The 57,499-nt window shown below is 73.4% G+C and carries 51 protein-coding genes and 2 pseudogenes (1 of these 53 cut by a window edge); 26 read left to right on the top strand and 27 right to left on the bottom strand.

The window, feature by feature from the left end; all coding sequences use genetic code 11:
• Positions 1–195: 195 nt before the first annotated feature.
• Both AB0399_RS17015 and AB0399_RS17010 read right to left on the bottom strand, forming a co-directional pair.
• Positions 196–498, bottom strand: a complete 303-nt coding sequence (locus tag AB0399_RS17015; protein ID WP_366411833.1) for an antibiotic biosynthesis monooxygenase — start codon at positions 496–498, stop codon at positions 196–198.
• Between the two features lie 140 nt (positions 499–638).
• Positions 639–1,469, bottom strand: a complete 831-nt coding sequence (locus tag AB0399_RS17010) for a hypothetical protein (RefSeq protein WP_366411832.1) — start codon at positions 1,467–1,469, stop codon at positions 639–641.
• A gap of 398 nt (positions 1,470–1,867) precedes the next feature.
• Here AB0399_RS17010 and AB0399_RS17005 point away from each other — a divergent pair, with 398 nt between their 5' ends.
• The 3 genes from AB0399_RS17005 to AB0399_RS16995 all read left to right on the top strand — a co-directional run bounded on the left by AB0399_RS17005 (position 1,868) and on the right by AB0399_RS16995 (position 4,175).
• Positions 1,868–2,626, top strand: coding sequence for a G1 family glutamic endopeptidase (locus tag AB0399_RS17005; protein WP_329361456.1), 759 nt, complete (start codon positions 1,868–1,870; stop codon positions 2,624–2,626).
• 312 nt (positions 2,627–2,938) lie between these two features.
• A complete protein-coding gene (locus AB0399_RS17000; protein WP_366411831.1) occupies positions 2,939–3,343 on the top strand; it encodes a DUF2795 domain-containing protein in 405 nt (134 codons plus the stop codon).
• A 352-nt stretch (positions 3,344–3,695) separates the two neighbouring features.
• Positions 3,696–4,175 (top strand): GNAT family N-acetyltransferase, encoded by a 480-nt coding sequence (locus tag AB0399_RS16995; protein ID WP_329361459.1) that lies wholly within the window; start codon positions 3,696–3,698, stop codon positions 4,173–4,175.
• A gap of 125 nt (positions 4,176–4,300) precedes the next feature.
• Here AB0399_RS16995 and AB0399_RS16990 read toward each other — a convergent pair.
• Positions 4,301–5,437 (bottom strand): annotated as a pseudogene (locus tag AB0399_RS16990) (MFS transporter); the annotation flags it as partial.
• 123 nt (positions 5,438–5,560) lie between these two features.
• Between AB0399_RS16990 and AB0399_RS16985 the strand changes: the two are divergent.
• Positions 5,561–6,031, top strand: coding sequence for a MarR family transcriptional regulator (locus tag AB0399_RS16985; RefSeq protein WP_328473314.1), 471 nt, complete (start codon positions 5,561–5,563; stop codon positions 6,029–6,031).
• Positions 6,032–6,240: 209 nt separating this feature from the next.
• On the opposite strand, the gene AB0399_RS16980 is transcribed toward AB0399_RS16985, so the two are convergent.
• The gene (locus AB0399_RS16980; RefSeq protein ID WP_366411830.1) at positions 6,241–6,837 is read right to left on the bottom strand and encodes a TetR/AcrR family transcriptional regulator; all 597 of its coding nucleotides are present in this window, start codon (positions 6,835–6,837) and stop codon (positions 6,241–6,243) included.
• 295 nt (positions 6,838–7,132) lie between these two features.
• Between AB0399_RS16980 and AB0399_RS16975 the strand changes: the two genes are divergently transcribed.
• Complete coding sequence (locus AB0399_RS16975) at positions 7,133–8,200, top strand: chlorophyllase (protein ID WP_366411829.1); 1,068 nt, start codon at positions 7,133–7,135, stop codon at positions 8,198–8,200.
• A gap of 48 nt (positions 8,201–8,248) precedes the next feature.
• Here the strand turns inward: AB0399_RS16975 and AB0399_RS16970 are convergent, their stop codons facing one another.
• Positions 8,249–8,650, bottom strand: a complete 402-nt coding sequence (locus AB0399_RS16970; protein WP_329361465.1) for a DUF3592 domain-containing protein — start codon at positions 8,648–8,650, stop codon at positions 8,249–8,251.
• A 123-nt stretch (positions 8,651–8,773) separates the two neighbouring features.
• On the bottom strand, positions 8,774–10,063 hold the full coding sequence (locus AB0399_RS16965) for a hydrolase (RefSeq protein WP_366411828.1): 1,290 nt from the start codon (positions 10,061–10,063) through the stop codon (positions 8,774–8,776).
• Positions 10,064–10,413: 350 nt separating this feature from the next.
• Between AB0399_RS16965 and AB0399_RS16960 the strand changes: the two genes are divergently transcribed.
• The 3 genes from AB0399_RS16960 (at position 10,414) to AB0399_RS16950 (ending at position 14,310) form a co-directional block, all read left to right on the top strand.
• Positions 10,414–11,079, top strand: coding sequence for an NAD(P)H-binding protein (locus AB0399_RS16960; RefSeq protein ID WP_329361469.1), 666 nt, complete (start codon positions 10,414–10,416; stop codon positions 11,077–11,079).
• 118 nt (positions 11,080–11,197) lie between these two features.
• Positions 11,198–11,941: a beta-phosphoglucomutase family hydrolase gene (locus AB0399_RS16955; RefSeq protein WP_329373601.1), complete on the top strand. Its 744-nt coding sequence runs from the start codon at positions 11,198–11,200 to the stop codon at positions 11,939–11,941.
• Positions 11,938–14,310, top strand: coding sequence for a glycosyl hydrolase family 65 protein (locus AB0399_RS16950; protein ID WP_366411827.1), 2,373 nt, complete (start codon positions 11,938–11,940; stop codon positions 14,308–14,310). Before AB0399_RS16955 ends, AB0399_RS16950 begins: the two co-directional genes overlap by 4 nt.
• A gap of 127 nt (positions 14,311–14,437) precedes the next feature.
• Here the strand turns inward: AB0399_RS16950 and AB0399_RS16945 are convergent, their stop codons facing one another.
• Entirely contained in the window at positions 14,438–15,421 is a 984-nt protein-coding gene (locus AB0399_RS16945; RefSeq protein ID WP_366411826.1) for a magnesium and cobalt transport protein CorA, read from the bottom strand.
• Between the two features lie 130 nt (positions 15,422–15,551).
• Positions 15,552–16,766 carry a YihY/virulence factor BrkB family protein gene (locus AB0399_RS16940; protein WP_366411825.1) on the bottom strand — a complete coding sequence of 405 codons (1,215 nt, stop codon included), beginning with the start codon at positions 16,764–16,766 and terminating at the stop codon, positions 15,552–15,554.
• A gap of 231 nt (positions 16,767–16,997) precedes the next feature.
• Here AB0399_RS16940 and sthA point away from each other — a divergent pair, with 231 nt between their 5' ends.
• The 6 genes from sthA (at position 16,998) to AB0399_RS16910 (ending at position 24,572) form a co-directional block, all read left to right on the top strand.
• Positions 16,998–18,401, top strand: coding sequence for a Si-specific NAD(P)(+) transhydrogenase (sthA, locus tag AB0399_RS16935; RefSeq protein WP_328473296.1), 1,404 nt, complete (start codon positions 16,998–17,000; stop codon positions 18,399–18,401).
• Between the two features lie 97 nt (positions 18,402–18,498).
• Positions 18,499–19,143 (top strand): SAM-dependent methyltransferase, encoded by a 645-nt coding sequence (locus AB0399_RS16930; protein WP_366411824.1) that lies wholly within the window; start codon positions 18,499–18,501, stop codon positions 19,141–19,143.
• 193 nt (positions 19,144–19,336) lie between these two features.
• The gene (locus tag AB0399_RS16925) at positions 19,337–20,380 is read left to right on the top strand and encodes a hypothetical protein (RefSeq protein ID WP_366411823.1); all 1,044 of its coding nucleotides are present in this window, start codon (positions 19,337–19,339) and stop codon (positions 20,378–20,380) included.
• 206 nt (positions 20,381–20,586) lie between these two features.
• A complete protein-coding gene (locus tag AB0399_RS16920; protein ID WP_366411822.1) occupies positions 20,587–21,444 on the top strand; it encodes a hypothetical protein in 858 nt (285 codons plus the stop codon).
• Positions 21,445–21,636: 192 nt separating this feature from the next.
• A complete protein-coding gene (locus AB0399_RS16915) occupies positions 21,637–23,763 on the top strand; it encodes a cellulose binding domain-containing protein (protein ID WP_366411821.1) in 2,127 nt (708 codons plus the stop codon).
• 65 nt (positions 23,764–23,828) lie between these two features.
• Positions 23,829–24,572: a 3-keto-5-aminohexanoate cleavage protein gene (locus AB0399_RS16910; protein WP_366411820.1), complete on the top strand. Its 744-nt coding sequence runs from the start codon at positions 23,829–23,831 to the stop codon at positions 24,570–24,572.
• Between the two features lie 340 nt (positions 24,573–24,912).
• On the opposite strand, the gene AB0399_RS16905 is transcribed toward AB0399_RS16910, so the two are convergent.
• The 6 genes from AB0399_RS16905 to AB0399_RS16880 form a co-directional block, all read right to left on the bottom strand.
• Positions 24,913–25,947, bottom strand: a complete 1,035-nt coding sequence (locus AB0399_RS16905) for a PHP domain-containing protein (RefSeq protein WP_366411819.1) — start codon at positions 25,945–25,947, stop codon at positions 24,913–24,915.
• Between the two features lie 151 nt (positions 25,948–26,098).
• The gene (locus tag AB0399_RS16900; protein ID WP_329361490.1) at positions 26,099–26,938 is read right to left on the bottom strand and encodes a GH25 family lysozyme; all 840 of its coding nucleotides are present in this window, start codon (positions 26,936–26,938) and stop codon (positions 26,099–26,101) included.
• Positions 26,939–27,056: 118 nt separating this feature from the next.
• Positions 27,057–27,767, bottom strand: a complete 711-nt coding sequence (locus AB0399_RS16895; RefSeq protein ID WP_366411818.1) for a DUF4232 domain-containing protein — start codon at positions 27,765–27,767, stop codon at positions 27,057–27,059.
• Between the two features lie 111 nt (positions 27,768–27,878).
• Complete coding sequence (locus AB0399_RS16890; RefSeq protein ID WP_366411817.1) at positions 27,879–28,223, bottom strand: hypothetical protein; 345 nt, start codon at positions 28,221–28,223, stop codon at positions 27,879–27,881.
• Between the two features lie 197 nt (positions 28,224–28,420).
• A complete protein-coding gene (locus tag AB0399_RS16885; protein WP_366411837.1) occupies positions 28,421–28,912 on the bottom strand; it encodes a YfbM family protein in 492 nt (163 codons plus the stop codon).
• Positions 28,913–29,106: 194 nt separating this feature from the next.
• Entirely contained in the window at positions 29,107–29,988 is an 882-nt protein-coding gene (locus AB0399_RS16880; RefSeq protein WP_366411816.1) for a GNAT family N-acetyltransferase, read from the bottom strand.
• A gap of 301 nt (positions 29,989–30,289) precedes the next feature.
• Here AB0399_RS16880 and AB0399_RS16875 point away from each other — a divergent pair, with 301 nt between their 5' ends.
• From AB0399_RS16875 to AB0399_RS16860, 4 genes are all read left to right on the top strand, one after another.
• Positions 30,290–31,324, top strand: coding sequence for a helix-turn-helix domain-containing protein (locus AB0399_RS16875; protein WP_366411815.1), 1,035 nt, complete (start codon positions 30,290–30,292; stop codon positions 31,322–31,324).
• A gap of 53 nt (positions 31,325–31,377) precedes the next feature.
• Complete coding sequence (locus AB0399_RS16870; protein ID WP_366411814.1) at positions 31,378–32,184, top strand: DUF6215 domain-containing protein; 807 nt, start codon at positions 31,378–31,380, stop codon at positions 32,182–32,184.
• A 227-nt stretch (positions 32,185–32,411) separates the two neighbouring features.
• Entirely contained in the window at positions 32,412–33,875 is a 1,464-nt protein-coding gene (locus AB0399_RS16865) for an MFS transporter (protein ID WP_366411813.1), read from the top strand.
• Between the two features lie 143 nt (positions 33,876–34,018).
• Positions 34,019–34,648 carry a helix-turn-helix domain-containing protein gene (locus AB0399_RS16860; protein WP_366411812.1) on the top strand — a complete coding sequence of 210 codons (630 nt, stop codon included), beginning with the start codon at positions 34,019–34,021 and terminating at the stop codon, positions 34,646–34,648.
• A gap of 91 nt (positions 34,649–34,739) precedes the next feature.
• On the opposite strand, the gene AB0399_RS16855 is transcribed toward AB0399_RS16860, so the two are convergent.
• Positions 34,740–35,306, bottom strand: coding sequence for a TetR family transcriptional regulator C-terminal domain-containing protein (locus AB0399_RS16855; protein WP_366411811.1), 567 nt, complete (start codon positions 35,304–35,306; stop codon positions 34,740–34,742).
• Positions 35,307–35,401: 95 nt separating this feature from the next.
• Here AB0399_RS16855 and AB0399_RS16850 point away from each other — a divergent pair, with 95 nt between their 5' ends.
• A complete protein-coding gene (locus AB0399_RS16850) occupies positions 35,402–35,716 on the top strand; it encodes an SMR family transporter (RefSeq protein WP_366411810.1) in 315 nt (104 codons plus the stop codon).
• Complete coding sequence (locus tag AB0399_RS16845; RefSeq protein WP_366411809.1) at positions 35,717–36,058, top strand: multidrug efflux SMR transporter; 342 nt, start codon at positions 35,717–35,719, stop codon at positions 36,056–36,058. It begins immediately after the preceding gene.
• A gap of 73 nt (positions 36,059–36,131) precedes the next feature.
• Here AB0399_RS16845 and AB0399_RS16840 read toward each other — a convergent pair whose 3' ends face one another.
• Positions 36,132–36,803: a response regulator transcription factor gene (locus AB0399_RS16840; protein ID WP_329373603.1), complete on the bottom strand. Its 672-nt coding sequence runs from the start codon at positions 36,801–36,803 to the stop codon at positions 36,132–36,134.
• 110 nt (positions 36,804–36,913) lie between these two features.
• Entirely contained in the window at positions 36,914–37,903 is a 990-nt protein-coding gene (locus tag AB0399_RS16835) for a histidine kinase (protein WP_366411808.1), read from the bottom strand.
• 167 nt (positions 37,904–38,070) lie between these two features.
• Here AB0399_RS16835 and AB0399_RS16830 point away from each other — a divergent pair, with 167 nt between their 5' ends.
• Both AB0399_RS16830 and AB0399_RS16825 read left to right on the top strand, forming a co-directional pair.
• Complete coding sequence (locus AB0399_RS16830; RefSeq protein WP_366411836.1) at positions 38,071–38,751, top strand: ABC transporter ATP-binding protein; 681 nt, start codon at positions 38,071–38,073, stop codon at positions 38,749–38,751.
• Positions 38,748–41,069 (top strand): FtsX-like permease family protein, encoded by a 2,322-nt coding sequence (locus tag AB0399_RS16825; protein ID WP_366411807.1) that lies wholly within the window; start codon positions 38,748–38,750, stop codon positions 41,067–41,069. The genes AB0399_RS16830 and AB0399_RS16825 overlap by 4 nt, the downstream gene beginning before the upstream one ends.
• Before the next feature lie 113 nt (positions 41,070–41,182).
• Here the strand turns inward: AB0399_RS16825 and AB0399_RS16820 are convergent, their stop codons facing one another.
• The 5 genes from AB0399_RS16820 to AB0399_RS16800 all read right to left on the bottom strand — a co-directional run bounded on the left by AB0399_RS16820 (position 41,183) and on the right by AB0399_RS16800 (position 44,605).
• Positions 41,183–41,959 carry a DedA family protein gene (locus AB0399_RS16820; protein ID WP_366411806.1) on the bottom strand — a complete coding sequence of 259 codons (777 nt, stop codon included), beginning with the start codon at positions 41,957–41,959 and terminating at the stop codon, positions 41,183–41,185.
• A gap of 16 nt (positions 41,960–41,975) precedes the next feature.
• Positions 41,976–42,146, bottom strand: a complete 171-nt coding sequence (locus tag AB0399_RS16815; RefSeq protein ID WP_328473253.1) for a hypothetical protein — start codon at positions 42,144–42,146, stop codon at positions 41,976–41,978.
• 118 nt (positions 42,147–42,264) lie between these two features.
• Complete coding sequence (locus AB0399_RS16810; RefSeq protein ID WP_329361515.1) at positions 42,265–42,621, bottom strand: PRC-barrel domain-containing protein; 357 nt, start codon at positions 42,619–42,621, stop codon at positions 42,265–42,267.
• A gap of 76 nt (positions 42,622–42,697) precedes the next feature.
• Positions 42,698–44,140 (bottom strand): NADP-dependent phosphogluconate dehydrogenase, encoded by a 1,443-nt coding sequence (gene gndA, locus AB0399_RS16805; protein ID WP_329361517.1) that lies wholly within the window; start codon positions 44,138–44,140, stop codon positions 42,698–42,700.
• Positions 44,141–44,323: 183 nt separating this feature from the next.
• Positions 44,324–44,605, bottom strand: a complete 282-nt coding sequence (locus AB0399_RS16800) for a GlsB/YeaQ/YmgE family stress response membrane protein (RefSeq protein WP_328473247.1) — start codon at positions 44,603–44,605, stop codon at positions 44,324–44,326.
• Between the two features lie 380 nt (positions 44,606–44,985).
• Here AB0399_RS16800 and AB0399_RS16795 point away from each other — a divergent pair.
• A pseudogene (locus tag AB0399_RS16795) lies at positions 44,986–46,686 on the top strand (ABC transporter ATP-binding protein); the annotation flags it as partial.
• Positions 46,687–47,213: 527 nt separating this feature from the next.
• Positions 47,214–48,956, top strand: coding sequence for an ABC transporter ATP-binding protein (locus AB0399_RS16790; protein ID WP_329361520.1), 1,743 nt, complete (start codon positions 47,214–47,216; stop codon positions 48,954–48,956).
• 28 nt (positions 48,957–48,984) lie between these two features.
• On the opposite strand, the gene AB0399_RS16785 is transcribed toward AB0399_RS16790, so the two are convergent.
• The gene (locus AB0399_RS16785) at positions 48,985–49,167 is read right to left on the bottom strand and encodes a DUF4236 domain-containing protein (protein WP_329361522.1); all 183 of its coding nucleotides are present in this window, start codon (positions 49,165–49,167) and stop codon (positions 48,985–48,987) included.
• A gap of 172 nt (positions 49,168–49,339) precedes the next feature.
• Positions 49,340–50,311 (bottom strand): aldo/keto reductase, encoded by a 972-nt coding sequence (locus tag AB0399_RS16780; RefSeq protein ID WP_329361524.1) that lies wholly within the window; start codon positions 50,309–50,311, stop codon positions 49,340–49,342.
• A 277-nt stretch (positions 50,312–50,588) separates the two neighbouring features.
• Between AB0399_RS16780 and AB0399_RS16775 the strand changes: the two genes are divergently transcribed.
• Positions 50,589–51,458: an aldo/keto reductase gene (locus AB0399_RS16775; protein WP_328473239.1), complete on the top strand. Its 870-nt coding sequence runs from the start codon at positions 50,589–50,591 to the stop codon at positions 51,456–51,458.
• A gap of 335 nt (positions 51,459–51,793) precedes the next feature.
• Here AB0399_RS16775 and AB0399_RS16770 read toward each other — a convergent pair whose 3' ends face one another.
• The 3 genes from AB0399_RS16770 to AB0399_RS16760 form a co-directional block, all read right to left on the bottom strand.
• Positions 51,794–52,333, bottom strand: a complete 540-nt coding sequence (locus tag AB0399_RS16770) for a GNAT family N-acetyltransferase (protein WP_329361528.1) — start codon at positions 52,331–52,333, stop codon at positions 51,794–51,796.
• 171 nt (positions 52,334–52,504) lie between these two features.
• A complete protein-coding gene (locus AB0399_RS16765) occupies positions 52,505–52,864 on the bottom strand; it encodes a hypothetical protein (protein WP_329361530.1) in 360 nt (119 codons plus the stop codon).
• Positions 52,865–52,970: 106 nt separating this feature from the next.
• On the bottom strand, positions 52,971–53,867 hold the full coding sequence (locus tag AB0399_RS16760; RefSeq protein WP_366411805.1) for a helix-turn-helix domain-containing protein: 897 nt from the start codon (positions 53,865–53,867) through the stop codon (positions 52,971–52,973).
• 1,032 nt (positions 53,868–54,899) lie between these two features.
• Between AB0399_RS16760 and AB0399_RS16755 the strand changes: the two genes are divergently transcribed.
• A protein-coding gene (locus tag AB0399_RS16755) for a discoidin domain-containing protein (RefSeq protein ID WP_366411804.1) crosses the window boundary here: on the top strand, positions 54,900–57,499 show its 5' portion. 577 nt of this gene lie beyond the right edge of the window; only the first 2,600 of its 3,177 coding nucleotides appear in the window; the start codon lies at positions 54,900–54,902; its stop codon lies beyond the right edge, outside the window.

Below are 57,499 nucleotides of genomic sequence, written 5' to 3'. Positions count from 1 at the left end.
GGCCGTGGGGCTTGCGGTGGCGGCGGTCGCGTTGACGGTCTTCGCGCTGTTCCGGCGGAGGCGCAGAGCAGGTAATGGCGGTCCGCACACAGGTCGCGAGCGAACTCCGGCGCGAACGTGCGGACGAAGGCGTACGCCCTCCGGGTCATCGACAGCCCCGCACAGCCCGATCCCAGGAGTCCGTCGCGCCGCCGGTCACGCCACCGTCTCCAGCAAGTCGGCGCGAAAGCGCCGGCTCACCGGCACTCCGGTCATCATCGGCCGAATCGCCTCGCTCAGTCGAGCGAAGGAGTCCGACCTCAGGTAGTCGGCGAACGACGCCTCGTCGTCCCACTCGTGGACCACGGCGACTGCGACGTCGTCCTCACGCGCGGCGTAGACCCGGAAGGCGATGTTGCCCGGCATGGCGCGTACCCGATGAGCCTCCCCGTCGAATCGGGCGAGGACAGCGGGCCGGTCGGTGGCGGCGGTCCTGAAGTCGAGGATCGCGATGAACACGGGGACCTCCTTGGCAAGGCGGCGACGGCCGCGGGTCGGATGGCCCCGATCCTCCGGCAGCACGCGCCCGGCCCGCCTCTGTCAGCCGGACGCGTTCACGCTCCCAGCGGACACGCCCGCTCTTCGCCCGGCCGGCGGGATCAACGCGCAGGACCCGTGTCCGCGGACGGTTCCGGTGGCGGGCCTCCTTGGTGCGCCAGGAGGCGGGTGATCCCGGTGCGGACGAACTCCCGGGCCAGTTCCGCGCGTCGGGCCGGCCAGCCGGCGGACCCGGACGGGTCCGCCAGGAGGTCCGTCCGGTACCTGCGTCGACGGATGTCGTCGACGACCTCCGCCGGCGCTCCCAGGGAGCGCAGTTCTTCGAGGGCTTCGCGCTTGGTGATCAACCGGCCGTCGCGCAGGGTCACCGATGCCCTCGCGAAGGTCAGCATCCCCAGGTCCACCCAGATGTCCTGGAGCCACAGCGCGGCCTTGGCGTCGCCCGTCACACGCAGCCAGTAGTCCGCCAACTCGGCACGGACGAAGCCGGCCAGCTCCTGGTCGCTCACCTCGGGCAGCAGGCCGCCCGGCGGCGGTCCGCTCAAGACCGCTGCTCCCAGGGCCAGTTCGCGTCGGCTCACAGGGGTGACCGGACGCTCGAACCACTCGCCCTGAGCCCAGGTCGGATGCGCCCGCGCCGGATCGGACTCCGCTCCCCTGGGCACGTAGGTGCAGTGCAGGGTCCGGGCAAGGGGGACCTCGGCGATCAAACGTCCATGGACGGACCGCAGTTCCTCCTGCTGCGCGTCGGTGGGCGCCGCGCCGACCAGCGCCACCAGATCGAGATCGCTGCGTCCCACCTGGTAGTCCCCCAGGGCCAGCGATCCGTGCGCCCAGAGGGCGACCAGGGGCACCACTGCTTCGACATCGGACCTGAAGCGTTCGAGCAGAGGCGTCACCTGCTCCAGGACCGGGTCCTCTTCGGTGGACAACGTGAAGGCCCCTTCCTCTGGCCGCCACCCGTCCAGGGCCGGCCGTTTCGCCCTCGCCATCACAGCAACCACCCTACCGATCAAGCCGATCGAGACCTCCCCCAAGGGACGCTCGCGCACTGCGGCGGTGGGGTCCTCGTAGGGAGCGGCCGGAGCGGAGGCAGGCCGTCCGTTTCCTGGTCGCCATCTCCCCGCCGGGCGAGGCGAATTACCCCGACATAGCACCGAACGCCCCTTTTCCCGAGGCGCACTTGGCGCGGTCTTTGCCGATCGTTGGCACGAACGGGTGCCTCCGCGTCAGTGATTGTCTGCACACTGTCAATCACTGGCGGCACGCTAACCCCACTGACCGCCGCCGGTTACACGCCTGCACCGCGAGATCCGCGAGAAGGAGCAGCATGTCGGCAACCAAGCGCTTCACCGCCGCAACAGCCGTCAGCGCGGCGGTCCTGTCCGCCCTGGCCACCGCCCCGGCCGTGGCGAGCGCCGCCCCCACGGTATTCCAGGCGCCGGTCGGCAGCCACCGTGTCATCGGCCCCGACGGCCGCATCGAGCACAGCACCAGCTCCAACTGGGCCGGCTACGCGGCCACCGGACGGACCTTCACCAGTGTCTCGTCCAGCTGGGTGCAGCCGGCGGTCAGCTGCTCCGGCTCGACGGCCTACTCGTCGTTCTGGATCGGCCTGGACGGCGACGGCAGCAACTCGGTGGAGCAGACCGGCAGCGAGGGCGACTGCTCGGGCGGCAGCCCCCAGTACTACGCCTGGTACGAGATGTACCCGGCGTACCCGGTGAACTACAGCAACACCGTGAAGGCGGGCGACCACTTCACCTCGACGGTCAGCGTCAGCGGGACCAAGTACACGCTCACGCTCTCCGACACCACCCAGGGATGGACGAAGACCACCACCAAGTCGCAGAGCGGCCTGTCCAACGCGTCCGCCGAGATCATCGCCGAGGCGCCGTCCAGCTCCACCGGCGTGCTCCCGCTGGCGAACTTCGGCACGGCGTCGTTCACCAACGCCACCGCCAACGGCCAGCCGATAGGCAGCTTCTCGCCCGACCAGATCAACATGGCCTCGGGCAGCACCACGAAGGCGACCACCTCGGCGCTGTCGTCGAGCGAGAACTTCACGGTGACCTGGAAGCACAGCTGACCGCGACGCCGTAGGGCCGCATCCGTGAGGACGGCGGCCGGCTGACCCCCTCGGCCCCGCCCGGACCTGCCCCGGGCGGGGCCGAGTGGCGCCCGAGCCGAGTGGCGCCGGGCCGAGTGGCGCCGGGCCGAGTGGCGCCGGGCCGAGTGACGGCAGGGGCGGGCGACGGCTGGGGCGGGTGGCCCCTGGGGCTGATGCGGCAGGGGTGGTTTCGGGACGTAACGGTCGGGTACCCGATGAAGCCAAGCCCCGGCCGGGGGCGCGGTGGACGTGCCGCGCGGCCCGGCGATCGACAAGGGAGGCCATCACCGCATGACGGACCAGGGAACCAACAAGGCCGGCTTCGCCCGTGACGACGAACTGAAGAGGGAGACGCAGGTCGCGCTGAAGGCGAACCGGGCAATGCAGGCCGGCGAGGAACTCGCCGAGCCCCAGCCCTCCGACCAGGACCCGACCCTCACCGCGCCCGCCCGCGCTGGCGCCGCACCGGCCGGGATGACGCCGCAGGGCGTCTACGTGCGCAGCGACCTGGCCAGGCATCTCGACCGCAGCGTCTACCCGGCCCGCCGCGGCGCCCTGCTCGGCGCGCTCCACCGCCACCAGGCACCGGACACGCTCGTCGACCGGGTGGCCGGCCTTCCCCCGGACGAGGTCTATCCGAACGTCCAGGCCGTCGTGCAGGCCCTGGGCTACGGGACCGAGGACCGCCGCGACTGAGCGGCCCGCCCGCCCCGCCACTCCCCCGGAATCAGGGCGCCTCTCCGGAAACGGGGTTCCCCTGCCGGGGACGAGGGCTCGCGCCCGCAAGATCGGCGCCCCCTCCACGGACCGGGGCTCCCGTCCGCGAGCGGGCCGCCCCTCCACCCCCGAGGGGCGCCGTCCCACCGGCGCATCCGGATCGCTGCATCGCTGGTGCCGTGGCCGGAAAGGTCTGCCTGGTTCGCGGTCTCCGGTGCGGTGCCGGGTGCCGCGAACCGGTGAACCTTTCCGGCCACGGCGCTAGATTCGCGGTGTGACTGGTGAGCCGGCCCCCGCCGCGGGGGCGCGTACGACATGCGAGGCCGTCCCTATGGCGGTACGGAACGGGGGCCGCGGAGACGTGGCCGAGGTGGTGCGGCTGCGGCGGGTGATGTTCGCGGCGATGACCGGGACCGACGCGCCCGGGCCGTGGGAGGCCGAGGCGCGACGGCTGCTGGCCGGGCAACTGGCCGTCCCGGACCCGGCGACCGGGGTGTTCGTGGTGGACGCCGACCAGGGTGCCGGGCTGGCCGCGTGCGCGGTGGGCACCGTCGAGCAGCGGCTGCCCTCGCCGTCGTCGCCCGCCGGCCGGTTCGGCTTCATCTTCAACGTGTGCACCGATCCGGAGTACCGCGGGCGCGGCTACGCCCGGGCGGTGACCGAGGCGCTGCTCGACTGGTTCGCGGCGAACGGCGTGACACGGGTGGACCTGCACGCCACGCCCGAAGCCGAGCACCTCTACCGGGAGTTGGGGTTCGCGGCCCACTCCACGGCGCTGTCGCTCGACGTCTCCGGCCGCGCCGGGGCCTGACCGGCGTCCGCCCCCGGCCGTACCGCCACGGATTCCTTCGCCGCCTCGGACTCCGGCGCGGCCTCGGACCCCGCCACCCTGCGGCCGGTCACCCTACGGCTCCGTCCGGCCGTGGTGTGCTGCCCGCGCTCCAGTGCGGCGGAGATCAGCGCCAGGACCAGCGCCCCGGCGGTGAGCGCCGCGCCGACCCAGTTCGCGGCGGTGTAGGAGTGGCCGGCCGAGATGACCAGGCCGCCCAGCCACGCGGCGAGCGCGTTGCCGAGGTTGAAGGCGCCGATGTTGAGCGCCGAGGCGAGGGTGGGCGCGCCGGACGCCTGGTCCAGCACCCGTTTCTGCAGCGGCGGCACCGTGGCGAAGCCGAGCGCGCCGATCAGGAAGACGGTCACCGCGGCGGCGGTCTTGTCGTGCGCGGTGACGGTGAACGCGGCCAGTACGACGCCGAGCGCGCCGAGCGCCGTGAACAGCATCGGCATCAGGTGCCGGTCGGCGAACCGGCCGCCGACCAGGTTGCCCGCGACCATGCCGAGCCCGAACAGCACCAGCAGCCAGGTCACCGAGCCGTCGGCGTACCCGGTGACGTCGGTCATCATCGGCGCGAGGTAGGTGATGGCGGCGAACACCCCGCCGAAGCCGAGCACCGTCATCGCCATGGCGAGCAGCACCTGCGGCTTGCGCAGCACCGCGACCTCGTGCCGCAGCCGCACCCCCTCGGGCCTGGGCAGGTCGGGGACGAGTTTCACCACGCCGAGCAGCCCGAGCACGCCGAGCCCGGCGACCAGCACGAACGTGATCCGCCAGCCCGCGCTCTGCCCGACGAAGGTGCCGAGCGGCACCCCGACGACGTTGGCGACCGTCAGCCCGGTGAACATCATGGCGATCGCGCCGGCCCGCTTGTGCGGGGCGACCAGTTCCGAGGCCACCACCGAGCCGATGCCGAAGAACGCGCCGTGCGCGAGGGAGGCGATCACCCGGCCGACGAGCATCACCGCGAGCACCGGCGCGACCGCGGAGACCAGGTTGCCGACCACGAACAGCCCCATCAGCAGGATCAGCATCCGTTTGCGGGAGACCTTCGTGCCGAGCGCGGTCATCAGCGGGGCGCCCGCGACGACACCGAGCGCGTACCCGGTGACGAGCAGGCCCGCGGTGGGCACGGAGACGCCGTAGTCGCCGGCGATCTGCGGGAGCAGGCCGACGACGACGAACTCGGTGGTGCCGATGCCGAAGGCCCCGATGGCGAGGGCCAGGAGCGCGAGGGGCATGGAAGGGCCTTTCGAAGGGGAGGCAGGGCGGCACGCCCCGCCGACTAGCAGGCATGCGCGGTTATCAGGCGCCCACAATACTTGCACGCGCTGGTTATCTGCAAGCGCGCTATGATGGTGGACATGACCGCCACCGACCCGGCACTGACCGCCCTGGCCGACAGCTGGTGCGCGCTGTCCTTGCTGCACGGCCGTATCGAGGCGCACATCGAGCGGGCCCTGCAGTCCGGCCACGGCCTGAGCGTGCGCGAGTTCTCGCTGCTCGACGTGCTCAGCCGGCAGCACGACGGCGACGGCGGCCACCTCCAGATGAAGCAGGTCGCCGACGCGGTGGTGCTCAGCCAGTCCGCGACCACCCGCCTGGTGACGCGGCTGGAGGAGCGCGGGCTGCTCTCCCGCTACCTGTGCCCGACCGACCGGCGCGGCATCTACACCGACGTCACCCCGGCCGGCCGCGACCTGCTCGCGGCGGCCCGCCCCACCAACAACGCGGCCCTGCGCGAAGCGCTCGACCATGCCGCGGCCGACCCGCAGCTCGCGCCGCTGGTCACCGCCGTGGAGGAGATCCGCCGCCCGACGGCGGTCCGACCCTGACCGTCGCGCCGCCCGCCGCGTAAGGCGCAGCGCATACGGCTCAGCTCGCGTACGGCGCAGCTTGCACACGGCCGACCCGCGCACGGCTCGACCCGCGTACGGCCCAGCCCGCGTAGGGCGCAGCCCCGGAAGCCGAACCGCCGGACGGCGCACCGCCGGAACCGCGAACGCCCCCGCACCGCGCCAACCGCGCCACGCCCTCCCGGCGTTCAGCTCGGCCGGCGCAGCCCCGCGATGAGGAACTCGACCAGCCGGCGGGTGTCGTAGCGGGGACCGCCGGCCCCCACGCACAGGCTCGCGACGCCGCGCAGCAGCTCGTAGGAGTCCACGTCGGGACGGATCTCGCCGGCGGCGGCCGCGGCGTCGAGGATCTCGGTGCACACCGGCAGGAGCCGGTCGAGGAAGTAGGCGTGCAGCGGGTCGAAGCAGGGGTCGTCGGACTGGAGCACGGCGGCGAGTCCGAGCTTGGTGACCAGGAAGTCGACGAAGAGGTCGATCCATCGGCCCAGCGCGGCGTGCGGGGTCGCGGCGGACTCCTGCAGGGCCGGGCCCGCGTCCGCGAGGGCCTCGACCTGGTGCCGGTACACGGCGACGATGAGGTCCGCCCGGGTCGGGAAGTGGCGGTAGATCGTGGCCGTGCCGACGCCGGCCTTCGCCGCGATGTCGCGCAGCGGCGCCTCGACGCCCGAGGTGACGAAGACCGCGGCGGCCGCGTCGAGCAGGTTCTCCTCGTTGCGCCGCGCGTCCGCCCGCTTGGGCCGGGCCGCCGCGCGCCCCGCGCCCTCGCCCTGGTCACCCTCGCCCATCGCGCCCACCCTCTCTCCGCTTACGGGGTTTGCTAACCGGGACAGCGTCCCGTATCGTCAATCGGGACGGCGTCCCGTTTATTCATGATGGCAGATCCGGGCGCCGGCGACCAACCCGGGCGCGCCGCCGACCGCACGTACGCCGTACGCGCCGGACCTGGCGGCACCCGCGCGCCCCGACACCGCGCGGCCGCCGCTCGCCCGTACGACCCGACCCCGCCGACCTGCCGACCCGAGGCACCCCGCCTCCCGCGGCCCCCGCCGGCGTCCACCGCATTCCGAGAGGAACCCCGCCATGACGCGCTCCGATCCCGACCCGACACATCCTGACCGGACGAAGACCGACCGGACGAAATCCGACCCGACGCACGCTGACCCGCCGCACGCTGACCCGACACGCAGCGACCTCACCCACCCGACGCCCACCGGGGCAGTCGGCGGCGCGCGCACCCCGCGGATCGTCTCGGTGAAGCCGATCGCGCTGGACGCGCCGGACCGCGGCGAGGACCTGCGGGTGCGGGTGACCGCGCCGGTGTCCGGGCGGGACCTGCCGGTCATCGTCTTCTCGCACGGTTTCGGCTCGTCGGCGGACGGCTACGGCCCGCTGACCGACTACTGGGCCGCGCACGGCTTCGTGGTGGTGCAACCCACCCACCTCGACTCGCGGACCGTGGGCCTTCCCGCCGACGATCCCCGTACCCCGCGGATATGGCGGCACCGGGTGGCCGACGTGAAGCGCGTCCTCGACCGGCTCGACCTGCTGGAAGCCGCCGTTCCCGGGCTCGGCGGGCGGGTCGACCGGAGCCGTGTCGCCGCGGCCGGGCACTCCTTCGGCGGCCAGACCGCGGGGAACCTGCTGGGGCTGCGCGTCCTCGATCCGGACAGCGGCACCGGCGAGGACCTGTCGGACCCGCGGGTGCGGGCGGGCGTGCTGCTCGCCACGGCCGGACGGGGCGGCGCCGACCTGTCGGCGTTCGCCGCGGAGAACTACCCCTTCATGAACGCGGACTTCACGCACATGGCGGCCCCGGCGCTCGTCGTCGCCGGGGACCGGGACGACTCCCCGATGACCGTCCGAGGACCGGACTGGCTCGCCGACCCGTACGTCCTGAGCCCGGGCGACAAGAGCCTGCTCACCCTGTTCGGTGCGGAGCACTCGCTCGGCGGCATCCCCGGCTACGAGGCCAGGGAGACCACGGACGAGCACCCCGGCCGGCTCGCCCTGATCCAGCGCGCCACCACCGCCTACTTCCGCCACACCCTCGGCCTCGACGACTCCGGCTGGACCGCGGTCCGCGAGGAACTGGCCGACGGCGCGAGCCCGTTGGGCCGCATCGAGTCCAAGTCGCCGTCCCGTCCCTGAAGGCCCCGGCCTCTTGCCTCCACTCCAAGGACCCGCCCCGCCCGGGCTTCAGCGGAGGGCGAGCATCATCGCGAAGTCCGCGACCGTGAGGGCGAAGAGCAGCAGCAGGTTGCGGGACTGGGTGCCCATCCCGCCGTAGCGGTCGTAGGGCGCGTACGGATGGTCGGGGTGGACCAGGATGGTCATGCCCGCGCCGACACCGCCGGGTGTGCCGTTGGGGTTGCACAACGCGGCCGTGTAGGAGCGGCCGTTGAGGCGGTAGCGGACGACCGGGGTGAGGAAGTACGTGTTCCGGTTGCCGACGGGGCTCGCGTCGTTGTCCACGACGTCGGCCTGGATTTCCACGCCCCGGCGGCGGACCCGGAGGAAGGCGGCCTCGTCTTTGACCGCCTTGACGGCGGCGCCGATTCCGACGACGAGGCCCGCCGTGGCGAGAACCGTGAAGAACATGACGCCATCCTGGCGGGAACCGGTCGGCGGACGCCAGGGTTCCGGCCCGCCGCGCACACCAACCCGCGCGGCGGGCCGGCCCGTTCAGGCCCGTTCGGTCCGTTCGGCCCGTTCGGCCCGCGGTCAGGAGGCGAAGCGGACCTCGGGCAGGCGCGGCGAGGGGCCGTCGAGCAGGCCGTGGTCAGCACGGTCGCTCAGGAAGCGGCCGAAGAACGCGGCGAGCAGCGTCCGGTCGGCGGTGACGGCGCGCCGGGTGGCGATCGTGCCGACGTTTTCGGTGAGGGTGGCGCGCGGCAGGTCGAGCCGGCGGGTGATCTGCGGCACCAGGACGACCGCGTCGGTGTACGTGCCGTGTGCGGCGCCGTGCAGCGTCAGCGCGCGGTGCCAGCCGTGGCTGTGCCGGACCAGCTCGCCCCAGCAGGGCACCGTGCCCGGGGTGTTGCCGTCCTTGCCGACCAGCAGGAAGGGCCGGTCCAGCCCGTCGGTGGTGAGGGTGGAGGGGAAGCCGTCCTGGTCGTCGTCCTGGACGTAGGAGGTGACGCCGTCGAAGTCGGCGGCCGCGTGGATACGCCGGTCGTCGTGCATGGCCTGGAGCGCGGTGAAGCCGCCCGCGGACTGGCCGAAGGCCCCGACCCGGGCGAAGTCCGCCACCGCGCGCAGCGGCGCCGGCAGCGCGCCGGGCAGCGCGTCGAGGACGAAGCGGACGTCCGAGACGCGCACCATGACGACCTTCTCCAGCAGCGCCGCGATCTTCACCGGGTCGGGGTGCTCGGGGTCGGGTACGGCCTTGGCGAACTCCGCGGGCAGCAGAGAGCGTTCGACCCGGCCGCCGGGGAACTCGACGGCGGAGGCGTCGTAGGTGTGGTCGACCATGACGACGACGTGGCCGCGCGAGGCGAGGTCGTCGCACAGCACGCTGCCCAGCGAGCGGGGGTCGCCGGCGCCCGGCGAGTAGAGCACGACCGGGTACGGCCCTGCCCCGGCCGGCGCGCCCTGGTGCGCGTGGGTGCGGGTGGCGGCCCAGTCCACCCGGTCCGCGGGGATGTCGGCGAGGCTGTTCAGCTCGGTCCAGCCGGCCGCCTCCCCGGGCAGCATCTGCGGGACGGCGGCGAACCCGCGGATCGCGCGCGCCGGGTAACGGACGCTCACCATCAGCTCGCGGTGCGGGCCGCCGGTCCACGGGTCCGGGCGTGAGGTGTCGACCAGCCGCAGCGCCAGGGTGCCGACCGGGTGGGGACCGCTCGGCGCGGGCAGCTTCAGCCGCAGCCGGCCGTCGGTCGCGCTCTCGTCGGCCGATCCGCCCGCACCCGCGGTGCCCGGCTCGGTTCGGGGCCCCGGCGCCGCCACCGCCCGCGCGGGGACGGCGAGCAGGACGGCGGCGGCCGACAGAACGGTGGCGCGGCGAGTGGGCACGGTGACTCCCTGATGTCGTACGGCTGTTGTGCGCGTGCGGGTCGTACAGATCGGTGCGGGTCGTACAGATCGGTGCGGGCACGTACAGATCGGTGCGGGTCCTACGGGTCGGCGCGGGTCCTGCCCGCGGCGCGGCTCCTCCCCCAGCTTCGCGCGGTGATCGCCGCCGCCCCATCCGGCAGGCCGGTACCTCGCCCGGGGGTTAACCCGAAGACGGACCACGGAGGGCGCCTGACGGAGCGGCAAGATCGGCGCGTCGCGGAGTGCGGCACACTGTCCGGTGGCGCCCCGCGATCCGCGCGGTCGCCGACGGCGGGTGCGGGACGGACGGAAGGCGGCGACGGCCGGCGATGAAGGTGATCCTCTTCGGTGCCTCGGGGATGGTCGGGCAGGGCGTCCTGCGGGAGTGCCTGCTCGACCCGGACGTGACGGAGGTGGTCGCGGTGGCCCGCAGCCCGCTGAAGCGCGCCGACCCGAAGCTGCGGCAGGTCTTCCACGACGACTTCACCGACTTCTCGGCGGTCGCCGGGGAACTGTCGGGCGCGGACGCCTGCTTCTACTGCCTGGGCGTGTCGGCGGCCGGGCACAGCCAGCAGGACTACACCCGGATCACCTACGACTGCACGCTCGCCGCCGCCCGTACGGTCGCGGCCGGCCGCCCGGAGCTGACCTTCACCTACGTCTCCGGCGAGGGCACCGACAGCACCGAGCAGGGCCGCTCGGGCTGGGCGCTGGTCAAGGGGCGCACCGAGAACGCGCTGCTGGCGATGGACATGCGGGCGTACATGTTCCGGCCCGGCTGGATTCAGCCGCTGCACGGCGAGCGGTCCCGCACCGGCTGGTACCGCGTGATGTACAAGGCGACGTCGTGGCTGTACCCGGTGCTGCGCCGGGTGGCGCCGAAGCACGTGACGACCACGCAGGCGCTCGGCCGGGCGATGCTGGCGGTGGCGCGGCTCGACGGGCAGGGGCCGCACGTGCTGCACAGCCCGGAGATCAACCGGCTCGGCGGCTGACCTGCCGCTCCGGGCGGTTTCGGCGCGCCCGGGCCCAGGGCCGCGGGCCGTTCGGCGAGCCGGGGGGACTTCGCCCGGAGCGGGCATGCCGACCGCCGGATGGGGGCACATGGTGCGCATGACGCAGATCGGCCTTCCGAGCAGAGTACGTGCCTGCCTCTTCGACCTCGACGGTGTGCTGACGCCGACGGCGCTGGTGCATGCCGCGGCCTGGAAGGAGATGTTCGACGCCTTCCTGCACGACCGGGACGGCGACGGTTTCCGGCCGTTCGACAGCACCACGGACTACGACACCTACGTCGACGGCCGGCCCCGCGCGGACGGGGTGCGGACCTTCCTCGCCTCGCGCGACATCGAGCTGCCCGAGGGCGACGACGACGACCCGCCGTCGGCGCTCACCGTGCACGGCCTCGGCAACCGCAAGAACGACCTGGTGCTGGAGAAGATCCGCACCGACGGCGTGACCGCGTACGAGGGTTCGGTGCGCTACGTGACGGCGGTACGCGCGGCGGGGCTGCGCACCGCGGTGGTGTCCTCCAGCGCGAACACCCGCGACGTGCTGGTCTCCGCGGGCATCGAGCACCTGATGGACGTGCGGGTGGACGGCGTGACCGCCAAGGACCAGGGGCTGCGCGGCAAGCCGAAGCCCGACACCTACCTGGCCGCGGCCAAACAGCTCGGCTTCGACCCCGGTCAGGCGGCGGTCTTCGAGGACGCGCTGGTCGGGATGGACGCCGGGCGGGAGGGCCGCTTCGGGTACGTGGTCGGCGTGGACCGGGTCGGACAGGCCGACGAGCTGCGCAAGCACGGCGCCGACACCGTGGTGAAGGATCTGGCCGACCTGATCGGGAGGAGTGCGTGATCACCGATCCCGCCTACGAGGTCGCGCCGTGGTCGCTGCGCGAGTGCGAACTGAACCTGGAACTGCTGCCGCAGAGCGAGTCGGTCTTCGCCCTGTCCAACGGCCACATCGGCTGGCGCGGCAACCTCGACGAGGGCGAGCCGAACGGCCTGCCGGGGTCGTACCTCAACGGCCTGCACGAGCTGCACCCGCTGCCGTACGCGGAGGCCGGTTTCGGCTACCCGGAGTCCGGCCAGACCGTCATCAACGTCACCAACGGCAAGCTGATCCGGCTGCTGGTGGACGACGAGCCGTTCGACCTGCGGTACGGCACCACCCGCGCGCACGTGCGCGAGCTGGACATGCGGGCCGGGGTGCTGCGCCGCGAGTGCGTGTGGGTGTCGCCGGCCGGGCGCGCGGTGCGGGTGCGCTCGGTGCGGATGATCTCCTTCCGGCAGCGCGCGGTGGCGGCGATCTCCTACGAGGTGGAGCCGCTGGACGAGCAGGTGCGGGTGGTGGTGCAGTCGGAGCTGGCGGCCAACGAGGAGATCCCGCGGGCCACCGGCGACCCGCGGGTGGCGGCGGCGCTGGAGTCGCCGCTGGTCTCCGAGGAGCACTTCGCCGGCGGCACCCGGCTGGGGCTGATCCACTCCACCACCCGCAGCGAGCTGCGGGTCGCGGCGGCCGCCGACCACCGGGTGGACGGGCCGCGGGCCACCACCCAGATCTCCTCGGAGTCCGGGGACGACATCAGCCGGCTGACCGTCACCGCCGTGCTGGAGAAGGGCGAGCGGCTGCGGCTGGAGAAGTTCGTCGCCTACGGCTGGTCGGCGACGCGTTCGCTGCCCGCGCTGCGCGACCAGGCCGACGCGGCGCTGGTGGGCGCGCGCGACACCGGCTGGCAGGGCCTGCTGGACCAGCAGCGCGAGTACCTGGACGACTTCTGGGAGCGGGCCGACGTCGAGGTCGACGGCGACACCGAGATCCAGCAGGCGGTCCGCTTCGCGCTGTTCCACGTGCTGCAGACCGCCGCCCGCGCCGAGCAGCGGGCGATCCCCGCCAAGGGCCTGACCGGCTCCGGCTACGACGGGCACACGTTCTGGGACGCGGAGACGTTCGTGCTGCCGCTGCTGACGTTCACCGCGCCGCAGGCCGCCTCCGAGGTGCTGCGGTGGCGGCACAACACGCTGCCCGCCGCGCGCGAGCGGGCCGCCCAACTCGGCCTGGCCGGCGCCACGTTCCCCTGGCGCACCATCAACGGCGACGAGGCGTCCAGCTACTGGCCGGCCGGCACCGCCGCCTTCCATGTGAACGCGGACATCGCCGACGCGGTGGTGCGCTACGTCGCCACCACCGGCGACGACGAGTTCGAGGCCGAGACCGGGCTGGAAATCCTCACGGAGACCGCCCGGCTGTGGCGGTCGCTCGGCCACCACGACCACTCGGGCGCCTTCCACATCGACGGCGTGACCGGGCCCGACGAGTACAGCGCGGTCTGCGACGACAACGTGTACACCAACCTGATGGCGCAGGCGAACCTGGTGGCCGCCGCCGACGCCGCCGAGCGCCATCCGCGGCACGCCGCCGCGCTGGAGATCACCGACGAGGAGACCGCCGCCTGGCGGGACGCGGCCTCGGCGATGACGGTGCCCTTCGACGAGGACCTGCGGGTGCACGAGCAGTCCGCCGGCTTCACCCGGCACCAGCGCTGGGACTTCGAGAGCGCCGACCCCGATCGCTACCCGCTGCTGCTGCACTACCCGTACTTCGACCTGTACCGCAAGCAGGTGGTCAAGCAGGCCGACCTGGTGCTGGCGATGTACCTGCGCGGGGACGCCTTCACCGCCGAGGAGAAGGCGCGCGGCTTCGCCTACTACGAGCCGCTGACGGTGCGGGACTCGTCGCTGTCGGCGTACTGCCAGTCGGTGATCGCGGCGGAGGTCGGGCACCTCCAGCTCGCCTACGACTACCTGGGCGAGTCGGCGATGATGGACCTGGAGGACCTGGAGAACAACGCCCGCGACGGCCTGCACATCGCGGCGCTGGCGGGCACCTGGACGGCGCTGGTGGCCGGGTTCGGCGGGATGCGGCTCTTCAACGGGGACTCGATCCGGTTCGCGCCGCGGCTGCCGGACGCGCTCAGCAGGATCGCCTTCCGGCTGGACTTCCGCGGCCGGCGGCTGCGGGTGGAGGTGAAGCGGACCTCGGCGACGTACTGCCTCGCCGACGGCGCGCCGATCGAGATCCTGCACTACGAGAAGCCGTTCACGCTCACCACCGAGCGGCCGGTGGTGCAGGACCTGCCGGGGATCACCCACCGCGAGCCGCCGAGGCAGCCGCCGGGGCGCGCGCCGAGGCGCCGCAAGCAGGCGCCGGGGCCGCAGAAGTAGGGGCCGCCAGCAGGTGCCGGGGCCGCAGAAGTCGAGGCCGCCAGCAGGTACCAGGGCCGCTGACCGCTGAGGTGGCGGCCTCGGCGGGCAAGGGTGGGGGCCGGGCATACCCGGTCCCCACCCGCTGTCACAGCCAGCCGCGCCGCTTGAAGAGCCGGTAGAGCACCAGGACGACCGTGACCATCAGCGCCAGCACCGCCGGATAGCCCCAGACCTGGCGCAGTTCCGGCATGTGGTGGAAGTTCATCCCGTAGATCCCGGCGATCATCGTGGGCACCGCGGCCATGGCCGCCCAGGCGGAGATCTTGCGCATGTCGTCGTTCTGCCGCACGCCGACCTGGGTGAGGTGCGCGGCGAGGATGTCGGACAGCAGCCGGTCCAGGGACTCCCCGGCGTCGGCGACCCGGGTGAGGTGGTCGGCGACGTCGCGGAAGAACGGCTGGGTGCGCCGAGGGGTGTACGGCATCCCGCCGGCGGCCATCCGCGCCATCGGCTCGGCGAGCGGGCCGCTGGCCCGCCGGAACTCCATCACCTGCCGCTTGAACTCGTAGATCGTCGCGGCGATGTGTGCCGAGTCGCCGCCGATCGGCGCGAACACCTTCTCCTCCAGCTCCTCCAGGTCCACCTGGAGCTCCACGGCGACCTCGAGGTAGTCGTCCACGACGCTGTCGCAGATCGCGTAGAGCACCGCGACCGGGCCGTGCTTGAGCACCGACGGCCTGTCCTCCAGCCCGGCGCGCACCTCGGCGGCCGTGGCGGCCTCGCCGTGCCGGATGGTCACCACGAACGCGTCGCCGATGAAGACCATCAGCTCGCCGGCGCTGACCGTGCCGCTGTCGTCGTGGTAGCGCAGCGGCCGCACCACGGCGAACAGCGCGTCGGGGTAGATCTCCAGCTTGGGCCGCTGATGGGCCTTGAGCACGTCCTCGACCGCCAGCGGGTGCAGCCCGAACTCCGCGGCGATGCCGGCGAACTCGGCCTCGGTCGGGTCGTGCACGCCGACCCACACGAAGGAGTCGCCCTGCGCGCGGGCCTGGTCCAGCGCGTCGGACAGGTCGTCCGGGGTATGGGTGCGGCGGCCGTCCTGGTAGATGGCGCAGTCGACGATCACGTGCACATTCCTTCCTCGGCGGCCCGCGGATCTATCACCCACGGGCCGGTCGGCGAGTGCCGGACCGCCGTGGGGGCGGGGCGCCGCACTGCCGTGGGGGCGGTCGGCCGGGGCCCGTCGCCGTGGACGCTCACCGGTCGGTGGCCGCAACGGCGGTGCCGCCGGGCGGGTGCGGGCGGGCCACCATCCCGGGAAGGGCGACCGCGCCGCTCCCGTCGCGCGAGCCTGGGCCGGTGTCCGCCGCGGCCTCGCCGTCCGTGCCGTCCGCGGTGCCCGTGCCGCCCGTGCCGTCCGTGCCGTCCGTACCGCCGCCTGCGGACGTCTTCGCGGCGGCGGCCCGGGCCGCCCTGGCCCGCGCGTGCTCGACGTTGAAGTGGGCGCCGATCATCAGCGCCAGGTTGGAGAACCACAGCCAGACCAGGAAGATCACCGTGCCGGCCAGCGGCCCGTAGAGGCGGTTGTACGTCCCCATGTGCGCGGTGTAGGCGGCGAATCCGGCCGAGCCGGACAGCCACAGCCCCACCGCGAGGGCGCCGCCGGGCGCCATCGCGCGCAGCGACCGGGTGCCGCGCGGGCCGGTGCGGAAGAGCACCAGGACCAGCGCGGCGGCCACCGCCAGCAGCAGCGGCCAGCGCAGGCCGCGCCACGCCGCCTGCGCGGGCCCGCTCATGTGCAGCACCGACCCGGTACGGTGCGCGATCGCGCCGGTGACCACCAGGCAGACCGCGCTCGCCACCAGCAGCACCAGCAGCGTCAGGGAGGTCAGCACGACCCGGGGGCCGGTGCGCCAGGCCGGCCGCCGCTCGTCGGAGCCGTACATGGTGTGCAGGGCGCGCCGGAAGACCGCCGCGTAGCTGGACGCCGACCACATGGCGCCCAGGCCGCCTCCTATCGCCAGCGACAGGGTCGCGCGGTGGTCGTGCGCCATGTCCTGGAGCGCCGACGCCACCACGGGCCGCGACTCGGCGGGCAGCAGCGTGGTGACGCCCGCGGCCAGGCTGCTCTCCGAGGGCCCGCCGGCCATGCCCAGCAGCGACACCGTCATCAGCAGCGCGGGGAAGAGCGCGAGCACCGCGTAGTAGGTCAGGGCCGCGGCGCGCTCGGTGACGTCCTTGTCCCATGAGGCGGCCAGCGCCCGGACCAGGGTGCGGCCGAACCTCCACACGGCGCGGGTGCGGCGCAGGCCGGCGCGGGGTGCCGCCGTCGCGGACGGCGCGGACCGCTTGGACGGCTTGGACGGCTTGGGCCGCTTGGCGCGCGTGCCCCGCCCGGGTCGCCCGGTCTCCGGCTCGGCCGCCCGCTCGGTCGGCCCGGCCCGGCCCGCCGTGCCCCTGCTTCTCGCCACAGTGCTCCTTCCGCCACGCCACGCTCCGTGTGCCGGTCGTGTGCCCGGCGGCGGCGCTTTCATGGCGGGCGGCGGCGGGCGGTGGCGGGCCCCACGGGCGGACCTTGCCGGTGAGGGGCGCCCGTGCGCGTCTCCGGTGGGCCGCACCCGCGGGCCGCGCGCGTCGGAACGTCACCGAACCGCCGTCTCCCACGCCTTCCGGTGCCGTGGCGGCGATGACAGACTCTGCGGGTGCGCGACTACGACATACTGGTCATAGGTTCCGGTCCCGGCGGGCAGAAGGCGGCGATCGCCGCGGCCAAACTCGGCAGACGGGCGGCGATCGTGGACCGCCCGCAGACGCTGGGCGGGGTGTCCCTGCACACCGGCACCATCCCGTCCAAGACGCTCCGCGAGGCGGTGCTCTACCTCACCGGCCTCAACCAGCGGGACATGTACGGGCAGAGCTACCGGCTCAAGGACGACATCACCATCGGCGACCTGACCTCCAGGACCGAGCACGTGGTCGGCCGCGAGGTCGACGTGATCCGCAGCCAGCTCAGCCGCAACCAGGTGCCGCTGCTGCCCGGCACCGGCCGCTTCCTCGACGAGCACACCGTCGCCGTCACCGACGCCGCCGGCCGCGAGCGGGCGGTGACCGCGGACTTCGTGGTGGTCGCCACCGGCACCCGCCCGGCCCGCCCGGCGAGCGTGGAGTTCGACGACCGCACCGTGCTGGACTCCGACAGCGTGCTGAGCATGGAGCGGGTGCCGCGCTCGATGGTGATCGTGGGCGCCGGGGTGATCGGCATGGAGTACGCCTCGATGTTCGCCGCCCTCGGCAGCAAGGTCACGGTGGTCGAACAGCGCGACGGCATGCTGGACTTCTGCGATGCCGAGGTGGTCGAGGCGCTCAAGTACCACCTGCGGGACCTCGCGGTGACCTTCCGTTTCGGCGAGACCGTCGCGGCCGTGGAGCGGCACGAGCACGGCACGCTCACGGTGCTCGCCAGCGGCAAGAAGATCGCCGCGGACGCGGTGATGTACTCCGCGGGCCGGCAGGGCCTGACCGACGGACTCGGCCTGGAGCGGGCCGGGTTGAGCGCGGACAAGCGCGGCCGGATCTCGGTGGACGAGCACTACCGGACCGCGGTGCCGCACATCTACGCCGTCGGCGACGTGATCGGCTTCCCGGCGCTCGCCGCGACCTCGATGGAACAGGGCCGCACCGCCGCCTACCACGCCTTCGACGAGCCGGTGCACGGCATGCCCGACCTCCAGCCGATCGGCATCTACACCATTCCCGAGATCAGCTTCATCGGCCGTACCGAGGACCAACTCACCGACGCGGCCGTCCCGTTCGAGGTCGGGGTGTCCCGCTACCGCGAGCTGGCCCGGGGCCAGATCATCGGCGACGCGCACGGCATGCTGAAGCTGCTGGTCTCCCCCACCGACCGCAAGCTCCTGGGCGTGCACTGCTTCGGCACCGGCGCCACCGAACTCATCCACATCGGCAGCGCGGTGATGGGCTGCGGCGGCACCGTCGACTACCTGGTGGACGCTGTCTTCAACTACCCGACATTGGCTGAGAGTTACAAGGTCGCGGCGCTCGACGTCACCAACAAGATCCGGCAGATCGACCGGCTGGGCGACTGAGCCGCCGACCGCCCCACCGCCCGCCGGCCGTTTGCAAGGCGGCCGTACCCGGGATAACCGGGTGCGGCCGCGCCAGGCCGCTTCATAGGGTGCGGGCATGGACTGGCACGCCTGGCACGACGCCTACACGTCCCCCGACTCCGCCCTGACCGCGCGGCTGCGCACCGTCACCGAGCGGATCAGGGCCGCCCTGGACGCCGCTCCGCCGGGCCCGTTCCGGGTGGTGAGCGTCTGCGCCGGGCAGGGCCTGGACCTCCTCGGCGCCCTCGCGGACCACCCGCGCCGCGCCGACGTCTCGGCCCGGCTGGTCGAACTCGACCCGCGCAACACCGCCGCCGCACGGGAGGCCGCCGCCGCACTCGGCCTGCACGACATCGAGGTGGTCACCGGCGACGCCTCCCTCACCGACTCCTACGCCGGCGCCGTGCCCGCCCAACTCGTCCTTTTCGTCGGCGTGTTCGGCAACATCACCGCCGCCGACATCGAGCGCACCACCGGCTTCCTCGACGGCCTCTGCGCCCCCGGCGGCTCCGTCATCTGGACCCGCAACCGCAGGGAGCCCGACCTCTTCCCCCGCATCTGCGACTGGCTGGAGCAGCGCGGCTTCGAACGGACCTGGACCTCCGCGCCGGAGATCCGGCAGGGCGTCGGCGTGCACCACTTCACCAGCGAGCCCCGCGAACTCCCCACGGGCGAGCGGATGTTCACCTTCGTCGGCTACGACGTCCTGTCCGGCAGGTGACCGGCAACCGGGTGCGGGACAGCTCGCGACGAGGACGAACCGCCCGGCACGCAAAAGGAGTTGGCGGCCGACCGGCCGCTCCGGATAATCCACCTGGCCGGGGGACGGGAGGCGCCGTGCCGGGCACCACGGCCGGGGGGACGACATGGACGTGTTCGCGTGCGGGCGCTGCGGCGCCGTACTGACTGCGCCCGTGGCAGAGGTCGCCCTTCCCGTCCGGGCCCATCAGACCTACGGCCACGACATGCTCCCGGCGCTGATGGAGCCGGGAACGTACGCGGTGGACCCGGAGCCCTCCGGACTGCCCTGGCGGCGGTGGGAGGAGATCGGCGCGGAGGCGGCCGAGGCCCGCGGCGTCTACGCACCGGTGCACGCCCTGTCCTACGGGCCGCCCGGGGGAATCGTGCTGGCGCCGGGCGACACCCGGGGCACCGTGTTCATCCCCGGACGGTTGGACGGCTACTGCCTGGGGATCGACGGTCGGGACGGTCTCAACCTGGCCTGCGCCCGCTGCGGGAGCTTCGTGGCCACCCGCGTCGACGACTGCGCGTGCTGGCAGACCGTGCGGCTCTCCCCGCGCGCGGTGCACCGCCTGCCCGCCGGCGGCCCGGCTCAACTACCCGCGGACTGGAGCGTGGTGACGGACAGGCGGCGCGACGAGGGGCGCGACACCCCGCCGGTCGACCAGCTCGGCGCGTGGAGCCCGCACTGGGAGGCGGCGGCCGGCGCGGCACTCGCCCACCTGCTCGCGGCGTCGGCCGGCGCGCCGCTGGTGCTCCCCCGCGGCCTGGTCACGGACCTGTTCGGCCCGACCCTCGACCGGTTGCTCGCCGCGGCGCCGCCCCGGCCACCGGGCCCGGCCGCGCCCCGGCGGGTGGTGGTGGCAGGACCGGAACTGCCACCACCCGAGCGCGGCGACTCCCTCGCGCTGGTGCCGCGCCACCCGCACACGGGCAGGACCTGGCAGCCGCCGGAACCGGTGGCCGCCGTGCCGCTGGAAGTTGACGTGTGGGCCCAACTGGCCTTCCCCCGCGAGCGGCTGGCCGTCCCGGTCACCGGTGGGCTGCCGGCCGGAGTCCTCCGCGACGACCCGCCGCCGCTCCATCCGCACCGCCGCTTCGAGCCGGACCGGAGGGTGTTCCTCCACACGCTGGCCCGGCTGCCCGCGGTCCGCCGGCCCGGACTCCGTGCGATCTACGACCACGCGCGGTTCACCCCGTACGGTCCCGTGGTGTAGCACCAGGGCGGCGGGGCAACGGACTTCGGCGGAAGGTCGGCGGGAGGTCGGCCGCGAGTGCCGCGGACCGCCCGGGGAGCGAGACGCGATGGAGACCGAAACGTTGCGCTGCCGCCCTCTGGGCGGACGACCATGCACGTATGGGTCATCCGGCGGGGGCGGTCCCGGGCGCACGTGCTCCGGGCCGCGGATGTGCGACCACCTTCGTGGTCGCGTTGGGACTGGTGTGCGCGCTGCTCGGCTACATGTGGTGGGATTTCGACCACCGCTTCCACCGGCCGCCGCCCGACGTCGCCGCCTTCGCCCGGGCCGACGCCACCCGGACGGCGGGCGCGAGCGCGGCGCGGGCCGACAACGCGCTGCTGAAGAAGCTGAGTTCGGCCGTACCCTGGGCGGTCCCGCTCGGCACGTCGGTGGCGGACTCGTGCACGTCGGTCAACCAGGGTTCGTTCGGCGGGGACCGCTGGTCGCCGATCTCCTGCACCCGGTCCACCGTGCTGTACGCCGCGTTCGACGGCGAACTCCACACCCGCCTGCACCAGTTGGACACCGCGATCGACACGCAGGGCTGGGCCGGCACCCCGTCGGGAGGGCCGCCCGGCACGCTGACGGCGATGGCCACCTGGATGGGACAGGTCGGCGGCGACCCGCCGTCGGGGACCGCGACGCCGAGCCCGTCGGCCTCCGCGCCGAAGCAGATCGCCCTGTTCGTGCGGTACGACCGCCGGTCGAACGGCACGCTCGACACCGCCGCCCAACGCGCCCAGCCGCGCCTCCAGGTGGGCGTCGCCGGACGCCCCTACTCGCCCTTCGCCAGCACCGGCGACAACCAGGCGCTGGACGGACCGCCGACGCGGCTGGCGAGCGAAGGCACCGTCTACCGGGCCTGGCATCCGCTCTCCACCGACGCGGTGGCCCGGTCCGCGTACGTCAGCCACCACTACGTCGTCGCCTTCTCGATCACTTCCGCCTACATCGCCGAGACCGTCCCCACCACCCCTCCGTACCGGCCGCCGACCGGCAACGGCGTACCGCCCTGCTACAGCGGCAGCCACTGCCCCTGAGGCGAAGCCGCGCCGCCCCACCACCCGCGCGGCCCTCCGCCAATCCACCCTGCACACAACGCAGTTGACCCGCTCGGACGTCGTGAGCATTGACACGGGCGGCGCACCGGGCCAAATATGGGAGCGCTCCCACATACCGTACCGGCAGACCCGCACGCCCCCCACGTCCCGCCTCCCGAAGGTGAGAACCCCGTGCCTGTCCTCGTCCGCAGACACCTGTCCACCGCGCCCTGGCGGCGCCGGCTCGCCGCGATGGCGTCGGCCACCGCGCTCGGCGCCGCGCTCCTGGCCGGCGGCGCCACGGCCGGTGCCGCCACCTCCGCGGCCACCGGCACGGCCGGCTCCCCCGACCCCGCGGCCTCCTCCCCCGTCGACGTGACCGTGAACGCCGACGAAGGGTTCGGCACCATCCCCGGCACCGCGTACGGGCTCAACAGCGCGGTGTGGGACGACCAGATGAACGTCCCCCAGGTGCAGGACCTGCTCCAGGCCGCGAACGTCGGGATGCTGCGCTATCCCGGCGGCTCCTACGGCGACATGTACCACTGGCAGGACAACTCCGCGCCGGGCGGATACGTGGCGCCGGGCACGGACTTCGACGCGTTCATGGGCACCGTGAAGAAGATCGGCGCGCAGCCGATGCTGATCGCGAACTACGGCTCGGGCACCCCGCAGGAGGCGGCGGACTGGGTGAAGTACGCCAACGTCACCAAGGGGTACGGCGACAAGTACTGGGAGGTCGGCAACGAGGTCTACGGCAACGGGCATTACGGCTCCGGCTGGGAGACCGACGACCACGCCGACACCTCGCCGACGGCGTACGCGGACAGCGTGGCCCAGTACGCGTCGGCGATGAAGGCGGTGGACCCGTCGGTGAAGGTCGGCGCGGTGCTGACGCTGCCGGGCAACTGGCCGGACGGCGTGATGGCCGCCGGGGAGAGCGCGGACTGGAACCACACGGTGATCCCGCTCATCGCCGGCCACGCCGACTTCGTGATCGTGCACTGGTACCCGGGCGGTTCCGACGCCGCCACGATGCTCGGCGAACCGACCCAGCTGACCGGTGAACTGGCCCAGCTGAAGGACCAGTTGGACCAGGCCGGGGCGGGCGCACTGCCGATCGCGCTGACCGAGGTGAACTCCGACGTCGACGAGGACACCCAGCCGGACGCCCTGTTCGGCGCCGACACCTATCTGACCGCCCTGGAGAGCGGGGTGTTCACGGTGGACTGGTGGGACACCCACAACGGCCCGCAGGCGATCAGCACCGCGCCCGACGGCGCGACGGACTTCGACGACTACGGCATCCTGTCCAGCGGCACCTGCGTCGGGGACGTGTGCGAGCCCGCGCTCAACACGCCGTTCCCGACCTACTACGCGATCAAGATGCTCAGCGAACTCGGGCGGCCCGGCGACCAGTTGGTGGGCGCGGGCACCACGAGCGCGCTGGTGTCCGCGCACGCCGTGCACCGCGCGGACGGCTCGCTGAGCGTGCTGCTCATCAACAAGGACCCGTCGAACTCCCAGCACGTCGCCCTCCACTACGCCGGGTTCACCCCGGACCCGGCGTCCGCGAGCGTCGCGCTCTACCGCGACGAGGCCGACTCCATCGACACCTCGACCACCGGCGACCCGAACTCCGCGACGCTGCCGCCGTATTCGGTCACCACGCTGACGCTGCGCGCCGCCGCCGGCAGCGCGTCGGCGCTGTCCGCACCGGGCGCCCCGAAGGTGACGGCGGCCGGCTCCACCACGGCCACCGTCTCCTGGACCCCCTCGGCGGGCGGGACCGCCGACCGGTACGAGGTCTACCGCTCCGACGGCGCCACCAGCGAGCTCCTGGCCACCTCCACCGGCACCTCCGCCACCGTGGCCAACCTGACGCCCGGCACCACCTCCACCTGGAACGTGCTCGCCCGGGACGCCGCCGGGCGGCTGTCACGGCCCTCGGACCCGGTGACGGTACGCACCGGGACCCCGGCGGACTCGACCTGCCGGGTGTCGTACCGGCTCACCGGCGGCTGGGGCAACGGCTTCAACGCGGACGTCAACGTCACGAACACCGGACCCGCACCGATCACCGGGTGGACGCTGGCGTTCACCTTCCCGAGTGGCGCGGACGAGTCGGTCACCGGGTTCTGGAACGCCGAGCTGAGCCAGTCCGGGCGTACGGTGGTGGCCACACCGGTGGACTGGAACGCCACGCTCGCCGCGAACGGCGGCAACTCGGCGGACTTCGGGTTCACCGGGGCGAACAGCGGCGCGTATCCGCCGCCTACCGTCTTCACCTTGAACGGCACGGTCTGCACGACCACCTGAGCCGCCGTCATGTGGTGCCGTGCGGCATCCGGCCGGCGCGGCCGAGCGTCTGGGATGATCACGCCATGCTCCAGGTATGCCTGAACGGCGCCAGAGACCGATCCGAGTGCGAGTGGCTGCCGGTGACGCCCCAGCAGCTCGGCGACGCGGCCGCGGAGGCCGTCTCCCTCGGCGCCCGCTCGATCCATATCCATCCCAAGGACGAGAAGGGGGCGGACACGATGGCGGCGGTGAGTGTGGACGCCGCGGTCGCGGCGGTGCGGGCGTCGGCGCCCGGCGTTCCGATCGGCGTCACCACCGGGGAGTGGACCGAGCCGGACCCCGAGCGGCGGGCCGCGCTGGTGCGGTCCTGGTCGGTGCTGCCGGATCACGCGTCGGTGAACTGGCACGAGGAGGGGGCGGAGGTCGTCGCTGACGCGTTGCTGTCGGTGGGGATCGGGGTGGAGGCGGGGGTGTACTCCGGGACGGATGCGGCGGTCAGGTTGCGGGGGTGGCCGGGGGTGGGGCGGGTGGTGCGGGTTCTGGGGGAGGTGGTCGAGCATGATCCGGAGCGAGCGGTGGGGGTGGCGGAGGAGTTGCTGCGGGAGTTGGCGGGGTTGGGTGGGCTGGATCGGGTGGGGAGGGGGGTGCTGTTGCTGCATGGGGAGGAGGGTGGGGCGTGGCCGGTGTTGAGGGTGGCGGCGGGGAGGGGGCTGGATGTGCGGATCGGGGTGGAGGACACGTTGGTGTTGCCGGATGGGAGGGTGGCGGAGGGTAATGGGGTGCTGGTGCGGGCTGCGCTTGAGGAGGTGGCGGGGGCGGCGCGGTGAGGTTCGGCGACGGTGGGCGGTGAGGTTCGCCGGGGCTCCGGTGGCGGGGTTCGAGACTGCATATTTACGGCGCCTGCGGGGGGTTTCGTTGCCTGATCATTCTTCCTCGCGCCACAAATATACGAACGTCTCGAACCCCGCCCCCTGCGCCCCGGCTTCCGTCTCTCCCGCGGCTCCAGGGTGGCGCACCGGGGTGAGGGGGCCGGGGGTGGGGGTGGGGGTGGGGGGGGTTCGGCAGGGTGGGGCCCCGGGCCGGGGTGGTCTGGGCGGTGGGCGGCTTGGGGGGGTGGTCTGGGCGGTGGGTGGCCTGGGGGTGGTTTGTGCGGAGGGGGGCCTGGGGTCAGGGGGCCGTGGGGGGTGTGCGGGTGGTGGTCCAGGTGAGGAGTTGGGGGGCGGTCCAGGTGGTGAGGATGCGGGGTGGGGGGATGGCGGCGGATTCGGCGCGGGCGCAGCCGTTGATCTGCCAGTCGAGTTGGCCGGGGGCGTGGGCGTCGCTGTCGATGGAGAAGAGGGTGCCGAGGTCGCGGGCGAGGGTGAGGAGGTGGGGGGCTGGGTCGAGGCGGTGGGGGCTGCTGTTGATCTCGACGGCGGTGCCGGACTGGGCGCAGGCGGCGAAGACGGCTTCGGCGTCGAAGGTGGACTCGGGGCGTTGTTTGGCCTCGCCGATCAGCCGGTTGGTGCAGTGGCCGAGGACGTCGACGAGGGGGTTGGTCACCGCGGCGATCAGGCGGCGGGTGAAGAGGGGTGCGGGCATGCGGAGTTCGGAGTGGGCGGAGGCGACGACCAGGTCGAGGCGGTCGAGGAGGTCGTCGCGCTGGTCGAGGCCGCCGTCGGAGAGGATGTCGCACTCGATGCCGGTCAGCAGCCGGAAGGGCGCGAGGCGTTCGTTGATCTCGGCGACGACGTCGAGTTGCCGGAGCAGCCGGTCGGCGGTGAGGCCGCGGGCGACCTTGAGGCGGGGGCTGTGGTCGGTGAGCACCATCCAGGAGTGGCCGAGGTCGCGGGCGGTGCGGGCCATCGCCTCGATCGGGCTGCCGCCGTCGGACCAGTCGGAGTGCACGTGGCAGTCGCCGCGCAGCGCGGCGCGCAGTGACCGGCCGGCGCCGTCGGCGGGGGGCGCGGACTGGTCGCGTTCGAGGTCGGCGAGGTAGGCGGGGGTGCGGCCGGCGCACGCCTCGGCGATGACCGTGGCGGTGGTCTTGCCGATGCCCTTGAGGTCGGTGAGCCGGCCGGTGCGGGCGCGCTGGTGGACCTCGGCGGGCGGGAGTGCGGCGACGACGTCGGCGGCGTTGCGGAACGCCCGGACCCGGTAGGCGGGTGCGAGGGCGCGTTCCAGCAGGAAGGCGATCCGGTCGAGTGCCTCGATGGGCTCCATGGTGGCGCTGTTCCCGTCCGGCGCCGCGGCTAACGGCCGAGCGGGTGGGCGTCACCCGCTCGGCCGCGGCGCCCGTACCTCTGCCGGGCGCCCGTACCTCTGCCGGGGGCGCGGGCCCGTATCGGCCGGGCGGGCAGCGCCGGGGTGCGGGTCACGCCTTCGGTACGTGCAGGGCGTCCCAACTCTCCTTGCCGGGAGGCCACTTGAGGGCGGCGCCGGTCCAGCCCTTGTGGTGGTCGGTGCTGTACTTGCGCTGCCATGCCTCGTAGGAGGCGATGTCGCCGGAGCCGATGACGTCCTTGTTCGCGGTGCTCTTGTAGTGGTCGCAGCCGACCGCGACCAGGCGGGCGTGCATCGCGGCCACGATCGGGGACTTGCGGCCGGCGGTGAACCAGGCCGCGCCCGGGAACGCCTCGTAGCTCGGGGCGCCGCCCGACGTGCTCTTCGCGGCCCAGGTGGTGAGCGCGGCGGCGTCGGCGAAGTGGGCGACGTTGCGGTCCATGCCGTCGGTCGAGCTGTACTGGTGGATGGTCCAGGCGTGCTCCACCCGCGGGTGGCCGGCGGCCGCGCCGGGGTCGGCGATCCACAGGCCGTCGCCGCAGAAGGAGGTGGTGTCGCGGTGCAGCCAGAAGTCGAGGTTGCAGTAGAGCAGCACCCGGTGGGCGGCCGACGCCTTCTGCAGCGCCTTGATGAAAGCGTCCTTGTCCGCTCCCGACACGCCCGTGTCCTCCCAGTCCATGGCGAGGATGTCACCGGCTTTCACCCCGGCGTGCTGGAGGAAGTAGGTGACCTGCGTGGCCATGCTGCCGGGCCGGGCGAAGTGGTAGTGGCCGACGGCCACGCCCGCGGCCCGGGCGTGGGCGACCTGCGCGGCGTGCTTGGGGTTGACGTAGCTGGTGCCCTCGGTGGCCTTGACCATGACGAAGCCGAGGCCGGAGGTGCTGTAGGTGCTGGACTGGTAGGACGCGACGTCGATGCCCTTGACGGTCATGGGCGGCCTTTCACTCACGTGGTGCTGTGCGGTGGTTCGTCCGTGGGTTCTCGTAGGGTCACGGGTACGGGTGGGTGGGGTTACGGGTGGGTGCGGGCGGTTTACCCGGTGCTCCGGCTCAGTGGACGCTCCCCACGTCGAACGTGCCGCCGCAGACCACGGGATCACCCGTGGCCAGGGTCATGGCGTCCTTCGACCCGGGCGGGTACGCCTTGAGCAGGGTCGGTCTGCGCCAGCAACTGTCACCGTTGACCCCCTGGTTGAGCGTGTGCAGGTCCGCCTCGACACTCGCGCCCGGCTTGAGGCCGACCGCGGCGCCCCGCGGCCCCTCCCGGCCGGCGGGCTTCCCTATCGTGCTGCCGTCGCCGCGGATCAGCGACACCCCCGGGAAGCCGTCGAGGACGCAGGTGCGCGAGGAGGTGTTCGTGAATCGCAGGGGATAGTACATCTGGCCCGCACCCGGGTCGCCGCGGCCGAGCCGCATCGTCAGGTCGGTGACGGCGCATCGGCTGCCGGCCACCTCGGGCCGCGCGGCCGTGGACTGCGGCGCGGACGACCCCGGTACGGCGGACCGCGGTGCGACCGTCCCCGCCGTCGCGGTCGACCCGGGCGCCGCGCTGCCGCTCGGGGCCGCGGCACCGGAACCGCCCGCCGGGCTCGCCGCCGGCGACGTCGACCGCGCGGACGTGTCCGACACCTTGCCGCTGTTGCCGCACCCGGCCGCGCCGAGCGCCAGCATCGCGACGGCCGCCGCGGCGAACGGGGCCGTACGCGCCAGGGGGTGCCGTCCGGCGGCCTTCCTTCGGCTCTGCGATGACGTGGTACGCATACCTACCCGGTTCTCGCCCCGCGCCCCTTCGAATCACCGCCGCCCCGAATTGTTGCCGTATCCGCACATCCTGTACGCCCCGTTCGAACCCCGCCCCCCGTCCGTGCGACGTCAGTTGTCGAACCAGACGGCCAGCCGTACGGGCGTACCCGCCGATCCGAGCGTCCACCCGCTCCGCAGCTTTCCCCCATCGACCGCGACCGGCTCCGGCTTTTCCCGAAGGCCGGCGCGCGGCAGCCCGACCAGGTTGAGCGCATGGCAAGCCTCGATCACCCCCAGTTGCCCGGGCTGGGGCGGAACCCAACGGCCCCTCAGGACGTGCTGGGACGACTGGCCGCACACGAGGCCGGTCGACACGGGATATCGCTGCGTCGCGGGCGGCTGGAGGACGCTGTTGTCGAGGCTCTGCTGACGTATGGCGACGGCAGCCGATCCGCAGGTCCGTGCGGCCGCCACCCAGCACCGGCGGCCAGGCGTCCCGCCCGAGTGGAGGGAGCGTTGCCTTGCCGACCCTGCTGTGCGCGTCAATGTGGCGCGCTATGTCCCGCTCACGGCGGGGCAGTTTGCACACCTCGTGCGGAGCAAGGAAGAGCAGGTCCATCAGGCCGACCTGCGGTCGGCAGGGACCTCTGCCGAGGCGGAGCTGCGGGAACTCAGTCGAGCCAGACCAGCATGGCCTCGCCTGCTTGGGCAGCGGCGCCGAAGAACGGGGCCAGCGGGTCGAACCAACCGCGCACCCATTCCAGGGCACCGGGCTCATCCCAGAGGAGCGGGTAGATCTGCGCGGCCGTCATCTGCTCGGGGTCAACGTCCCGGCTCAAGTCCTCGAAGGACAGGTCGGCCAGGGCGCCGGCCGCGAGCTTGACCCGGTCCGCGTCCAGGTACCTGGCCGGCCCGTAGCCCCAGTCCTCGCTGGTGAGTGCCTGTTCGCCATGAACGATGTCGACGGGAAAGCTCGCGCGTTGGAGGAGGAATGCGATGGCGGCGAACGCCTTGTGGGTGGTCAGCTGCCGCGCGTCCGAGGGAGCGACGGCACTGCTGCCGTCGGTCTCCATGATCTCCATGGCGTACTCGAACGCCCAGTCCGGGTCCGTGACCGCCCTGGCCAGCTCGGCCGGTGTCACACGCAGGTACTCACCATTCATGCTCACCAGCGCAGCGTACGAGGCACCACTGACACGGCGATCTCGCAGGCACGGTCGTAGTCGTCCGACGGTGGCTCGGCTCTCCGGCCGGGTGTACGGCCCCCGTCGGCGGAGTTGAGGGCCGTCGCGGCGGCGGGCGGCCGGGCCGGACGAGGGGGCTCGTCCGGACCGGCCGGTTGTTGCTGGGGGGCTTCCTACAGGTCGAGCTGGTACTGGAGGGTCGTGTGGGTGGGCGTGTAGCCGAGGCTGTCGTTGACGCGTCTCATGGGGGTGTTGCTGTCGGCGGTGTCGGTCAGGAGGCCGCCGAGGTCGGGGTGTTCCGCGCGGGCCTGGCGGATCGACTCGGCCTTCATCCAGCGGCCGAGGCCGTGCCCGCGGTGCTCGGGCAGCACCGCGGTGCCGTAGTGCTGCCCGTCACCCGATCCACCGCCGGGGACGACGAGTTCGGTGAAGCCGGCGATCGAGTCGTCGCGGGTGTCGAGGGCGACGACGGTGTGCAGGTGGTCGCCGCGGTCCGCGACGGCCTTCGCCACGGCCCGCACCCGGTCCACGTCCCAGGTCATGGTGCCGTAGTCGGTGTCGTCCATGGGCATGTCGTCCATGGCCCGGCGTGAGGCGGCGAAGGTCGGGGCGAGGTGGTCGGGGACGGTGCCGTGCCACGACGCCAGCCGGTAGCCGGGGTGCGGGTGCGCGACGACCGCGGCGAGGGCGGCGTCGTCCACGTCGGCCAGCGGCAGCCGGGCGAAGCGCAGGGTCAGGACCTTGCGGAAGCCGCGGGCCGGCAGGAACCGCTCGCCGGGTGACCCGGCCTCGGCCTGCGCGATCACGCAGCGTCTGGCGTCGTCCCGGGCGGCGGCCACGGCGGTCTCCAGGAGCCGCGAACCGACGCCCGCGCGCCGCTCCACGGGGTGGACGCCGAGGGTCAGTTCGGCCAGGTGCTGCTGCCCGGGATCGGTGAACAGCCGCAGGAAGGCCGTGCCGACGGGGATGGAGTCGGCGTCGGACGCCAGCCAGGCGAGACGTCGGCTGTGCGACCCCTGCGCGGGGTCGGTCAGTGCGGTGATGTGAAACGACAAGGTGTCTCCGTCGTGAGTGTGAGGAGGTGGGAACGGTCGGTACGCGGACTCACCTGCTGGTCACTCCTGCGCATGGGCTCCACACCTCCTGGTCACGACGGTGCCGGTCCGGAAGGACCCCGGAAGGACCCCGGAAGGACCCCGGAACGACATGGACGGCCGGGCGAACCTAACCGCTCCCCCGGCCCCCGGCAAGTGGTTAACGGTCCGCCGGACCGGGAAGCGCGTGAGCGTGCGGCGCACGCGACTTGGCGCACTCCACACTGTTCGGGGCCGCCACCCACCGGCGATGATCGGATACATGGCCGGTGGACGGGCGACCCTCCGTCACATCGGCTCGATCAGACGGCACCACCCAGGGAACGTCATGCTCACCACCGTGCTGGACACCACCCACCTCCCACCCTCCGACCGGGCGGCGGCCTGGGTGGAGACCACGCAGCAGGCCCTCATGGCCACCCGTATCGACTTCCTCTCGCCCGACCGGATCAGCGCCCGCATCCGGACCATGGCCCTCGGACCGGTGCAACTGTCGGTGATGTCGTACTCGCCGCTGAACTCCCGGCGCACCCCGCGGCTCATCCGGCAGTGCGACCCCGAGCAGTACCAGCTCGCGCTGACCCTCGCCGGACAGCAGAGCATCGAACAGGCCCGGGCGTACGCCGCACTCGGCCCCGACGACCTGCTGCTGTACGACAGTTCACGTCCGTTCAGCGCCACCGCGGGCCCGGACCCGGCGGGGGCCAGGGTGCTGCTGCTGCAGTTCCCCCGGCGCCTTCTGCCGCTGCCGGAGCGGGCCGTCGCGCCGCTGTGCGGACACGCGCTTCCGGGGCGAACGGGCGTCGGGCGGCTGCTCTGCCAGATGCTGACCGGGCTCGCCGACGCGCACGCCGATCTCACGTATCCGGACGGCGCGCGGCTCGGCAGCACCGCGCTCGATCTCACGGCGGCCCTGCTGGCCCACCACGCGGACCGGCCGGCGCTGCTTCCGGCCGAGTCGCGGCAGCGCGAACTGTTCGAGCGGATCAGCGACTTCATCACCGCCCACCTGCACGATCCGGGGCTCACGCCGGGCGCCCTCGCCGCGGCGCACTTCATCTCCACGCGCTATCTGCACCGCATCTTCCAGCTGCACGGCAGCACCGTCGGCGACGTCATCCGTCGGCAGCGCCTCGCCCGCTGCCGCCGGGATCTGGCCGACCCCGCCCAACGCGCGGTCCCCATCGGCGCGATCGGGGCACGCTGGGGATACCCGCGGCCCTCCGACTTCACCCGCGCCTTCCGCGCCGCCACGGGAATGTCGCCCAGCGAGTACCGCGCCTTGTGCGCCCGATGATCACGAAGTAGGGTCCCCGAGCACGTATGGGGAGATCGTCGCAGGTGGGGGATATGACGGACGAGAAGGGCGCGCCCGCGAAGGGCGCGAGCGCGTGGGGGCAGGCCGTGACGGCCGTGGTACTGGTGGGGGTGCTCGCGGTCGGTCTGTGGACCGTTCAGAGGACGTCGTCGTCGCACGGCGAGAGCGCGTCGCCGCCGGCCACCTGCTCGGGCGGGCGTTCCGCGACGGCGTCGACGGGGGCCGCGGAGGAGGGCGCCACGGACCGCGCCACGGACCGCGCCAAGGACGGCGCGAAGGGCAGCGCGAACGGTGGCGCGAAGAAGCCGGCGAAGGCGCCCCGACAGGCATCCGGGCTGCAACTGTGCGAGGCGCTGAACCGTCCCGACCTCGCCGACCTCCTGGGCACTCCGGGCGAGACGGCGAAGTCCGCGAGCGGCAGCGACGGCGCCTTCACGTCTCCCGGCGGCCACAAGACCGCCACGCCCTCGGCCCGCGTGGAGTTCAGCACCTACACCGTGAACCTGGCGGCCAGTTACGACCGTATGCCGGTGACCGAGTACGCGTCCCTGCTCGGGGCCGGCGACGACGCGCGGCGGCAGACGGTGCTGGGCCGCACCGCGGTCCTGTACGCGGACCGCACCCTCAGCATCAGCTTCCGGCTCGACGGGAGCGACTCCGACAGCCGCCCCGGCGTCCCGGCGCGTTCCCTCGCCGTCGCCCTGGACGCGAAGGACAGCGGCGGCTCGTTCGAGTTCACCCTGTGGCGCACGGACGGCGGGGCGGCGGACGACGCGGCGCTGCTGAGCGTCGCGCAGAAGGTGCTGCCCACCATCCCGGGGTGGACCACCGAGGGCTGAAAGCCGCGGGCGCGTGCTCCGCGCCCGGTCGTGCCGACGCAGCGTCTGGAGGGCAACCTCCAGGCGCTCTTCGTCCGCTGCGCCCGAGTCCGCTCCGTTGTGACGCACCTCTCATCCCGTTGCGCCTCCACACCCCCACCCCGAAGCGGAATCTCCATTCCTCATCCGCTACCCTCCTAGGATCGGAATGAGTATTCCGCTTACGGAACGGGAACCGAGGGAGCTCTATGGCCACGACGGAGCGGCGTACACATCATCAGGTCACATTCGCGGTGCTGGCGGCGGCCGTCGCCGCGTACGCGCTGCTCCAGTCGCTGGTGACACCGGTGCTGGGCGTGATCGCGGTGGACCTGCACACGAGCCAGAACACCGTCACCTGGGTGCTGACGGCGTATCTGCTCTCGGCGTCGATATTCACGCCGATCATGGGTCGCATCGGCGACATGATCGGCAAGGAGCGCGTGTTCGTGGCGACCCTGGTCGCCCTGTCCGTGGGATCGCTGCTGGCCGCGCTCGCCACCAACGTGACGGTGATGATCATCGCCCGGGTCATCCAGGGCATCGGCGGCGGCGTGCTCCCGCTGGCGTTCGGGATCATCCGCGACGAGTTCCCCAAGGAGAAGCTGAACGGCGCGGTCGGGGCGATCGCCTCGCTCAGCGCGGTCGGCGCGGGCCTGGGCATCGTGCTGGCCGGCCCGATCGTCAACGCCCTTGACTACCACTGGCTGTTCTGGCTGCCGATGATCCTCACCGTCGCCGCGGCGGTGGCGGCCCACTTCTTCGTGCCGGAGTCGCCGGTGCGCACGGAAGGCAGGATCAGCTGGCTGCCCGGCATTCTGCTGTCGGCGTGGCTGGTGGCCCTGCTGGTCGCGCTCAGCGAGGCACCGGACTGGGGCTGGGGCTCGGCCAAGGTGATCGGGCTGATCGTCGCCGCCGCCGTGCTCGCGGTCGCCTGGGTCATGGTGGAGCAGCGCTCGGCGTCGCCGCTGATCGACATGGGCATGATGCGGCGTACCGCGGTGTGGACCAACAACCTGGTCGCCCTGCTGATCGGCGTCGGGATGTACGCGGTCTTCGCGTTCCTGCCGGAGTTCGTCCAGACCCCGTCGAGCGCCGGCTACGGATTCGGCGCGAGCATCACCGCGTCGGGTCTGATGCTGCTCCCCTCGACCGTCACGATGTTCTTCGTCGGCATGTGGTCCGGCCGGCTCGCCCGGCTGATCGGCGGCAAGGCCGTCGTCGTGATCGGCTGCCTGGTCGGCGTCGCCTCGATGGCCATCCTCGCCTTCGCCCACCAGGACAGGTGGGAGATCTTCGTCGCCACCGGCGTCATGGGCATCGGCTTCGGCCTGGCCTTCGCGGCCATGTCCAGCCTGATCGTCAACGCGGTGCCGCCGGAGCAGACCGGCGTCGCCAGCGGCATGAACGCCAACATCCGCACCATCGGCGGCTCGATCGGCGCCGCCTTGATGGCCAGCATCGTCACCGCCGACACCGGTGCCGGCGGCCTGCCCAAGGAGGCCGGCTACACCCACGGGTTCGCCATGCTGGCCGGCGCCCTGGTCATCGCGACGCTCGCGGCGACCCTCATCCCCTCCGCGCGGCGCCGCGCGGGCGCGAACGACGAGCCGGAGCACGGCGAGTTGGCCATGGTGGCGGGCGGGACGGTCGTCGGCGACAAGTCGGAGTGACCGGACCTCATGGAGCGCGGGCCCGGCGACGCCGGCGGGTCCGGATCGGGGCGGCCGTCGGTCGTCCCCGTCCGGGCCCGGCCCACAGCCCGGCGCCGTAGGCTTCGGCCCGGGCACGTGGACCCGTGAAGGAAGTGGTGAGCATGGCGGTACGGGACGACACCGGCCGGCCGATGCGCCGGGACGCCGCGCGCAACCACCAGTTGATCGTCGAGGCCGCCCGCGAGGTCCTCTCCGAGTTCGGTACGGACGCGACCATGGAACTCATCGCGTCGCGTGCGGGAGTCGGCGTCGGCACGGTGTACCGCCGCTTCCCCAACAAGGAAGCGCTCGTCGACGAGTTGGTGCACCTCATCCTCGGCGAACTCGACGAGGCCGCCACGAAGGCGCTGGCACGCGGCGACGGCACCGGGCTGGAGCACTTCCTGCGCGTGCTCGGGCAGTCCTACAGCGACCACCGCGGCTACGCCCGCGAACTCGTCGGCCGCGCCGGCATCGAGCGCGGCGCCGACCGGTTGCGCCGGCTGATCGACGAACTCCGTCGGCAGGCGCAGGAACACGGGCACATCGGCCCCGACATCAGCCTCGGCGACGTCCTGGCGACCGCCTGGGCGCTCCGGGGCATCATCGAGACGACCGGGTCGGTGGCTCCGCACGCCTGGAAGCGCCACCTGGACATTCACCTGGCCGGGCTGAGGTCCGCCGGCCCGCCGAGCGACAGGCCCCCCGTCAGCACCGCCGATCTGGTGCGCATCAGCCGCAGTACGTCCTGACCCTCCCGCGGCCCGACCCGCGCTCCCGCCCCGGAGAACGGTCACGGGAGCGGCCGCGTGAACGGCCCCCCGGACGCCGGACGCCGGACGGTCAGCCGAGCCGCGCCAGGTGAGCGTCGAGGACCCGCACCGCCCAACCGGTGTCCTCCTCCGGGTCCTGCCGGACGAGGTGCAGCGCCAGACCGTCGACCAGCGCGTGCAGCCGCTCGGCCTCGACGGGGACGTCGGCGGCGGCCACCCGCACGGACCGCACCACCCGCTCGCACAGCGCGCGTTCGTCCCGGTGCACGCTCCGGAAGGTGTGGCGCAACTCCGGGTCCGTCATCGCCGCGGTGCCGAACGCGAGACAGACCTCCATCTCCAGCCGGCGCTGCGCGTCCAGCGGCAGGAGTTCCAGCAGCACCAGCCTGGCCCACCGGTCGTCGTCGGGGGAGATCGCCGCGACGCGGGCCATCAGGCGCTCCGCGACCATCTCGTACGCGCCGATCCGCACGCTCGACTGGGTCGGGAAGGTGTAGCGCAGCGAGCTGGGCGGCAGCCCGGCCTCCGCGGCGATCCTGCGCACCGACAGCGCCTGGATGCCGTCGCGCACCAGGACGCGCCAGGCCGCCTCGGAGACCAGGCGGTTGCGTTCTTCGGCGTCGAGCACGCGGGGCATGGCGCCATGGTCGCACAGTCGTACGGGAACTGTGCTATACCTGGTTTCGGTACAGTCGTACGAGAACGACTGCGCGAACGATTGCGAGGAGCGACGTGACGTGGATCGTCCTGATCGCGTCGGGGGTGATGGAGGCCGTCTGGGCCAGCGCACTCGGCGCGACGCAAGGGTTCCGGCGCCTTTGGCCGACCGTCGCGGTCGTGGCCGCGATGGCCCTCAGCATGGGCGGGCTGGCCTTCGCCATGAAGACGCTGCCCGTCGGCACCGCCTATTCCGTCTGGGTCGGCATCGGTGCCGTGCTGACCGCACTGGTGGCCGCCGCCCGCGGCCAGGACCGGCTCACCTCCCTGCGGGCGGCACTGCTGGCCGGCCTGATCGGCTGCGTCGTCGGACTGAGGGCGGTGAGCTGAGTGCCCTGGCTCGTCCTGTTCTGCAGCTCGCTGCTGGAGGCCGTCTGGGCCACGGCGCTGGGCGCCAGCGACGGCTTCACCGAGGCCCTGCCGACCCTGGTCTTCTTCGCCACCCTGGCCATCAGCCTGACCGCCCTGTCCTACGTGGTGAAGCACATCCCGATCAGCGTCACCTACGCGGTCTGGAGCGGGTCCGGCGCCGCCGGCACCGTCCTCTGGTCCATGGCCACCGGCCACGAGACCGTCAGCGGCCTGAAGCTGCTCTTCCTCACCGGCATCATCGGCTGCATCGTGGGGCTCAAACTGGCCAAGCCGCACTCCGGTGACGCCGGCTCCGCGTGAGTCCCCCGCCCGCCGCGTCCTTCGCCGAGCGCGGGTCAGCGCGTCACGGGTCAGTGCGTCGCGGGTCAACGCGTCACGGCGCCGGGTCGCCGGGCGCGACGAGCCCGGTCTCGTAGGCGACGACGACCGCTTGGGCGCGGTCGCGCAGGGCGAGCTTGGTGAAGATACGGGTAACGTGGGTCTTCACGGTGGCCTCGCTGAGCGTGAGGTGGCGGGCGAGTTCCGCGTTGGACAGACCGCGGCCGACGAGGGCGAGGACCTCACGCTCGCGCGGTGTGAGGGCGGCGAGATCACGGGCGGCGGCCGAGGCGGGCGCGGGCTCGGCGGGTTGTGCGGCGCCCGCGGCGAAGCGCTCCACCAGGCGGCGGGTGATGGAGGGCGCGAGCAGGGCGTCCCCGGTACGGACCAGGTGCACGGCGGCGGCCAGGTGCGCGGGGGTGACGTCCTTGAGGAGGAAACCGCCGGCGCCGGCGGCGAGGGCCGCGTAGACGTAGCGGTCGAGGTCGAAGGTGGTCAGCATGATCACCCGGCACTCGGGGACGTGCGCGAGCACCAGGCGGGCGGCTTCGAGGCCGTCCATGACGGGCATCCGGACGTCCAGCAGGGCCACGTCGGGCCGCAGCCGCCGCACCGCGTCGACCGCCTCGGCGCCGTCCCCGGCCTCGCCGACCACGTCGATGCCGCGCGCGGTCAGGATCAGCCGGAAGCCGGTACGCACGAGTTCCTGGTCGTCGGCGATCACCACCCGGGGCGCCGGGCCCCCCGCGGGGACCCCGGCCGCGCCCGCGCCGTCAGCGTCCGCCCGGTCCGTGGCCGCCCCGTCAGGGTCCGGTACGCCGGGCAGCCCCGCCCCGGTCACGGCCGGTCCAAGGGGATGCGGGCCCGGACCCGGAAACCGCCGCCGAGCCTGCGCCGGGCGTCGAAGTCGCCGCCGTAGACCGCGACGCGCTCGCGCAGACCGAGCAGCCCCCGTCCGGTGCCGCCCGGCCGCCGCCGCTTCGCGAGCGCACCGGCCTGACCGACCGCGCCCGTCCCCGGCCCTGCGTCCTCCGGCACCCCCGACATCCCCGGCACCCCCGGCACCCCCGGCACCCCGGTGAGCACGCTCGGCCCGCCGTTGAGCACCTCCACCCGCAGCCAGTGGTCGGCGTATCGCACTGTCACCTCCGTCTTCGCCCCGCCGCCGTGCCGCAGCGCGTTCGTCAACGCCTCCTGGATGATGCGGTACGCGGTGACGTCGATCCCCGCCGGCAGCGGGCGCGGCGTGCCCGAGATCCGCACCTCGACCGGCAGTCCGGCGAAGGCGATCCGGTCGACCAGCGAGCCGAGCCGGTCCAGACCCGGGGCCGGCGCGAGCCCGTCGCCCTCCGGCTCCGACCGCTCCCCGTGCTCCGGCCCGCCGCCCGCGCCGCCGCGCGTACCGCCGCCGTACGGCTCCCCGGCGCCGTACGGCCCGTCGGCGCCGTCCTGGTCAGGTGCCAGCAGGCCGAGCAGGTGCCGCAGTTCGGTCATCGCGCCGCGCCCGGCCGTCTCCACCGCCGCCATCGCGGCCGCCGCCTCGTCCGGCATCGTGGCGAGCACCTCGCGGGCGGCACCGGCCTGGATCACCATGACGCTGACGGTGTGGCTCACGACGTCGTGCAACTCGGCCGCGATCCGGGCGCGCTCGGCGGACACCGCGGCCCGCGCCGCGCTCTCCCGCTCGCGCTCCAGCAGCCAGCCGCGCTCCCCCACCGCCCGGCGGTGCGCCCGCCGGGCCCGCACCAGCGCCGCCGCCAGCCACGCCGCGGCGACGCACACCGCCACCAGCGCGCCGACCAGCACGTCCACCCCTGAAACCGCCACCGTCACACCCTCCCACCAGGTCCCGCGCCCGGCATCATCCCCCAGGACGGGCCACGTACATCACCGGGTTGACGCCCGGCCGCGGTTACCTCCGGGGACGGACGCGGCCGGTCCCGGCCCGCTCCTACCGTGAGGCCGTGACCACAGACCAAGACGGCACGCGGCGGATCGTCGTACGACTGGACCGCGTGCACAAGGAATACGGCGACGCCAAGGCCCTGGACGGCCTCGACCTCGAAGTCCGCCAGGGCGACGCGGTCGCCGTCATGGGGCCGTCCGGCTGCGGAAAGTCGACGCTGCTCAACATGGTGGCCGGGCTCGACCGCCCCACCTCCGGGCTGGTCGAGGTGAACGGCCAGGACCTGCGCGGGCTCGGCGAGACCGCGCTCGCGCTCTTCCGGCGCCACCAGGTCGGAATGATCTTCCAGTTCTTCAACCTCATCGACGACCTGCCCGCGCTCGACAACGTGGCACTGGCCGCGCAGCTCACCGGCAGCCCGGCCCGGCAGGCCCGCCGCCGCGCGCTGGAACTGCTGGACGAACTCGGTGTCGCCGACCGGCGGAACAACTACCCGGCCGCGCTCAGCGGTGGCGAGCGCCAACGGGTCGCCGTCGCGAGGGCGTTGATGAACCGTCCGGCGCTGCTGCTGGCCGACGAGCCGACCGGTGCCCTCGACAGCCGCTCCGGCGAGCAGGTCATGGACCTGCTGATCGACCTCAACCAGATCGGCCAGACCCTGCTGATCGTCACCCATGACGCGCGCCTGGCCACCCGCTGCGCCAGCCGCCTGGTCGAGGTCGCCGACGGCCGGGTGGCCGGGGAGCGCACGATGGAGCCGCGCTCGTGAGCGCGGTGTGGCGGGCGGCGCGCGCCGCGGTACGGCGGCGCAGGCTCCAGACGGTGATCATCGGGCTCGTCGTCATGTGCTCCACGCTGACCACGGTGCTCGCGCTGGTGGTGCTCGACGCCGCGTCGGGGCCGTTCGACAGGGCGTTCGCACGGCAGCGCGGCGCGCACGAGGTGGCGAGCTTCGACCCGGCGAAGGTGTCGGACCCGCAGCTCGCGGCCACGGCCGGCCGGTCCGGGGTGCGGGCGGCGGCCGGGCCGTTCGAGCAGGCGGTGCTGCGGATTCCGAAGGACTGGCTGTGGATGCCGCCGGGCGCGATCACCGTGGTGGGCCGGGCCGACCCGGGCGGGCCGGTGGACGACATCAAACTGCTGTCCGGCCACTGGGCCACCGGGCCGGGCCAGATCGTGGTGAACTACTCGGGCAACGGTGCACCCGGCCCGCACTGGCTCGGCACCCGCCTGACGGTGCCAGGCCGGCCGACCCTCACGGTGGTCGGCCTCGCGGTGAGCATGAGCAGGTCGGCGGACTCCTGGGTCGCACCGAGCCAGATCGCCGCGCTGCACCCGGTCGCCCGTCAGATGCTCTACCGGTTCACGTCGTCGCCGTTCTCGCAGTCCCGGTCGCGCGCGCACCTTGCGCAGGCCACGGCGGGGCTGCCCGCGGGCGCGCTGACCGGCTCGCAGTCCGCGGCCTCGCTGCGGCGCACGTTCTCCGCGCAGGCCGACAGCTACTCCTTCTTCATGACGCTCTTCGGTGTGCTGGGCCTGCTGGTGTCGGTGCTGATCGTCGGCAACGTGGTGAGCGGCGCGGTGGTCTCGGGCAACCGGCACATCGGCGTGCTCAAGGCGCTCGGGTTCACCCCCAACCAGGTCGTCGCGGTGTACCTGGTGATGGTGTCGCTGCCCGCCGTGATCGGTGCGGCCGTCGGCACCCTGGCCGGGCGGGCGCTGGCCCGACCGATCCTGCGGGTCGCGTTCAGCGGGGTGCTGACCGGGACCGCGAACCTTCGGGTCGACCTGTGGCCGGTGCTGCTCGGGCTGCTCGGCGTGCCGCTGATCGCGGTGGTGGCCGCCCTGGTCCCGGCGCTGCGGGCGCACCGGCTGTCCGCGGCCCGGGCGATCAGCGCGGGCAGCGCGCCGCGGACCGGGCGCGGGCTGCGCGTGCAGCGGGCGCTCGGCGGCACCCGGCTGCCGCGCTCGGTCAGCCTCGGCCTCGGCCTGCCCTTCGCCCGGCCGGGCCGCTCGCTGATGACGATGGCGGCGATCCTGCTCGGGGTCACCACGGTGACGCTGGCGACCGGCCTGACCAGCACCATGACCCGGCTCGGGCACCCCTCGGACAACTACGGGGGCCGGCGGGTCGACATCGAGGTCGGCGGGCCGGGACAGCACAGCCTCAGCGGCGCGGGCACGAAACTCGCCGACCTCCAGGTCGAACAGCGGCTGGGGTCGCTGCCCGGCGCGAAGTGGGTCGCCGTGCGGGCGCTCGGCCGGGCGCGGGTGGCCGGCGACACCAGCGCCTCCTTCGTGAACTTCTACCGGGGCGCGGTGGGCGGCTCCACCGACGAGATCGTCAAGGGCCGCCGGCCGAGCGGTCCCGGCGAGATCGCCGCAGGCCCGGTCTTCCTCGACCGGCACGGGCTCTCCGTCGGCGACCGCACCAGCCTGGACGCCGACGGCCGTACGGTGCCGGTGCGGATCGTCGGCGAGCTGTTGGAGGGCAACTCCAATTCGGTGGACGCCGACTGGGCCACCATGGCGGTCCTCGCACCCGGCACCCGCGCGATGCAGTACACGGTCGGCCTCGCGCCGGACGCCGACGGTGCCGCGTACGTCTCCGCGGCCAAGCGCATCGACCCGCAGCTGCGCCCCACGCTCAGCCGGCAGAGCGCGGGGGCGCCGGTCATCACCGTCGTCGGCTTCTCGACGATCTTCACGGTGCTGCTGTCCGCCGTCACCGCGCTGGGCGTGTTCAACACGGTGCTGCTGACCACGCGGGAGCGGCGCCGGGACCTGGGCATGCTCAAGTCGATCGGGATGACACCGCGCCAGGTGGTGGTGATGACGGTGACGTCGGTGGCGGGGCTCGGCCTGGTCGGCGGGCTGCTCGGCATCCCGCTGGGCATCCTCGCGCACCGGACGGTGCTCGACCACGTCCCGATGATCGCCTTCCCCGCGTCGATGCGGGACGTGTGGCACGCGCCTCAACTGGCGGGGTTGGCCCTGGCCGGGGTGGTGATCGCCGCGCTCGGCGCGCTCGTACCGGCCCGCCAGGCGGCTCGGCTGACGATCTCGCAGGTGCTGCACAGCGAATGACGGCCCGCGGTTCGGCGGGCGCCGCTCCCACGGCGCCCGCCGTCCGGGTCGGCGCGGTCGTCACCAGGCGGCGCTCTCGTACGGCGCGGGGCGGGCGTTCCGCTGTGGACGGGTCAGCGGTCGGCGTCGTCGGGGTCGTCGGCGTCGTCGGCCCGGGTGGACCCGCCGCCGTCCGCCCGGTCGGTCCGGTCGGTCCCGCCGTCCGCCCGGTCGGTCCCGTCGGTCCCGCTGTCCGGGTCCGACCGCTCGGCCTCCTCCGCCCGCTCCTGCCCCGCCTGCTCCTCCCCCGCCTCCTGCCGCCTGCGCCTGAAGTGCCAGTAGACGAGGGCCGCGACCACGACCACCGCGACGACGATCGCGACGGCCGTGCCCGCGGTGTGCTCGACCCGCTTGTAGGCGTCGCCGGCGTAGTAGCCGAGCAGCGTGAAGCCGACCCCCCAGATGAGGCCGCCGGCGGCGTTGAAGGCGAGGAAGACCCGGTAGGGCATGCGGGAGATGCCCGCGAGCGCGGGCATCAGGGCACGGAAGAAGGCGATGAAGCGGCCGAGGAAGACCGCGGCCGGCCCGCGCCGGCGAATCAACTCCTCGGCGTGGCCGATGCGTTCGCGGTGCCCGCGCAGCGCGCGGGTCTCCAGGATGCGCGGCCCCAACCGCTTGCCGACCTCGTAGCCCACGCTGTCGCCGGCCACCGCCGCGAGCACCACCACCACGCACAGCCAGAACACCGACACCCGGCCCTGGCTGGCGACGACCCCGCCGAGCACCGCCGCGGTCTCGCCGGGCAGCACGAAGCCGAAGAAGAGGGCGTCCTCGCAGAAGACGAGGGCGCCGACGATCGCGTAGACGGCGGTGCCCGAGGAACGCGAGAGCCAGTCGGTGATGGAGTTCATACGGCCGCCGGCCGCCTCAGCGGACCGGCCGCGGCCGCTTGCGGCGCAGCAGCCGCCACAAGCCCCACGCCAGGTCGGCGACGAACACCACGATGCCGATCGCGAGCAGGAAGCCGAGGCCCCCGGCGGCCGCGCCGATCAGGCCGAGGACGATCGCCACGATGATCAGGAAGAGGAACAGGCTCATGGTCCGATGTCCTTTCGGGGCGGAGGGCGACCGGGCCGGCGGTCCCCGTTCCGGTCGCGGCCGGAACGCCGCCGGATGCCGGCCGTACCGGTGGCTCCCGTCGCCGGTACGGGGGCGGTCAGCGACGGGCGAGCAGCCGGGTGCCCTTCGCCCCCGGCTCGTACGGGAGCCCGTAGTGCTGGTAGATCGCCTCCTCGTCCTCGACCGGAAGGACGTCGTCCGTCCCGATCGAGGGGGCCGACTTCACCAGCGCCTTGGCGTAGGGGACCCGTACGTAGCCCGGGCCGATCACAGCCTCCGCGACGGGCACGAACACCAGCCGGTGCCGGGTGGGCAGTCCGACCCGGACCGTTGCCACCGCGGGCAGGTCCGTGGTGGTGTCCACGTAGACCGCCTCCAGGGCGCCGATCTTGTGGCTGTCCTCGTCGACCACGTCGTGGTCGCGCCACTCGCGCAGATCAGCGGACTCGATCATTCCCCAACCTACCTTTCGCCGGGGCACGCCCGGTGCCCTGTGCGTGGTCGCATTCCCCCGTTCCGGGGCATTACGCTCAGCCGGCGTCGACCTCGTCGCGGTCGCCGCCCCACAGCGTGTGGAACACGCCCTCGCGGTCGATCCGCCGGTAGGTGTGGGCGCCGAAGAAGTCGCGCTGGCCCTGGGTGAGGGCGGCGGGCAGCCGCTCGGCGCGCAGCGCGTCGTAGTAGGCGAGCGCGGCCGAGAAGCCGGGGGCGGGCACACCGCCCGCCGCGGCCGCGGCCACCACGGCCCGCCAGTCGTCCTGCGCGGCGCCGATCTCGTCGGCGAACCGCTGGTCGGACAGCAGGCTGGGCAGGTCGGGGCGGCCGTCGTAGGCCGCGGTGATCCGGTCCAGGAACGCGGCCCTGATGATGCAGCCACCGCGCCAGATGGCCGCGATCCGGCCCAGGTCGATGTCCCAGTCGTAGGCGTCGCTGCCGGCCTGGATCTGGTGGAAGCCCTGGGTGTAGGAGACGATCTTCGACGCGTACAGGGCCTGTTCGACCTGGTCGGCGAAGTCGGCTGCGGCCTGGCCGGACAGGGCCTTCGCCTGCGGGCCCGGAAGGCCGCGGGAGGCGGCGCGCAGGTCGGCGTGGCCGGAGAGCGAACGGGCGAAGACCGCCTCGGCGATCCCGGAGACGGGCACGCCGAGGTCGAGCGCGGTCTGCACGGTCCAGCGGCCGGTGCCCTTCTGCTCGGCCTGGTCGGCGACGATGTCCACGAAGGGGCGGCCGGTCGCGGCGTCGGTGTGGGCCAGCACCTCGGCGGTGATCTCGATCAGGTACGAGTCGAGCCGCCCGGTGTTCCAGGTGCGGAAGATGTCGGCGATCTGGGCCGGCGTGTACCCGCCGATGGCGCGCAGCAGGTCGTACGCCTCGGCGATGAGCTGCATGTCGGCGTACTCGATGCCGTTGTGCACCATCTTCACGAAGTGGCCGGCGCCGTCCGGGCCGATGTGGGTGGTGCAGGGCGTGCCGTCCTTGGCCTTCGCGGCGATCCGCTCCAGCAGCGGGCCGAGCGACTCGTAGGACTGCGCGGAGCCGCCGGGCATGATGGACGGGCCGTTCAGCGCGCCCTCCTCGCCGCCGGAGATGCCGGTGCCGACGAAGTGGATGCCCTGCGCGCGCAGTTCCCGCTCGCGGCGCCGGGTGTCCTCGAAGTGCGCGTTGCCGCCGTCGATGATCACGTCGCCCTCTTCGAGCAGCGGGGCGAACTCGCGGATCACCGCGTCGGTGGGGTCGCCCGCCTTGACCATGATGATCAGCCGGCGGGGGCGTTCGAGGGCGGCCACGAACTCCTCGGGGGTGCGGGTGGCCACGAAGGCGCCCTCGTCGCCGTGCTCGTCGACGAGGGCGGTGGTCTTGGCGGTGGTGCGGTTGTGCAGTGCCACGGTGAACCCGTGGCGGGCGAAGTTCCGGGCGAGATTGCTGCCCATGACGGCGAGTCCGGTCACGCCGATGTCGGCGGTTGCGCTCATGTTCCGCTCCTGGTGCCGCTGCGGGGGCCGTGGATGCCGCTCCGGTCATTGTGCTCGTCCGGCGGCCGGCCGGCCCGCGCACCGGGGCCGTTCGGGGGTACGACGCGGCCCGGCCGAGGCTGCTGGGCGGGCCTGGCCGGGCCGTGAGGAGCGGGGCGGCCGGGTCGGGCCCGGCCGGGCCGCTCAGCGTCGGCTTCGGCGATCTCGGGAGTCCCCGAACAGCAGGCGGTAGGCGATCAGCAGCACCAGCGAGCCGCCGATCGCGGCGAGCCAGGTATGGCCGTCGAAGAAGTGGTGCGGCACGGGCTTGTCCAGCAGCTTGGCCGACAGCCAGCCGCCGAGGAAGGCCCCGACGATGCCGATGACGATGGTGCCCAGCACCCCACCCGGGTCACGCCCGGGCAGCAGGAGCTTGGCGATCGCCCCGGCGAGCAGTCCCAGAATGATCCAACCGATGAGTCCCATGCTGGCCATATGCCCCGCGATTCGCCGGACACACCGCAAGACCCGCCGGATGGAGGGTTGTTACGGCGCCGGGACGTACCCGCGACGCGGACGGGACTTACGCGCCACGCGGCCGGGGCGTACCCGCGACCCTGCCGGGACGTACGCGCCACGCGGCCGGGACGTACGCGCCACGCGGCCGGGGCGGCGGCACCCGAAAGGAGCGGCGGCAACCCCCGGCCGAAGCGCCGACCAGCCCCCGGACGGAGCCCCCGCCGCGCCCGAAAAGGCGAGATATACGTTGGCCCGCCGGCGGGGTGCTCTGCGAAGGTGGCGGCCATGCATCCACCCCAGCAGCCGCCCCCGCCCCGGTCGTACCGCGAGACCCGCGGATGCCGCCGGTGATCGACTCGTACGCGGACCCCGGAACCCCCGACCACCGCAGCGCGGGCCGCTACCTGTGGTGGCTGCTCATGAGCCAGCGCGGCCGTACGGCCGGGGGCGCGCTGCTCGGCACCGTCTGGATGGTCCTCATCACCCTGACGCCCTACGTCCTGTCCCGCGCGATCGACGACGGCCTGGAACCGGGCCGGATGGGCGCGCTCACCGCGTGGAGCGGGGTCCTGCTCGGCCTGGGCGTGGTCAACGCCTGGGTGAGCGTCATGCGGCACCGCACGATGACCCGGCTGCGGATGGACGCGACCTTCCGCACCGTCAAGTCGGTGGTGGGCCAGGCCACCCGGCTGGGTGCGGCGCTGCCGCGGCAGGCGAGGGCCGGCGAGGTCGTCACGATCGGCGTCACCGACGTCCAGCAGATCAGCCAGTCCCTCACGATGACCGGCCCGGGCTTCGGCTCGGTGATCGCCTACCTCGTGGTGGCCGGCCTGCTGCTGTCGGTCTCCGTGTCGCTCGCGCTGGTGGTGCTGCTCGGGGTGCCGGTCATCGCGATGCTGGTCGGCCCGCTGCTGGGGCGGCTGCGCGGGGCGGAGGCGGTCTACCGCGAGCAGCAGGGCGGTCTGACCGCCCGGATCGGCGACCTGTCCGGTGGGCTGCGGGTCCTCAACGGCCTCGGCGGGAAGCAGCTGTTCGCCGACTCCTTCCGCCGGGACTCCGGCGAGCTGACCGGCCAGGGCTACCGGGTCGGGGCGGTGACGAGCTGGGTGCAGGCGCTCGGCGTCGGGCTGCCGATGGTCTTCCTCGCACTCGTCACCTGGCTCGCGGCCCGCCTCGCCGTCGAAGGGTCCATCTCGGTGGGCGAGTTCGTCGGGGTCTACGGATACGTCGCGGTGCTCGTGGTGCCGGTCGCGTTCTTCATCGAGTGCGGGTACGACGTCACGCGCGGGCTGGTGGCCGCCAAACGGGTGGTGGGCTTCCTGTCCCTGGTGCCCGACTCCGCCCTGCGCCAGGCCCGTACGGACCCGCCCGCCGCGCCGTCCGCGCTGCGCGACCCGGGCTCGGGCGTCGAGGTGGCGCCGGGCACGCTCACCGCGCTGGTCAGCGGACGGCCCGCCGAGTCCGCCGAGGTGGTGGACCGGCTCTGCGGGTTCGCGCCCGGCGCCGTGACCTGGGGGCCGGTCCGGCTCGACGAGGTCGCGGCGGCGCAGGTCCGCGACCGTATCCTCGTCGCCGACAACGAGGCGGACCTGTTCGCCGGCCCGCTGCGCGAGATGGTCTCCGGCCGCCGCCACCACGACGACGAGGCGGTCGCCCGCGCGGTGCATGCCGCCGTCGCGCAGGACATCGTCGAGGGGCTGCCCGACGGGCTCGGCACCGCCATGGACGCGCAGGCCCGCAACCTCTCCGGCGGCCAGCGCCAGCGCATCCGCCTGGTGCGGGCGCTGCTGGCCGAACCCGAGGTGCTGATGGCGGTCGAGCCGACCTCCGCGCTCGACGCGCACACCGAGGCGGCCGTCGCGGCCCGGCTGCGCACGGCGCGCACCGGCCGCACCACCGTGGTCACCGGCACCTCGCCGGTCCTGCTCGACCAGGCCGACACCGTGCACTACCTCGTCGACGGCAAGGTCGTCGCCTCCGGCAGCCACCGCGACCTGCTGCGCCGCGAGCCCGGCTACCGGTCGCTGGTCGACCGCAGCGCGGCCGAGGCCGACGCCCCGCAGGTCCCGGCGCAGCTCTCACCCGCGGACGGGGACGATCCGGGCCGTACGGACCAGGACCCGGGCGGTACCGCGTCCGTGCCGGCCGCAGCCGGGGTTGCCGACGGCGGCGGGACGGGCGCGCGCGTGGGCGTGGACCGGACCGGCGCACGAGGTCTGGGCGGGGACAACAGGTCCCCAGCACGCGAGGCGGCCGGCGACCACCGGCCATGCGCGGACCCCGCGACCGGCGGGCAACCGCCAGGCGACGGGCCCCGCGTGGGCATGGACCGAACCGGCGCACGAGGTCCGGGCAAGGACAACAGGTCCCCAGCACGCGAGGCGGCCAGCGACCACCGGCCCGGCACAGGCCCCGCGACCGGCGGGCAACCGCCAGGCGACGGGCCACCCGCGGCGGCCGGCCGGCCCGGTGCGCGCGGGAACGACGGCAACCGGGACGGCCGGGATAGCCGGGACGAGTACGGCACCGGCGACGCGGGCGACGCGCACCGGTCCGGGTCCGGGGAGGTGGTCTGATGAGCGGGCACCTGCCGGTCGCCGAGCCGTCGGCCGTGGGGCGGGCGGCGGGGCGGCTGATCCGGTCCGACGGCCGGGCCTTCGCCGCCGTACTCGCCCTCAACGCGCTGGCCGCCGCGGCCGGGCTCGTCGGGCCGTGGCTGGTCGGCCGGATCGTGGACGAGGTGCAGAAGGGCGGCGAGGTGCGTGCCGTGGACCGGCTGGCGCTGGTCATCCTGCTCTTCGCGGTGGCGCAGTTCCTGCTCGCGCGCTACGCCCGCTACCTCGGCCACCGTTTCGGCGAGCGCACCCTCGCCCGGGTCCGCGAGCAGTTCGTCGACCGCGCGCTGACCCTGCCGGCCTCGGTGGTGGAACGCGCCGGCAGCGGCGACCTGACCGCGCGCGGCACCACGGACGTGGCCATGGTCGGCACCACGCTTCGCGACGCGGCGCCGGAGGTGCTGATCGCCCTGGTCCAGGCGCTGTTCATCCTCGGCGCGGTCTTCGTGCTCGATCCGCTGCTCGGCTGCTGCGGCCTGCTCGGCCTGGGCGGGATCTGGTTCGCGCTGCGCTGGTACCTGCGCCGGGCGCGTGCCGCCTACCTCGCGGAGGGCGCGGCCAACTCGGCGGTCACCGAGATCCTCGCCGCCACGGTCACCGGCGCGCGGACGGTCGAGGCGTTCGGGCTGGAGGAGCGGCGCGTCGCGGCGAGCCGGGACGCGATCGAGGTCTCCCGCCGGGCCCGGACCCGTACGCTCAACCTGCGCACGGTGTTCTTCCCCGCGGTGGACATCTCGTACATCGTCCCGGTCGTCGCGGTGCTGATGGTCGGCGGGCTGCTGCACGCGCACGGCGTGATGAGCCTGGGCGCGGTGGTCAGCGCGGCGCTGTATCTGCGACAGCTGTCCGAGCCGCTGGACTCGATCATGATGTGGGTCGAGCAGTTGCAGAGCAGCAGCGCGTCCTTCGCCCGGGTCGAGGGCCTGGGCGGGGCCGCGCAGGTCGCGCCGCAGGCGGCCCCCTCCCCCGTCGACGACCGGATCGACGTCGTCGGCGCCCGCTACTCCTACGCCGGCGGGGCCGAGGTGGTGCGCGGTGTCGATCTGACCGTGCGTCCCGGCGAGCGGCTGGCGCTCGTCGGCCCCTCGGGTGCCGGCAAGACCACGCTGAGCCGGCTGCTGGCGGGGATCGACGCGCCGCACGCGGGGTCGGTGACCGTGGGCCGGGTCCCGGTCGCCGACCTGGACCCCGAGCAGTTGCGCCGCCATGTCGTGCTGGTCACCCAGGAGCACCACGTGTTCCTCGGCACGATCCGGGACAACCTGCTGATCGCCGCGCCCGCCGCGCGGGACGACGAACTGCTCGCGGCGCTGGCGGCCGTGGGGGCGGACTGGGTCGGCGACCTGCCGGACGGCCTGGACACCGCCGTGGGTGACGGCGGCCACCGCACCGACGGTTCGCAGGCCCAGCAACTCGCCCTGGCTCGGGTCGTGCTGGCCGATCCGCACACGCTGATCCTCGACGAGGCGACCGCCCTGCTCGACCCGAGCACCGCACGCCACACCGAGCGCGCGCTGGCGAGCGTGCTGCGCGGCCGTACCGTGATCGCCATCGCGCACCGGTTGCACACCGCTCACGACGCGGACCGGGTGGCCGTGATGGAGGGCGGCCGGCTCACCGAACTCGGCACCCACGAGGAGCTGGTCGCGGCCCGGGGCGCCTACGCCGCGCTCTGGTCGTCCTGGCACGGCGGCAAGGAGTAGCCGCCCGCCGTTCCGGCCGCGGCGCGCCTCAGCGTTCGGTGTGGCGGTAGCCGAAGGGGCCGGGCAGGTCGGCGGAGGTGGTGCGGCGGCCGGTGGTGGACCAGGTGCGGTGCGCGCCCTTGCGGCCCAGCGTCAGGGAGAGCGACTTGCGGTTCACGTTGAGCCGCACTCCGGGGAAGATGTGGAAGGACTTGCGGAACGTCACGGGCATGATGGCCTCCTCGGTCTCCCGTGGCCGTCTGCCCGCGCCCGCCGCGTTCACCCCTGGCAGCCGCCGGTCCGGGCGGAGTTGACCGGCCGCGCCGCTTCCGGGCGCGGCCGGCCGACCTCGGCCGGGGCGAACCGGTCAGACCGCCGACCGCCAATCGACAGCAGCCGACCGGTCAGTGGAAGCCGGCCACCGCGTGCGGCGCGTACGGCTCCTCCAGCCGGGCCACCTCCTCGTCGGTCAGCTCGACCTCCAGCGACGCCACCGCGTCGTCCAGGTGGTGCGCCTTGGTGACACCGACGATGGGGGCGGTGACCACCGGGTTGCGGTGCATCCAGGCGAGCGCGACCTGCGCGGCGGGGATGCCGCGCGCCGCGGCGACCTCGGCGACCCGCTCCACCACGACGCGGTCGGCGGAGTGGTAGAGGGTGCGGCCGAACTCGTCGGTCTCGGCGCGGGCGGTGGTCTCGTCCCACGGGCGGGTCAGCCGGCCGCGGGCCAGCGGGCTCCACGGGATGACGCCGACGCCCTGGTCCGCGCAGAGCGGCAGCATCTCGCGCTCCTCCTCGCGGTAGAGCAGGTTGTAGTGGTTCTGCATCGAGCAGAACCGGGTCCAGCCGTGCAGGTCCGCGGTGTACTGCGCCTTCGAGAACTGCCAGGCGTGCATCGAGGAGGCGCCGATGTAGCGGGCCTTGCCGGCCTTCACCACGTCGTGCAGCGCCTCCATGGTCTCCTCGATCGGCGTGTCGTAGTCCCAGCGGTGGATCTGGTAGAGGTCCACGTAGTCCGTGCCGAGCCGGCGCAGGCTGTGGTCGATCTCGGTCATGATCGCCTTGCGGGAGAGCCCGCCGCCGTTGGGTCCCGGCCGGGTCCGGCCGTGCACCTTGGTGGCGATCACCACCTCGTCGCGGTCGGTGAGGTCGCGCAGCGCACGGCCGGTGATCTCCTCGCTGCTGCCGGCGGAGTAGACGTTCGCGGTGTCGAAGAAGTTCACCCCGGCGTCGAGGGCCCGCTTGATGAGGTCCCGGCTCGGGTCCTCCCCGAGGGTCCACTCGTGGTTGCCGCGGTCCGGCTCGCCGAAGCTCATGCAGCCCAGGCTGATCGCCGACACTTCAAGACCGGTCGCGCCCAGTCGCGTAAAGCGCATGAGGCCGCCTCCTCGGTGTATCCGTACGTGCTGTCCGTACGTGTGTGTGCCATCGGTTTCGTGGATACCGCTGCCCATGCAACCAGACGGAGGTCCGGGTCGCGGAACCGCCTGGTCCGGCATGCGGAATCCCGTCTTGCGGAATGTCGGCGTCCGGAATAGCGGGCACCCGGTACGCGGTTGTTCGGCAGGCGTGACCGGGCGGACCCGGTCGCACGGATCATCCCAGCGGTGCGCACCGGGCCAGGCCGGGCAACCGCGGAAGGAGCATGTCATCGTGAGCACCCAGACCCAGCCCGCCAAGGCGTCCGGGACCTTCTCCCTCTCCGGGGAGCTGCCGGTCACCCGCCTGGGGTTCGGTTCGATGCAGTTGACCGGACCCGGGGTGTGGGGTGACCCGAAGGACCCCGACGAGGCGGTGCGCGTGCTGCGGCGGGCCGTCGAGTCCGGCGTCGACTTCATCGACACAGCCGACTCGTACGGGCCGGTGGTGGCCGAGCCGCTGATCCGCAAGGCGCTGCACCCGTATCCGGCGGACCTGGTGATCGCCACGAAGGCCGGGCTGACCCGTTCCGGGCCGAACGACTGGCGGCCGGTCGGGCGGCCGGAATACCTGCGGCAGCAGGCCGAGATGAGCCTGCGGCACCTGGGCCTGGACCGTATACCCCTCTTCCAGTTGCACCGGATCGACCCGAAGGTGCCGCTGGAGGAGCAGGTGGGCGAGCTGAAGCTGCTCCAGGAGGAGGGCAAGATCGCGCACATCGGGCTCTCCGAGGTCGATGTGGACCAGCTGGAGGCGGCCCGGGCGGTCGCCGAGATCGCGTCGGTGCAGAACCTGTACAACCTGGCCAACCGCTCCGCGGAGAAGCTGCTCGACCACGCCGAGGCGCAGGGCATCGCCTTCATCCCGTGGTTCCCGCTGGCCACCGGCGAGCTGGCCAAGCCCGGCGGGCCGCTCGCCGAACTGGCCGAGCGGCACGGCGCGAGCCCCTCCCAGCTCGCCCTCGCCTGGCTGCTGCGCCGCTCCCCCGTGATGCTGCCGATCCCGGGCACGTCCTCGGTGGCGCACCTGGACGACAACATCGCGGCGGCCGGACTGGAGCTGACCGACGCGGAGTTCGCGGAGCTGACCGACGCGGTCGGCTGAGCGGCGCGAGCTGAGCGGCGCGACGGCGCGAGCCGACCGACCCGGTCGGCTGGGACGCGCGACGGGCCGAGCTGACCGACCCGGTCGGCTGGGACCGGAGCCGCGCGACCGGTGCGACGGCGCGAGCCGCACTGTCGGGTGCGCCGCGTGATGTGCTGACCCGCGACCGGCGTAGGCCGGGGACCAGGAGCTTCCGGTCCCCGGCCTTCGCGGTGGGTGACGAGGCGGGCTGGCGCTCACCTCAGCGGGGCCGGTCGGCGCCGCCGCCGTGGGCTCCCCCGATTCGCTGGTCCACGGTGGCGTGGTGGCGCGGTGGTGCGGTGGTGCGTACGAGCTCAATCGCGCGGCGTGACCGGGGAGCGCATGCCGAGCCACTGCTCGGCGTCCCAGGCCCGGAACCGCTCCACCTCGGTGAACCCCAGCTTCGCCGCGAGGCGCAGCGACCCGGCGTTGGCGGTCTGGGTGGCGAGCACCACCGGCTCGCCCGGAAGGACGCCGTCGAACCAGTCGAGTGCCGCCGCGCACGCCTCGGCGGCGTACCCGAACCCCCACGCGCGCGGCAGGAACAGATAGCCGAGATCGGCCTTCCCCGCGGCAGCCGGGCGATGCTGCTCCGATGCTCTCCTGAGCAGGATCTGCCCGATCATCGCCCCGTCGCGCTCGACGACGAAACTCCCCCGCCACCGCTCGGGCACCTCGGGCATCTCCCGCTCCAGCTCGTCACGCGGCCGGGGGCCTCCCAGGTAGGTGTGCACCTCGGGCGAGGCGAGCAGCTCGATGAAGGCCGTACGGTCCCGGGCCTCGGGCGCACGGAGCACGAGCCGCTCGGTCCTGATCGGAGCGGGTGGCCAGGGGACTGGTCCGAGTTCGGTCATACCCGCGAGCCAATCAGCGCCCTCGGCGGTGATCAAGACGCACGGACCGATCAGGCCACCAGCCCGCCCCCGAACCCGCGCCCGCCCCCGTTCCCGAACCCGATCCCGAACTCGACCCGCAAGCGGCCGGACCCGCGCGGCCCGGTCGGGCCCGTGGCTTCGGCCTCGACCTCAGCAGTAGTTGAGGCTGCCGCTCTCCCAGGTGACGTTGTCGCCCGACATCCAGCCCTTGGTCTCCGTGCCCTGGACCCGGCCGTAGACCCACACGTTGCCGTAGTAGTTGTACACGTAGCACCACATGTAGAAGCCGCTGCCGTTGGTGGCCGTGCCGGTGTTGGAACAGGCCGCCGCGGGCTCGGACTTGAGGTGGTACGTGCCGAGCATGTGCCCGTAGCCGCTGGAGTTGTTGGTGTAGCCGTAGGAGTCGCACGGCGACGCGGCGGAGGCGCTCGTGGTGCCGACCACGGCCCCGAGACCGGTCAGCAGCGCGGTCGCCGCCAGCAGGGTCACGGCGTTCTTCCTGATCCGCATGGGAATCTCCGTTTCCGAAGGGAAGTTCCGATCGAGGGACGCCATGCTCACAGCCGGCCGGTGGCGGGGTATTGGAAAAAACCGCAATCCCCGCGAGATGACCGGTTCACCGCAGGAGGGTGCTGGTGACCTTTCCCGGCATGCGGTCCACCGGGCGCCCGGCGCCGCCGCGGTGCAGGAGGAACGTCCCGGGGGTGACGCCGGTCATCACCTTGAAGTCGCGGTGCAGGTGCGCCTGGTCGTAGAAACCGCAGGCCGCCGCCGTCCGGGCCGGGGCGGTGCCGGCGGTCAGCATGCGCAGCGCGCGCTGCATCCGGAGCACCCGGGCGACCGTCTTGGGCGACATGCCGATCTGCTCGCGGAACCGGAGTTCGAGATGGCGCGCGCTCCAGCCGGCCGCGGTCGCCAACGGGCCGACCGGAACCGCTCCTTCCGACCTGACCAGCCGGTTCCAGGTCCACACCACCTGCGGGGCGGCGGCTCGGCCGCGTGCGCACCTGCGCAGCAGCATCCTGTCCAGCAGGGCGAAACGATCCGCCCAACTCACGGCCTGGGCGAGGCGGCCCTCCCACTCGTCGCCCTCCGGCCCGAGCAGGTCGGCCAGTGGCACCATCCGACCTCGCAACTCGTGCATGTCGACCCGCAGGACCGTGTACGCCATCCACGGCGCGAGATGGACTTCGACGCCTTCGAGACGGCCGTCGTGCTCCCCCATCGTCGCGTCACTGCGCGGCCCGTTGACGAGCGAACGGTACGGCTCGGGGCGGGGCCCGCTCCCGCTCCCTGACGTCTCCTCGGTGGCCACCGGTCCGATACGGATGCGGTCACCGAAGTTGATCACCATCGTGATCATCCCGCTGGGAAACTCGATCCGCCGCTGCGGGCGGTCCAGGGCGAGATGGAACCCCCGGTAGTCCGACACTCCCTCCCCCAGGCGAGGGCTCGGCGCTCCCCGCACCAGCCGCCACATGCCGCTCTCCGTCATCCCCCATGATCCGCGCACTTCTCCCCCTCCATGCCCGATGCACGCGATACCCCCGAACCGGCGGCACGAGCCCGGCTCCAGGGCGCCCGGCACGCACGCTACGACGCCGACCGCTCCCCGCACCCCCGGAAACAAGCCAGTCCCAAGCCCCCCCGCCGACCCCCTTTCCGCCGCCGGTTCGCCGCCGGCTCACCACCGGCTCACCACCGGCTCACCACCGGCTCACCACCGGCCGCGAGGGCACGGTGGGGGGAAGGAAAGGCGCTCGGGAAGGTGTCGAACCGTGAGTTGGTGGGCTCGGTGCGCTCGGTGGGCTCGGTGATCCGATGGCGATCGCGGTGAAGGCGAGCAGGCGTTCTGCCCGGTGTCGTCTCGTCGGTGCGGCAGCCGGACCGCCAGGACATCCGCGAGGAACGCGGTTTCCGGGGTTCCCGGGGTTCCCGGCGGAGGGCGGGGGCCACCCGCGACTGGTCAAGGAGCGGGCACTTGACGTGTGCGGCGGCCCCTTCGAGATCATCACCCGCGGCGCTGTCCGCGCGGCCGAGCCGTCCGGCCGGTGTCCAGCCGGTGTCCGGCCGGGCGGTCATCGGCCCGTAGCCGGGTGGGGCACCCGGCCGCCATCCTGGGGGGCAAGTCGGCGGCCGGGCGCGGACCGGCGCCGCGGGGGGGTTGCGCCGCCGGTCGTGGGTCCGCCGGGTCGGCTGACGCACCACCGATCGGACCCTCCCTTGCGAGTCCCCTGCAAGGGCTGACCTCCGCCTGCCCCGCCTTCCGGCCCTCATGCGCACCTTCCGGAAAACTTCTCGCCGGTCTCCCGGACCGGGCCGCGCCGCACCTCACCACACCTCACCGCGTCCCCCGTCCCACCCGCCGCCCGCCTCGCCGGGCACCCCCATCCACCCACCTCCGTACAGGCACCCACCCCCGCACAGGGGTTGACGCCGTCGCGCGGCGATGCGAAGAATGGCCCACGCCTGACAACGTTGTCGAGTCGCGCGACGGCGTCCCGCACCGAGGATGGAGCCACCCGTGCAGCACCACACATCCCCCATGAGCCGGCGCAGGTTCACCCAACTGGCAGGAATCACCGCCGCGTTGGCGGCCGTACCGACGGCGGTGGCGGCGGCGCCCGCGTCGGCCTCGTCGGCCGCGGCCGGGGACGCGAAACCGGCGACCGGCGGGATCAAGCCGTCGAGTACCCCGCCGGACGCGATCGCGGCGACGTACCACCAGGTGCTGCTGCGCCACACGCGGTGGACCGAGACGCAGTGGGACGACAAGGCCGGCCACTACACGGTCACCGACTTCGGGTTCGCCGTGGTGCTGGGCCACGCGCTGCTGCTGACCCGCGGCGGCTACGACGCCGCCGTCACCGGCATCGACGAGGACACCCTGCGCTCGCGCACCCTCGCCACCATCTCGCACTTCGCCGGCTCCAACCGCCTGACCGGCGGCAGCGAATGGGGCAAGACGCTCTTCTTCGACACCACCTTCCAGCTGTACTTCGTGCTCGCCGCGCGCCTGCTGTGGGACCAGCTGGACGCGGTGACGCAAGGGCACGTCGACACGATCGTGCGCGAACAGGCCGCGTACACCACGTCGTTGGGCACCGGCAATGACCCGCTGTCCGGGTCCTGGACGCCCGACGGGCTGCTCGGCAACCACGTCGGCGACACCAAGCTGGAGGAGATGGGCGTCTACGCGCAGTCCCTGGCGCCCGCGCTGGCGTGGGCTTCGGACGACGCGAGCTACCCCGACTGGGCGTCGTGGTACGGCAAGTGGAGCCGCAACGAGACCGGCCTGCCGGCCGCCGACCTCGCCAACCCGACCGTCGTGGACGGCGTCCCGATCAGCGCCAACACCGCGCAGAACCTGTACGACACCTTCATCGTCGAGAACCACGGCTCGTTCGGCCCGCACTACCAGTGCGAGTTGTGGCGCACCTCCGGCCGCAACACCGCCCACTTCCTGACCGCCGGCCGCCCCATGCCCGAGGTCCTCGCCGCCCAGCCGAACGCCGACCGGCTGTGGGCCTCCCTGCTCACGGTGATGAGCGACGCCGGCGAGCCGCTGATGCCAATGGTCAACGACCGCGAGCACCTGTACGGGCGGGACGTCATCCCCGTCGCGTTCCTCGCCCAGGTGCTGGGCGACCGGGCCGCCGCGCGCGCCGAGACCGCGCTCGCCGAGCGGCTGACGGCGTATCAGGCGTACGCCCCGGCCGACCGGATCACCAAGTTCTCCGGGGAACCGAAGTACGAGCCCGAGGCGCGCGCCGAAGTCGCGATCAGCTATCTGCTGCACGAGTGGCGGGCCGCGCAGCGCGAGACGGTCACCGCGCTCACCGCGGAGGAACTCTTCCGACTGGCCTCCGGCGTCACCGACTTCGGCACCGGGCCGGGGCTGGTCGCCCACCAGACGCCGAACGCGTGGGCCGCATCCGTCACCAAGCCGGGCTTCGTGAAGTTCTGCTGGCAACCCGCCCACGACGACTGGCTGTTCTCGCTCAGCGGCAGCACGCCGATGTTCCTGCCGAGCACGGCGGGCAAGGTCACCGGCCGCAACGTCGCCACGTACACCGAACTGCGGGACGGCCTCGACGCGTCCGCGGTGCTGCTCGCCCTGGACAGCGGGTACGCGGGCTTCACCACGCTGCCCGGCGGCGAGGTCGTCTACGCCACCGCGGGTACCGGCGCGGGCGAGGGCCACGTCGAGGTCTTCAACCTGACCATGCCCGGCGTCGCGGGCCTGGACGGCAGCCGCACGTACACCACCGCCGACGGTTCGGTCACCGTGCCGGCGGTCGACAGCGGCAAGTCCGGGCACCCGACGTCCGGGCCGCGTACCGACAACCTGACGTTCACCGCGGGCAGTTACCGCTACCTGCGGATGCAGGGGCGGCGCGGCAACCCCCAATACGGCTACTCCGTCTACGCGTTCGAGGTCCGCGACGGTGCCTCCGGTCCCGACCTGGCGCGGGGCGGCACGGCCACCGCGTCCTCCTCGGACAGCGGCAAGGGCGCTGCGCTGGCGGTGGACGGCGACCCGGCGACCCGCTGGGCAGTGTCGGTCGCGGACCGCGCGCGCGGCGACAGCTGGCTGGAGGTGGACCTCGGCGCGGCGGCCACGGTGGACCGCGCCACGCTGAGCTGGGAGGCCGCGGCCGGGCAGGCGTACACCGTGCAGGGCTCGACGGACGGCTCGACCTGGACGGACCTGGTCGCCTACCCGCCCGCCGACCTCACCGGCCGGGGCGGCTGGATCAGCGTCGACGGCCGGGCCGGGTTCGTGGTCCGCGGCGCGGCCAACCCGCTGTCCGTGTACGGCGACACGCTGATCCTCTCGGACGGGCCGGCCGAGCCGCTGCTGGTCGAGGGCGTGCCGGACGGCAGCCCGGCGGCGGTACGGGCCGCGGCCGCGCGCCCGGCCCCGAGCACCGACCACGACGCGGTGCGCGCCTCCACGGCCGGCGGCCACCTGAGCCTGTTCAACCTCTCCGGCTCGGTGGTGACCGCGCAGGTGGCGCTGGCGCAGGACACCCGCGCGGTCACCTTGTACGCGGGCAGCCAGACGGTGACCGCGCACGGCACCTCCTTCCGGGCCGAACTCGGCGCTGCGGGTGCGGAGTTGGCGCCCGCGAGGGCCGTGTT

Source organism: Streptomyces sp. NPDC088194 (genome assembly GCF_040702025.1).
Lineage (GTDB): Bacteria > Actinomycetota > Actinomycetes > Streptomycetales > Streptomycetaceae > Actinacidiphila.
Note: the sequence above shows the minus strand (reverse complement) of the source record. Positions and strands in the feature narration are given on the sequence as shown.

Coding starts and splice junctions, on each gene's coding strand:
- AB0399_RS17005 (WP_329361456.1), top strand. CDS start 1,868: ATGTCGGCAACCAAGCGCTTCACCGCCGCAACAGCCGTCAGCGCGGCG.
- AB0399_RS17000 (WP_366411831.1), top strand. CDS start 2,939: ATGACGGACCAGGGAACCAACAAGGCCGGCTTCGCCCGTGACGACGAA.
- AB0399_RS16995 (WP_329361459.1), top strand. CDS start 3,696: ATGGCGGTACGGAACGGGGGCCGCGGAGACGTGGCCGAGGTGGTGCGG.
- AB0399_RS16985 (WP_328473314.1), top strand. CDS start 5,561: ATGACCGCCACCGACCCGGCACTGACCGCCCTGGCCGACAGCTGGTGC.
- AB0399_RS16980 (WP_366411830.1), bottom strand. CDS start 6,837: ATGGGCGAGGGTGACCAGGGCGAGGGCGCGGGGCGCGCGGCGGCCCGG.
- AB0399_RS16975 (WP_366411829.1), top strand. CDS start 7,133: ATGACGCGCTCCGATCCCGACCCGACACATCCTGACCGGACGAAGACC.
- AB0399_RS16970 (WP_329361465.1), bottom strand. CDS start 8,650: ATGTTCTTCACGGTTCTCGCCACGGCGGGCCTCGTCGTCGGAATCGGC.
- AB0399_RS16960 (WP_329361469.1), top strand. CDS start 10,414: ATGAAGGTGATCCTCTTCGGTGCCTCGGGGATGGTCGGGCAGGGCGTC.
- AB0399_RS16955 (WP_329373601.1), top strand. CDS start 11,198: ATGACGCAGATCGGCCTTCCGAGCAGAGTACGTGCCTGCCTCTTCGAC.
- AB0399_RS16930 (WP_366411824.1), top strand. CDS start 18,499: ATGGACTGGCACGCCTGGCACGACGCCTACACGTCCCCCGACTCCGCC.
- AB0399_RS16910 (WP_366411820.1), top strand. CDS start 23,829: ATGCTCCAGGTATGCCTGAACGGCGCCAGAGACCGATCCGAGTGCGAG.
- AB0399_RS16905 (WP_366411819.1), bottom strand. CDS start 25,947: ATGGAGCCCATCGAGGCACTCGACCGGATCGCCTTCCTGCTGGAACGC.
- AB0399_RS16900 (WP_329361490.1), bottom strand. CDS start 26,938: ATGACCGTCAAGGGCATCGACGTCGCGTCCTACCAGTCCAGCACCTAC.
- AB0399_RS16895 (WP_366411818.1), bottom strand. CDS start 27,767: ATGCGTACCACGTCATCGCAGAGCCGAAGGAAGGCCGCCGGACGGCAC.
- AB0399_RS16885 (WP_366411837.1), bottom strand. CDS start 28,912: ATGAATGGTGAGTACCTGCGTGTGACACCGGCCGAGCTGGCCAGGGCG.
- AB0399_RS16875 (WP_366411815.1), top strand. CDS start 30,290: ATGGCCGGTGGACGGGCGACCCTCCGTCACATCGGCTCGATCAGACGG.
- AB0399_RS16870 (WP_366411814.1), top strand. CDS start 31,378: ATGACGGACGAGAAGGGCGCGCCCGCGAAGGGCGCGAGCGCGTGGGGG.
- AB0399_RS16865 (WP_366411813.1), top strand. CDS start 32,412: ATGGCCACGACGGAGCGGCGTACACATCATCAGGTCACATTCGCGGTG.
- AB0399_RS16860 (WP_366411812.1), top strand. CDS start 34,019: ATGGCGGTACGGGACGACACCGGCCGGCCGATGCGCCGGGACGCCGCG.
- AB0399_RS16855 (WP_366411811.1), bottom strand. CDS start 35,306: ATGCCCCGCGTGCTCGACGCCGAAGAACGCAACCGCCTGGTCTCCGAG.
- AB0399_RS16820 (WP_366411806.1), bottom strand. CDS start 41,959: ATGAACTCCATCACCGACTGGCTCTCGCGTTCCTCGGGCACCGCCGTC.
- AB0399_RS16815 (WP_328473253.1), bottom strand. CDS start 42,146: ATGAGCCTGTTCCTCTTCCTGATCATCGTGGCGATCGTCCTCGGCCTG.
- AB0399_RS16810 (WP_329361515.1), bottom strand. CDS start 42,621: ATGATCGAGTCCGCTGATCTGCGCGAGTGGCGCGACCACGACGTGGTC.
- gndA (WP_329361517.1), bottom strand. CDS start 44,140: ATGAGCGCAACCGCCGACATCGGCGTGACCGGACTCGCCGTCATGGGC.
- AB0399_RS16800 (WP_328473247.1), bottom strand. CDS start 44,605: ATGGGACTCATCGGTTGGATCATTCTGGGACTGCTCGCCGGGGCGATC.
- AB0399_RS16790 (WP_329361520.1), top strand. CDS start 47,214: ATGAGCGGGCACCTGCCGGTCGCCGAGCCGTCGGCCGTGGGGCGGGCG.
- AB0399_RS16785 (WP_329361522.1), bottom strand. CDS start 49,167: ATGCCCGTGACGTTCCGCAAGTCCTTCCACATCTTCCCCGGAGTGCGG.
- AB0399_RS16780 (WP_329361524.1), bottom strand. CDS start 50,311: ATGCGCTTTACGCGACTGGGCGCGACCGGTCTTGAAGTGTCGGCGATC.
- AB0399_RS16770 (WP_329361528.1), bottom strand. CDS start 52,333: ATGACCGAACTCGGACCAGTCCCCTGGCCACCCGCTCCGATCAGGACC.
- AB0399_RS16765 (WP_329361530.1), bottom strand. CDS start 52,864: ATGCGGATCAGGAAGAACGCCGTGACCCTGCTGGCGGCGACCGCGCTG.